Source organism: Kiloniellales bacterium (genome assembly GCA_030064845.1).
Lineage (GTDB): Bacteria > Pseudomonadota > Alphaproteobacteria > Kiloniellales > JAKSDN01 > JASJEC01.
The window spans coordinates 54,058-108,748 of sequence record JASJEC010000004.1 but is presented as its reverse complement, the minus strand read 5'-3'; the positions used below and the strand labels follow the sequence as shown (position 1 = coordinate 108,748).

At 68.4% G+C, this 54,691-nt stretch carries 58 protein-coding genes and 4 tRNA genes (2 of these 62 running past the window's edge); 34 read left to right on the top strand and 28 right to left on the bottom strand.

Annotated features, from left to right (window positions below; translation table 11 throughout):
- On the top strand, positions 1-2,732 hold the 3' portion of the coding sequence (locus QNJ67_02765) for an HAD-IC family P-type ATPase (GenBank protein MDJ0607869.1). 10 nt of this gene lie to the left of the window's left edge; the window shows 2,732 of its 2,742 coding nt (coding positions 11-2,742); the start codon falls outside the window, past its left edge; its stop codon occupies positions 2,730-2,732.
- Between the two features lie 170 nt (positions 2,733-2,902).
- Here QNJ67_02765 and QNJ67_02760 read toward each other — a convergent pair.
- A tRNA-Phe gene (locus QNJ67_02760) sits at positions 2,903-2,978 on the bottom strand.
- A gap of 224 nt (positions 2,979-3,202) precedes the next feature.
- Between QNJ67_02760 and hutU the strand changes: the two genes are divergently transcribed.
- The gene (gene hutU / locus QNJ67_02755; protein MDJ0607868.1) at positions 3,203-4,876 is read left to right on the top strand and encodes a urocanate hydratase; all 1,674 of its coding nucleotides are present in this window, start codon (positions 3,203-3,205) and stop codon (positions 4,874-4,876) included.
- A 104-nt stretch (positions 4,877-4,980) separates the two neighbouring features.
- Here the strand turns inward: hutU and QNJ67_02750 are convergent, their stop codons facing one another.
- Genes QNJ67_02750 through QNJ67_02730 form a run of 5 tightly spaced genes read right to left on the bottom strand, consistent with a single transcriptional unit; the run spans position 4,981 to position 11,091 of the window.
- On the bottom strand, positions 4,981-5,895 hold the full coding sequence (locus QNJ67_02750) for an arginine deiminase family protein (protein MDJ0607867.1): 915 nt from the start codon (positions 5,893-5,895) through the stop codon (positions 4,981-4,983).
- Positions 5,896-5,934: 39 nt separating this feature from the next.
- Entirely contained in the window at positions 5,935-6,546 is a 612-nt protein-coding gene (locus QNJ67_02745; protein MDJ0607866.1) for a sarcosine oxidase subunit gamma family protein, read from the bottom strand.
- Positions 6,539-9,520 (bottom strand): sarcosine oxidase subunit alpha family protein, encoded by a 2,982-nt coding sequence (locus QNJ67_02740; GenBank protein ID MDJ0607865.1) that lies wholly within the window; start codon positions 9,518-9,520, stop codon positions 6,539-6,541. The genes QNJ67_02745 and QNJ67_02740 overlap by 8 nt, the downstream gene beginning before the upstream one ends.
- Positions 9,517-9,810, bottom strand: a complete 294-nt coding sequence (locus QNJ67_02735; GenBank protein ID MDJ0607864.1) for a sarcosine oxidase subunit delta — start codon at positions 9,808-9,810, stop codon at positions 9,517-9,519. Before QNJ67_02735 ends, QNJ67_02740 begins: the two co-directional genes overlap by 4 nt.
- A 24-nt stretch (positions 9,811-9,834) precedes the next feature.
- Entirely contained in the window at positions 9,835-11,091 is a 1,257-nt protein-coding gene (locus QNJ67_02730) for a sarcosine oxidase subunit beta family protein (protein MDJ0607863.1), read from the bottom strand.
- A gap of 306 nt (positions 11,092-11,397) precedes the next feature.
- Here QNJ67_02730 and arsC point away from each other — a divergent pair, with 306 nt between their 5' ends.
- Complete coding sequence (arsC, locus tag QNJ67_02725) at positions 11,398-11,760, top strand: arsenate reductase (glutaredoxin) (GenBank protein ID MDJ0607862.1); 363 nt, start codon at positions 11,398-11,400, stop codon at positions 11,758-11,760.
- 25 nt (positions 11,761-11,785) lie between these two features.
- Here the strand turns inward: arsC and QNJ67_02720 are convergent, their stop codons facing one another.
- From QNJ67_02720 to QNJ67_02700, 5 genes are all read right to left on the bottom strand, one after another.
- The gene (locus QNJ67_02720; GenBank protein MDJ0607861.1) at positions 11,786-13,912 is read right to left on the bottom strand and encodes an ABC transporter ATP-binding protein; all 2,127 of its coding nucleotides are present in this window, start codon (positions 13,910-13,912) and stop codon (positions 11,786-11,788) included.
- Between the two features lie 15 nt (positions 13,913-13,927).
- Positions 13,928-14,893 (bottom strand): ABC transporter permease, encoded by a 966-nt coding sequence (locus QNJ67_02715; GenBank protein ID MDJ0607860.1) that lies wholly within the window; start codon positions 14,891-14,893, stop codon positions 13,928-13,930.
- 10 nt (positions 14,894-14,903) lie between these two features.
- Positions 14,904-15,836 (bottom strand): ABC transporter permease, encoded by a 933-nt coding sequence (locus QNJ67_02710; GenBank protein ID MDJ0607859.1) that lies wholly within the window; start codon positions 15,834-15,836, stop codon positions 14,904-14,906.
- 110 nt (positions 15,837-15,946) lie between these two features.
- A complete protein-coding gene (locus QNJ67_02705; protein MDJ0607858.1) occupies positions 15,947-17,656 on the bottom strand; it encodes an ABC transporter substrate-binding protein in 1,710 nt (569 codons plus the stop codon).
- Between the two features lie 281 nt (positions 17,657-17,937).
- Complete coding sequence (locus QNJ67_02700) at positions 17,938-19,158, bottom strand: bifunctional alpha/beta hydrolase/OsmC family protein (protein MDJ0607857.1); 1,221 nt, start codon at positions 19,156-19,158, stop codon at positions 17,938-17,940.
- A 169-nt stretch (positions 19,159-19,327) separates the two neighbouring features.
- On the opposite strand from QNJ67_02700, the gene QNJ67_02695 reads away from it, so the two are divergent.
- The 5 genes from QNJ67_02695 (at position 19,328) to QNJ67_02675 (ending at position 23,688) form a co-directional block, all read left to right on the top strand.
- The gene (locus tag QNJ67_02695) at positions 19,328-19,939 is read left to right on the top strand and encodes an NUDIX domain-containing protein (protein MDJ0607856.1); all 612 of its coding nucleotides are present in this window, start codon (positions 19,328-19,330) and stop codon (positions 19,937-19,939) included.
- Positions 19,940-20,036: 97 nt separating this feature from the next.
- On the top strand, positions 20,037-21,038 hold the full coding sequence (locus tag QNJ67_02690; protein ID MDJ0607855.1) for a cysteine synthase A: 1,002 nt from the start codon (positions 20,037-20,039) through the stop codon (positions 21,036-21,038).
- 13 nt (positions 21,039-21,051) lie between these two features.
- A complete protein-coding gene (locus QNJ67_02685) occupies positions 21,052-21,753 on the top strand; it encodes an alanyl-tRNA editing protein (protein ID MDJ0607854.1) in 702 nt (233 codons plus the stop codon).
- Positions 21,754-21,774: 21 nt separating this feature from the next.
- Positions 21,775-22,638 (top strand): 3-mercaptopyruvate sulfurtransferase, encoded by an 864-nt coding sequence (gene sseA, locus QNJ67_02680; GenBank protein MDJ0607853.1) that lies wholly within the window; start codon positions 21,775-21,777, stop codon positions 22,636-22,638.
- Positions 22,639-22,641: 3 nt separating this feature from the next.
- Positions 22,642-23,688: a GNAT family acetyltransferase gene (locus QNJ67_02675; GenBank protein MDJ0607852.1), complete on the top strand. Its 1,047-nt coding sequence runs from the start codon at positions 22,642-22,644 to the stop codon at positions 23,686-23,688.
- A 12-nt stretch (positions 23,689-23,700) separates the two neighbouring features.
- On the opposite strand, the gene QNJ67_02670 is transcribed toward QNJ67_02675, so the two are convergent.
- The 5 genes from QNJ67_02670 to QNJ67_02650 form a co-directional block, all read right to left on the bottom strand.
- Positions 23,701-24,726 carry a transporter substrate-binding domain-containing protein gene (locus QNJ67_02670; GenBank protein MDJ0607851.1) on the bottom strand — a complete coding sequence of 342 codons (1,026 nt, stop codon included), beginning with the start codon at positions 24,724-24,726 and terminating at the stop codon, positions 23,701-23,703.
- Positions 24,727-24,733: 7 nt separating this feature from the next.
- The gene (locus QNJ67_02665) at positions 24,734-25,483 is read right to left on the bottom strand and encodes an amino acid ABC transporter ATP-binding protein (GenBank protein ID MDJ0607850.1); all 750 of its coding nucleotides are present in this window, start codon (positions 25,481-25,483) and stop codon (positions 24,734-24,736) included.
- Positions 25,484-25,540: 57 nt separating this feature from the next.
- Positions 25,541-26,662 carry an amino acid ABC transporter permease gene (locus QNJ67_02660; protein MDJ0607849.1) on the bottom strand — a complete coding sequence of 374 codons (1,122 nt, stop codon included), beginning with the start codon at positions 26,660-26,662 and terminating at the stop codon, positions 25,541-25,543.
- A gap of 2 nt (positions 26,663-26,664) precedes the next feature.
- Positions 26,665-27,855 carry an amino acid ABC transporter permease gene (locus tag QNJ67_02655; protein MDJ0607848.1) on the bottom strand — a complete coding sequence of 397 codons (1,191 nt, stop codon included), beginning with the start codon at positions 27,853-27,855 and terminating at the stop codon, positions 26,665-26,667.
- 92 nt (positions 27,856-27,947) lie between these two features.
- A complete protein-coding gene (locus tag QNJ67_02650) occupies positions 27,948-28,964 on the bottom strand; it encodes an amino acid ABC transporter substrate-binding protein (GenBank protein MDJ0607847.1) in 1,017 nt (338 codons plus the stop codon).
- A 237-nt stretch (positions 28,965-29,201) separates the two neighbouring features.
- Here QNJ67_02650 and metC point away from each other — a divergent pair, with 237 nt between their 5' ends.
- From metC to msrA, 10 genes are all read left to right on the top strand, one after another.
- Positions 29,202-30,401, top strand: a complete 1,200-nt coding sequence (metC, locus tag QNJ67_02645; GenBank protein ID MDJ0607846.1) for a cystathionine beta-lyase — start codon at positions 29,202-29,204, stop codon at positions 30,399-30,401.
- A gap of 22 nt (positions 30,402-30,423) precedes the next feature.
- The gene (gene hisI / locus QNJ67_02640; GenBank protein ID MDJ0607845.1) at positions 30,424-30,828 is read left to right on the top strand and encodes a phosphoribosyl-AMP cyclohydrolase; all 405 of its coding nucleotides are present in this window, start codon (positions 30,424-30,426) and stop codon (positions 30,826-30,828) included.
- A gap of 3 nt (positions 30,829-30,831) precedes the next feature.
- Positions 30,832-31,638, top strand: coding sequence for a molybdate ABC transporter substrate-binding protein (gene modA / locus QNJ67_02635; protein ID MDJ0607844.1), 807 nt, complete (start codon positions 30,832-30,834; stop codon positions 31,636-31,638).
- 5 nt (positions 31,639-31,643) lie between these two features.
- A complete protein-coding gene (gene modB / locus QNJ67_02630; protein MDJ0607843.1) occupies positions 31,644-32,336 on the top strand; it encodes a molybdate ABC transporter permease subunit in 693 nt (230 codons plus the stop codon).
- Between the two features lie 4 nt (positions 32,337-32,340).
- A complete protein-coding gene (modC, locus tag QNJ67_02625) occupies positions 32,341-33,465 on the top strand; it encodes a molybdenum ABC transporter ATP-binding protein (GenBank protein MDJ0607842.1) in 1,125 nt (374 codons plus the stop codon).
- 106 nt (positions 33,466-33,571) lie between these two features.
- Positions 33,572-34,285 (top strand): ABC transporter ATP-binding protein, encoded by a 714-nt coding sequence (locus tag QNJ67_02620; protein ID MDJ0607841.1) that lies wholly within the window; start codon positions 33,572-33,574, stop codon positions 34,283-34,285.
- Between the two features lie 7 nt (positions 34,286-34,292).
- Positions 34,293-36,656, top strand: a complete 2,364-nt coding sequence (locus QNJ67_02615; protein MDJ0607840.1) for an FtsX-like permease family protein — start codon at positions 34,293-34,295, stop codon at positions 36,654-36,656.
- A 7-nt stretch (positions 36,657-36,663) separates the two neighbouring features.
- The gene (locus QNJ67_02610) at positions 36,664-37,866 is read left to right on the top strand and encodes an HlyD family efflux transporter periplasmic adaptor subunit (GenBank protein ID MDJ0607839.1); all 1,203 of its coding nucleotides are present in this window, start codon (positions 36,664-36,666) and stop codon (positions 37,864-37,866) included.
- Positions 37,867-38,022: 156 nt separating this feature from the next.
- A complete protein-coding gene (gene msrB, locus QNJ67_02605) occupies positions 38,023-38,469 on the top strand; it encodes a peptide-methionine (R)-S-oxide reductase MsrB (GenBank protein ID MDJ0607838.1) in 447 nt (148 codons plus the stop codon).
- A 1-nt stretch (position 38,470) separates the two neighbouring features.
- Positions 38,471-38,995, top strand: coding sequence for a peptide-methionine (S)-S-oxide reductase MsrA (gene msrA, locus QNJ67_02600; GenBank protein MDJ0607837.1), 525 nt, complete (start codon positions 38,471-38,473; stop codon positions 38,993-38,995).
- 18 nt (positions 38,996-39,013) lie between these two features.
- Here the strand turns inward: msrA and QNJ67_02595 are convergent, their stop codons facing one another.
- Entirely contained in the window at positions 39,014-39,754 is a 741-nt protein-coding gene (locus QNJ67_02595) for an SDR family NAD(P)-dependent oxidoreductase (protein ID MDJ0607836.1), read from the bottom strand.
- 213 nt (positions 39,755-39,967) lie between these two features.
- Between QNJ67_02595 and QNJ67_02590 the strand changes: the two genes are divergently transcribed.
- The 7 genes from QNJ67_02590 to QNJ67_02560 are packed head-to-tail and all read left to right on the top strand — an operon-like array spanning position 39,968 to position 44,107.
- Positions 39,968-40,537 carry a glutathione peroxidase gene (locus tag QNJ67_02590; protein ID MDJ0607835.1) on the top strand — a complete coding sequence of 190 codons (570 nt, stop codon included), beginning with the start codon at positions 39,968-39,970 and terminating at the stop codon, positions 40,535-40,537.
- A gap of 15 nt (positions 40,538-40,552) precedes the next feature.
- Positions 40,553-41,041 (top strand): DUF3429 domain-containing protein, encoded by a 489-nt coding sequence (locus QNJ67_02585; protein MDJ0607834.1) that lies wholly within the window; start codon positions 40,553-40,555, stop codon positions 41,039-41,041.
- Between the two features lie 13 nt (positions 41,042-41,054).
- Complete coding sequence (locus tag QNJ67_02580) at positions 41,055-41,315, top strand: DUF3253 domain-containing protein (GenBank protein MDJ0607833.1); 261 nt, start codon at positions 41,055-41,057, stop codon at positions 41,313-41,315.
- Positions 41,312-42,868 (top strand): deoxyribodipyrimidine photo-lyase, encoded by a 1,557-nt coding sequence (locus QNJ67_02575; GenBank protein ID MDJ0607832.1) that lies wholly within the window; start codon positions 41,312-41,314, stop codon positions 42,866-42,868. The genes QNJ67_02580 and QNJ67_02575 overlap by 4 nt, the downstream gene beginning before the upstream one ends.
- Positions 42,869-43,042, top strand: a complete 174-nt coding sequence (locus QNJ67_02570) for a DUF2256 domain-containing protein (GenBank protein MDJ0607831.1) — start codon at positions 42,869-42,871, stop codon at positions 43,040-43,042.
- Entirely contained in the window at positions 43,026-43,526 is a 501-nt protein-coding gene (locus QNJ67_02565; GenBank protein ID MDJ0607830.1) for a DUF427 domain-containing protein, read from the top strand. The genes QNJ67_02570 and QNJ67_02565 overlap by 17 nt, the downstream gene beginning before the upstream one ends.
- A gap of 2 nt (positions 43,527-43,528) precedes the next feature.
- Positions 43,529-44,107, top strand: a complete 579-nt coding sequence (locus QNJ67_02560) for a histidine phosphatase family protein (GenBank protein MDJ0607829.1) — start codon at positions 43,529-43,531, stop codon at positions 44,105-44,107.
- Positions 44,108-44,486: 379 nt separating this feature from the next.
- Here QNJ67_02560 and QNJ67_02555 read toward each other — a convergent pair whose 3' ends face one another.
- Positions 44,487-44,993 carry a CIA30 family protein gene (locus QNJ67_02555; protein ID MDJ0607828.1) on the bottom strand — a complete coding sequence of 169 codons (507 nt, stop codon included), beginning with the start codon at positions 44,991-44,993 and terminating at the stop codon, positions 44,487-44,489.
- A 149-nt stretch (positions 44,994-45,142) separates the two neighbouring features.
- Between QNJ67_02555 and QNJ67_02550 the strand changes: the two genes are divergently transcribed.
- Together QNJ67_02550 and QNJ67_02545 are read left to right on the top strand one after the other, a co-directional pair.
- The gene (locus QNJ67_02550; GenBank protein MDJ0607827.1) at positions 45,143-45,568 is read left to right on the top strand and encodes a DUF4149 domain-containing protein; all 426 of its coding nucleotides are present in this window, start codon (positions 45,143-45,145) and stop codon (positions 45,566-45,568) included.
- A gap of 22 nt (positions 45,569-45,590) precedes the next feature.
- Complete coding sequence (locus QNJ67_02545) at positions 45,591-45,917, top strand: hypothetical protein (GenBank protein ID MDJ0607826.1); 327 nt, start codon at positions 45,591-45,593, stop codon at positions 45,915-45,917.
- A 23-nt stretch (positions 45,918-45,940) separates the two neighbouring features.
- Here QNJ67_02545 and QNJ67_02540 read toward each other — a convergent pair whose 3' ends face one another.
- Together QNJ67_02540 and QNJ67_02535 are read right to left on the bottom strand one after the other, a co-directional pair.
- Complete coding sequence (locus tag QNJ67_02540) at positions 45,941-47,182, bottom strand: FAD-binding domain-containing protein (GenBank protein ID MDJ0607825.1); 1,242 nt, start codon at positions 47,180-47,182, stop codon at positions 45,941-45,943.
- A 12-nt stretch (positions 47,183-47,194) separates the two neighbouring features.
- Positions 47,195-48,070 carry a demethoxyubiquinone hydroxylase family protein gene (locus tag QNJ67_02535; GenBank protein MDJ0607824.1) on the bottom strand — a complete coding sequence of 292 codons (876 nt, stop codon included), beginning with the start codon at positions 48,068-48,070 and terminating at the stop codon, positions 47,195-47,197.
- A gap of 203 nt (positions 48,071-48,273) precedes the next feature.
- Between QNJ67_02535 and folE the strand changes: the two genes are divergently transcribed.
- Both folE and QNJ67_02525 read left to right on the top strand, forming a co-directional pair.
- Positions 48,274-48,867, top strand: coding sequence for a GTP cyclohydrolase I FolE (gene folE / locus QNJ67_02530; protein ID MDJ0607823.1), 594 nt, complete (start codon positions 48,274-48,276; stop codon positions 48,865-48,867).
- Entirely contained in the window at positions 48,864-49,673 is an 810-nt protein-coding gene (locus QNJ67_02525) for an SDR family oxidoreductase (protein MDJ0607822.1), read from the top strand. The genes folE and QNJ67_02525 overlap by 4 nt, the downstream gene beginning before the upstream one ends.
- Before the next feature lie 35 nt (positions 49,674-49,708).
- On the opposite strand, the gene QNJ67_02520 is transcribed toward QNJ67_02525, so the two are convergent.
- Together QNJ67_02520 and QNJ67_02515 are read right to left on the bottom strand one after the other, a co-directional pair.
- A complete protein-coding gene (locus QNJ67_02520) occupies positions 49,709-50,236 on the bottom strand; it encodes a hypothetical protein (GenBank protein ID MDJ0607821.1) in 528 nt (175 codons plus the stop codon).
- A gap of 82 nt (positions 50,237-50,318) precedes the next feature.
- Complete coding sequence (locus tag QNJ67_02515) at positions 50,319-50,648, bottom strand: hypothetical protein (protein MDJ0607820.1); 330 nt, start codon at positions 50,646-50,648, stop codon at positions 50,319-50,321.
- 371 nt (positions 50,649-51,019) lie between these two features.
- Here QNJ67_02515 and QNJ67_02510 point away from each other — a divergent pair, with 371 nt between their 5' ends.
- The 3 genes from QNJ67_02510 (at position 51,020) to QNJ67_02500 (ending at position 51,878) form a co-directional block, all read left to right on the top strand.
- A complete protein-coding gene (locus QNJ67_02510) occupies positions 51,020-51,322 on the top strand; it encodes a hypothetical protein (protein MDJ0607819.1) in 303 nt (100 codons plus the stop codon).
- A 104-nt stretch (positions 51,323-51,426) separates the two neighbouring features.
- Entirely contained in the window at positions 51,427-51,564 is a 138-nt protein-coding gene (locus QNJ67_02505) for a hypothetical protein (GenBank protein ID MDJ0607818.1), read from the top strand.
- A complete protein-coding gene (locus tag QNJ67_02500) occupies positions 51,504-51,878 on the top strand; it encodes a helix-turn-helix domain-containing protein (GenBank protein MDJ0607817.1) in 375 nt (124 codons plus the stop codon). Before QNJ67_02505 ends, QNJ67_02500 begins: the two co-directional genes overlap by 61 nt.
- A gap of 62 nt (positions 51,879-51,940) precedes the next feature.
- On the opposite strand, the gene QNJ67_02495 is transcribed toward QNJ67_02500, so the two are convergent.
- The 5 genes from QNJ67_02495 to QNJ67_02475 form a co-directional block, all read right to left on the bottom strand.
- Positions 51,941-52,017 (bottom strand) — tRNA-Arg (locus QNJ67_02495).
- A 43-nt stretch (positions 52,018-52,060) separates the two neighbouring features.
- Positions 52,061-52,157: transfer RNA gene (locus QNJ67_02490), tRNA-Arg, on the bottom strand.
- Positions 52,158-52,282: 125 nt separating this feature from the next.
- The gene (locus QNJ67_02485) at positions 52,283-52,588 is read right to left on the bottom strand and encodes an ETC complex I subunit (protein ID MDJ0607816.1); all 306 of its coding nucleotides are present in this window, start codon (positions 52,586-52,588) and stop codon (positions 52,283-52,285) included.
- Between the two features lie 31 nt (positions 52,589-52,619).
- A tRNA-Pro gene (locus tag QNJ67_02480) sits at positions 52,620-52,696 on the bottom strand.
- Positions 52,697-52,772: 76 nt separating this feature from the next.
- Positions 52,773-52,991, bottom strand: coding sequence for a hypothetical protein (locus tag QNJ67_02475; protein ID MDJ0607815.1), 219 nt, complete (start codon positions 52,989-52,991; stop codon positions 52,773-52,775).
- Between the two features lie 174 nt (positions 52,992-53,165).
- Between QNJ67_02475 and QNJ67_02470 the strand changes: the two genes are divergently transcribed.
- Positions 53,166-53,828, top strand: a complete 663-nt coding sequence (locus tag QNJ67_02470) for a class I SAM-dependent methyltransferase (protein MDJ0607814.1) — start codon at positions 53,166-53,168, stop codon at positions 53,826-53,828.
- A gap of 274 nt (positions 53,829-54,102) precedes the next feature.
- Positions 54,103-54,309, top strand: coding sequence for a hypothetical protein (locus QNJ67_02465; protein ID MDJ0607813.1), 207 nt, complete (start codon positions 54,103-54,105; stop codon positions 54,307-54,309).
- A gap of 28 nt (positions 54,310-54,337) precedes the next feature.
- Here the strand turns inward: QNJ67_02465 and QNJ67_02460 are convergent, their stop codons facing one another.
- On the bottom strand, positions 54,338-54,691 hold the final stretch of the coding sequence (locus QNJ67_02460; GenBank protein MDJ0607812.1) for an acetoin utilization protein AcuC. 837 nt of this gene lie beyond the right edge of the window; the window shows 354 of its 1,191 coding nt (coding positions 838-1,191); its start codon lies beyond the right edge, outside the window; its stop codon occupies positions 54,338-54,340.

The window sequence follows — 54,691 nt, the reverse complement described above, 5'->3', positions numbered from 1 at the left end:
AGGCGCCGGTTCAGCCTGCCCCGGACACGCGGGGCGAAACTTGGCACGCGCTGCCGGTCGAGACGGTCCTGGTCCGGCAGGGAAGCGGACCCGACGGCCTGAGCCCGGCGGATGCCGAGAAACGGCTGGACCGCTGGGGACATAACATCCTGCCGCGCCGGCGCCCGCCGTCGATTCCCTGGATCTATGTCCGTCAATTCGCCAATCCCCTGGTCTATCTGCTACTGGCGGCCACCGTGGTGTCCGTGGCGGTCGGCGAGTGGCTGGATGCCGGCTTCATCTTCGTGGTGCTCCAGCTCAATGCCGTGATCGGCGTGGCCCAGGAGTGGAAGGCGCAGAAGGAGGCCGAGGCGCTCGACGCGCTGATCCGGGACCGCGCGGTCGTGCGGCGCGAGGGCCACTGGGTCGAGGTCGATGCGGCGGAACTGGTGCCCGGCGATATCCTTCGGCTCGAATCGGGCGACCGCATCGGTGCCGATCTCCGGCTGCTCGAGCACCACGAGTTGACGGTCGACGAGTCGCTGCTGACCGGCGAGTCGCTGCCGGTCGCCAAGCAGCCCGATGCCGTGCACGACGTGCGCACGCCGGTCGCCGAGCGGGCCAACATGCTGCACGCCGGCTGCACCATCTTGAAGGGGCGCGCCCAGGGCGTGGTGGTGGCGACCGGCCGGCGGACCGAGATCGGCCGCATCGCCGAGGCGCTCGCGACCGGGCCGGCCTCGCCGCCGCCGCTGATCCGGCGCCTCGAGCACTTCAGCCGCCGTCTGGGGATCGTCACCATGGTGCTGATCGCGGTCATCGCCGTGGCCCAGCTGCTCCAGGGGACTCCGCTGATCACCGTGTTCCTAATCGCCGTCGCCCTGGCGGTCGCCGCCATTCCCGAGGGCCTCCCGGTAGCGATCACCATCGCCTTGGCCGTCGCGACACACCGCATGCAGAAACGCAGGGTGATCGTCCGCGCCCTGCCCGCGGTCGAAGGCCTGGGCACCTGCACGGTGATCGCCAGCGACAAGACCGGCACCTTGACCTGCAACGAGCTCATGGTCCGGCAAGTTCTGACCTTCTCCGGGTCGACACCCGACCCGGCAATTCAGATCAGCGGCGCCGGCTACGGCCGCGAGGGCGCGCCGACCTCCGACGGAAAGACCTTGACCGGGGAGGCCGAGAGCCGGTTCCGCGCCCTGGTCGAGAGCGCCGCGCTCTGCAACGAGGCCACGGTGCGGTTCACCGCCGAGGGCACCGAGCATTTGGGCGATACCGTCGACGTCGCCTTTCTCGTGGCGGCCACGAAGGCGGGGATCGACGTCCACGAGTTGCGCCGGAACGCGCCGCAGGTCAGCGCCATTCCTTACGAGCCGGCGCGGCGCTTCGCCGCCGCCTTTGCCGTCCCGGCCCGGTCGAGCGATCAACCCGAGGCGCCCGGCGACGGCGCCGTGGTCCATGTGAAAGGCGCGCCCGAGGTGATCCTGCCGTTGTGCAGTGGTTCGGACGCCGAGCAGCTGCGGGTCGAGGCCGACCGCATGGCTGCCCAAGGCTACCGCGTTCTGGCGGTGGCGCGCGGCCCCGCCACCCTGGAAGAGGCCCGCGCGGTGTCAGCCGACGCGCTGTCCGGCCTGACCTTTCTCGGTCTGGCTGGCCTGATCGACCCGGTGCGCCCGGAGGTGCCGGAGGCCATCGAGCGATGCCGCATGGCCGGAATCTCGGTGCGCATGGTGACGGGCGATCATCCCGGGACGGCCCTGGCGATCGCCCGGGAGCTCGGCATCGCCAGCGATCCTCGCGAGGTCGTGACCGGCGCCGAGCTGGCGCGGCACGACCGGCCGGACGATCACTTCGACCGGCGGGTTGCCGAGGCGCGGGTCTTCGCCCGGGTCGAGCCGGTGCAGAAGCTCGACATCGTCGCCGCCTATCAGCGGGGCGGCGAGGTCGTGGCCGTGACCGGCGACGGCGTGAACGACGCCCCCGCGCTCGACGCCGCCGACATCGGCGTGGCGATGGGCCTCGGCGGCACCGACGTGGCGCGCGGCGCGGCGGACTTGATACTGACCGACGACAACTTCGCCTCGATCGTCGCGGGCATCGAGGAAGGCCGGGTCGCCTACGACAACGTTCGCAAGCTGATCTTCCTGCTGGTCGCCACGGGACTGGGCGAGATCGTGCTCTTCCTGCTGGCGATCGTCTTCGACCGGCCGATCCCCCTCTTCGCCGTGCAGCTGCTGTGGCTGAACCTGGTGACCAATGGCATTCAGCACATGGCCCTGGCCTTCGAGAAGGCCGAGCCGGACATCGGCAAGCGGCCGCCGCGGCCGCCCGGCGAGGCGCTCTTCGACCGGCGGATGGTCAGCCAGGTCCTGACCGCCGGAACCTACATGGGCGCGATGGCCTTCGTCTTCTTCGAGTGGTGCCTGACCCAGGGCATGGCCGAGGCCGAGGCGCGCAACATGGTTCTGCTCCTCATGGTGCTGTTCGAGAACGCCCACGTTCTGAACGCCCGCTCCGAGCGGCGCTCGGTCTTCCAGGTGCCGCTCTCCGACAACTGGTTTCTCCTCTGGGCCGTCGCCGGCGCCCAGGGCCTGCACATCGCGGCCATGCACATGCCGGGCCTGAGCACGATCCTGGACGTGCAGCCGATCTCCTGGGCCGACTGGCTGACCGTGGCCATGATGGCCGTCTCGCTGATCGTCGCCATAGAGATCTACAAGCGCGTCGTGCCCCTGCGGTTGGGCGCGTGAGGGGCCCGCCGCGGGGCGGGGGTTACCCAGGGAGAGGCTTCAGGCCCTTGCGATCGGCTTCGGGTTGCTGGCGCTCTTCGCGGCGGCTGGGACGCCGCACTGCGGGTCCTGCTATGCACCGCTTCGCTGGGATTGACCATGTGGGGCGGGCGCCGCCGCGGTCTCGGGAATGGTGCCCAGGGGAGGAATTGAACCACCGACACCTGCATTTTCAGTGCAGTGCTCTACCAACTGAGCTACCTGGGCGTCGGCACCGAACGGACCGGCGGCGGTTATAGGGAAACTGGCGCGGCCTGTCCAGACCTTCCGGAAGCTCGGCGGGCCCGAATGCGCGAAGGGGCGTCCGATTGCCGGAGATTCCTCGGCCCGAAGCCCTGCCGTGACGCTGCTCGCTTGATCCCGGCGCCGCCGGTCGGCTTAACTGGTCGTCCCAGCAAGCAATGGACCGGCCCCGCCGGGGGAGGCACGAGATGAGCCAAGACCCGCGATTCGACAACAGCCGGGTGATCCGCGCGCCGCGCGGCACCGAGCTCAACGCCAAGTCCTGGCTGACCGAGGCGCCGCTCAGGATGATGATGAACAACCTCGACGCCGAGGTCGCCGAGAAGCCCCAGGAGCTGGTGGTCTACGGCGGGATCGGCCGGGCGGCGCGCGACTGGGCCTGCTTCGACACCATCGTCAAGGTGCTGAAGGAGCTGGAGGGCGACGAGACCCTCCTGGTCCAATCGGGCAAGCCGGTCGGCGTGTTCAAGACTCACGAGGACGCGCCCCGAGTCCTGATCGCCAACTCCAACCTGGTGCCCCACTGGGCCGACTGGGAGCACTTCAACGAGCTCGACCGCAAGGGGCTCATGATGTACGGCCAGATGACCGCCGGCTCCTGGATCTACATCGGCAGCCAGGGGATCGTGCAGGGCACCTACGAGACCTTCGTCGAGGCCGGGCGTCAGCACTACGGCGGGAACCTGACCGGCAAGTGGATCCTGACCGCGGGCCTGGGCGGCATGGGCGGCGCCCAGCCGCTCGCCGGGACCATGGCCGGGGCCTCGGTTCTGGCGATCGAATGCCGTCCGAGCCGGATCGAGAAGCGCCTGGAGACCGGCTACCTGGACACCAGCACCGACGACATCGACCGGGCCCTCGACCTGGTGCAAGCCGCCGCCGCCGAGAACAAGCCCCGCTCCATCGGCCTGCTCGGCAACGCCGCCGAGATCCTGCCGGAGCTGTTCCAGCGCGGCGTCAGGCCCGACCTCTTAACCGACCAGACCTCGGCCCACGACCCGTTGCACGGCTACCTGCCCGAGGGCTGGAGCCTCGACGAGTGGGAGAGCCGCCAGGAGAGCGAGCCCGAAGCCGTGATCGCCGCGGCCAAGGCATCCATGGCCAAGCACGTCGAGGCCATGCTGGCCTTCAAGCGGGCCGGCGTGCCGACCTTCGACTACGGCAACAACATCCGCCAGGTCGCTCTCGACCAGGGGGTCGAGAAGGCCTTCGACTTCCCCGGATTCGTGCCGGCCTACATCCGGCCGCTGTTCTGCCGCGGCGTCGGCCCGTTCCGCTGGGCCGCGCTCTCCGGCGAGCCCGAGGACATCTTCAAGACCGACGCAAAGGTCAAGGAGCTGATCCCCGACAACCCTCACCTGCACACCTGGCTCGACATGGCCCGCGAGCGCATCAAGTTCCAGGGCCTGCCGGCGCGGATCTGCTGGGTCGGGCTGGGCGAGCGGGCGCGGCTCGGTCTCGCGTTCAACGAGATGGTGCGCAATGGCGAACTCACGGCGCCCGTGGTGATCGGCCGCGACCACCTCGATTCCGGCTCGGTCGCAAGCCCGAACCGGGAAACCGAGGGCATGAAGGACGGCTCGGACGCGGTTTCCGACTGGCCGCTGCTGAACGCACTGGTCAACTGCGCCAGCGGCGCCACCTGGGTCAGCCTGCACCACGGCGGCGGCGTCGGCATGGGCTTCTCCCAGCACGCCGGCATGGTGATCGTCTGCGACGGCACCGAGGCCGCCGACCGACGCCTGGAGCGGGTGCTGACCAACGACCCCGGCACTGGCGTCATGCGCCACGCGGATGCCGGCTATGAAGAGGCGGTCGACTGCGCCAGGAAGCAGGGCCTCAACCTGCCCATGATCGAGTAGTTGGAACCAGTTACCAAAAGACCCTCACCCTGCCGTTCGCGCGGCTGCATCCCTCTCCGCTCGGGAGAGGGTCGTGGTGAGGGTGATTTGGTTTCTTGTTCCCTTCAGCTCGGGTCGCGCCTGAGCGCCTGGGCCATGCAGTGCACGCCGCCGCCGCCGCGGGTGAAGATATCGACCTCCGGATCGTAGACCGTGAAGCCCTGGGCGCGCAGGCGCTCGTTCAGGTCCTTGTTCTTCGCGGTCGAGAGCACTCGGTCGTCGCCCAGTGACATCACGTTGCAGCCGAGTTCCATGGTCTCGCGGTAGCCCACCGGGACGATCTCGATCTTCTTGGCCTTGAGCCAGTCCACGACGTCGGGCTCCGTGGTGTCGAGGCAGACCGCGGCCAGCTTCTCGGCCAGCATGCAGACCATGAGGTCGATGTGGACGTAGTGTTCGGCGATCGGGGCCAGCTTGACTTCCCAGCCCTCTCGTTCGAACCAGCGGGCGACCTGGCGCGCCGCTGGCTCCTGGGTGCGGTGACCGCAATGGCCGATCAGGACGCAGCCGGGCTCGATGATGTCGAAGTCGCCGCCCTCGAAGGCGGCGGCCGTCACCATGTCGTAGATCGGGATGCCCTTCTCTCGGTAGAAGCGGATCACCGGACCGTACTCACCCCGCCGCCACCACTGGTTCATCTGGGTCACCACGGCGCCGTAGGGAGTCATGAAGCTCGAGTCCCGGGCGTAGACCTGGTAGGGCAGGTCCTCGTCGGGCTCCAGCCAGTGCACGGTGACCCCGGCCTCCTCGTAGGCCTGGACCATCTCCCGGTGCTGGCGCATGGCGGCCTGCTTGTCGAAGCTGTCGCCCCGGCGCAGGGTCGCCTTGGAAATCGAGCTGGTCTCGAGCCAGCGGTAGTTGTCGGCCGAGCCGAGCAGAACGTCCCGCAGCAGGCCGTACTCCGAGTCGACCCCCCAGTCGGTCAGAGGCGCGGTGCCGCCGTCGGGATTGCGCCGTCTAAGCTCTTTGTCGCCACTCACCTCACCGCCCCCTTTGCCTCCAACTTCCCATCGGCCCCATTAAAGCGGTTCCCCGACTGCGCAGCCGAACTCCGCGGCGGCTTCCTGGAGCCAAGCGAAGACGATGTGCGCGAGGCTGCGCGTGACGTAGATGTCGAAGACCGGCTGGCCCCCTTCGTCCGGCCGGCGGTGGACCAGTGTCGCGACCTCCTCCAGCATGGACTGGGCGAAGGCGCCGGCGGGAAACACGCTGTCGTCGATGTCGACCGGCAGCCCCTTGACCAGCACGTCGCGCGCGGCCGGACCCGAGAGGCGCAGAACCGCGCGGCCGTGACCGAGGCCGGTTACCGCCGCCTGGTCGGCGGGCAGACGCCCGGCCAGCTTGTCGTGGAGTCCGTGGCTCTCCGGCGCAACGATCAGCAGGCGTTCCGGCCCGGTCATGAAGATCGTCACCGGGCCGGCCACGGCCGCGGTCCGATAGTCCGGCGGCGGCGGACAGGCGACCGCCTCGGAGACCGCGGCGGAAACGCCGTCGAAGCCGTCCGGCCAGCCAACCACCTGGACCAGGTCCAGCCCGCGGACCTCGGCGATGCCGACGCCGGGCGCGCCGTCGGCGGCGCCGGTCCGGCCCGGCCGGTAGAAGCCGGCGAGAGGCGAGCGGGCTTCAGGCATAGACGCGCTTTCCTTCCGGATCGACGAAATGGGGCGAGGCGACCTTGACGGCGACGCTCTGGTCCTTGACCGCGTAGACCGCCTGGACCACCTCCCCTTCCCGCGCCATGCCGCCCGCGAGCAGGCCGAGGGCGACGTAGTGGCCGAGCGCCGGGCTGAAGGTGACCGAGGTGACGTGGCCGAGACCGTGACCCTCGGGCGTCTTGCCCGATTCGTGGAGAATGGCGCCGGCGCGCAGACGCGCCGCGCCGTCCTCCGGGATCAGGCCGACCAGGGTCGGGCGGTCCTCGCGCTTCAGGCCCTCGCGGTGCATCAGGACGCTGCCGATGAAGGGCTTCTTGGTGCTGGCCATGCGTCCCAGGCCGAGGTCGCCGATCGTCGTGCGGCCGTCCAGCTCGGGCCCGGCCACGTGGCCCTTCTCGACCCTGAGCGCCCCCAGGGCCTCGAGGCCGTAGAGCACCAGGCCGTGGTTTTGGCCGGCTTCGTGAAGGCGTTCCCAAAGCGCCGTGCCGTAGCCCGCCGGCGTGAAGACCTCGTAGGCCAGCTCGCCGGAGAAGCTGATCCTGAAGATCCGCACCGGGATGTCGCCGACGTGGCCCTCGGCGACGCCCATGAAGGGCAAGGCCTCGTTGCCGAGGTCGATATCGGAGACCGCGTCGGCCAGGAGCGCCCGGCTGTTCGGCCCGGCCACGGCCATGCCGGCCCACTGGTCGGTCACCGAGGTGACCTGCACCTTGAGATCGGGCCAGGCGGTCTGCAGCAGAAACTCGAGATGGGCCATGACCCGCCCGGCGTTGGCCGTGGTCGTGGTCATGAAATAGTGGTGCTCGGCGATCCGCGACGTCGTGCCGTCATCCATCACGATGCCGTCCTCGCGCAGCATGAGCCCGTAGCGCGCCTTGCCGACCGCCAGCGCCTTCCAGCCGTTGACGTAGACCCGGTTGAGGAACTCCGCGGCGTCGGGCCCCTGGACGTCGATCTTGCCCAGGCTGGAGACGTCGACGAGGCCCACGGTCTCGCGAACGGCGGCCGCCTCGCGGCGGTAGGCCGCGTCCAGGTCCTCGCCCGGCTTCGGGTAGTACCAGGGCCGGATCCAGGGCCCGGCCTGGACGTCGACCGCGCCGTTCTCGCGGTGCCAGTCCTGCATCGGCGAGAGGCGCAGCGGATGGATGTGGTCGTCGACCGCCGTGCCGACCAGGGCGCCGCAGGCGATCCCGGTAAAGGGCGGCCGGAAGGTCGTGGTGCCGACCTGGGGGATCGTCGCCTGGCGCCGCTCGGCCATGATCGCCAGCGCGTTGACGTTGGAGGTCTTGCCCTGGTCGGTCGCCATGCCGAGCGTGGTATAGCGCTTCATGTGCTCGACCGAGACGTAGCCCTCCAGGTGGGCGAGGTCGATGTCGCTCGCCGAGACGTCGTTCTGCAGGTCGAGGAAGGCCTTGCCCCCCTTCGCGCCCGCCGCCTTGGGCACGCGCCAGAGCGGCATGAGCCGCCCGACGCCCGGCTCGTCGACCTCGGGCGCCGGCAGGTCCGGTATGGAGGCCGTGGCGCCCAAAGCCCCGGCGGCTTCGCGCCCGGCGGCCACCCCGGCGGCGACGCAGCCGGCCAGATCGAAGACGCCCTGGCAAGCCCCAACGCTGTGCTGGCCTGGCCGCAGCTGGCCCGGCACGAAGGCCGCGATGGTCTCGTCGAAGTCGAGCGACACCCTGGACTGGCTGTGCAAGTGAACGGTCGGCTGCCAGCCGCCGGAGACGCAGAGCAGGTCGCAGGGCCGGCGCTGCGCCGTCCCGGCGGCGCCGTCGGCCCCGAGCGGCGCGAGGTCGGCGTACTTCAAGCGGGAGCCTTTGCCGGCCGAGGCCACCACGTGGCCGAGCAGGAGCTCGATCCCCTGCCCCTCGGCCCGGGCGCGCAGGTCGGCCGCGACCTCGGCCCGGCTGTCCACCAAAGTGACCTTGGCGCCGGCGGCCTTGAGATCCAGGGCCGCCGGGTAGGCGCCGTCGTTGTTGGTGAACACCACGGCGTCGCGGCCAGGCAGCACGCCATAGCGGTTGACGTAGCTGCGGGCGGCCGAGGCCAGCATGATCCCCGGCAGATCGTTGTTCGCGAACACCAGGGGCCGCTCGATGGCGCCGGTGGCCAGCACGACCTCGCGGGCCCGCGCGACCCAGTAGCGCTGACGCGGCTGGTGATCCGCCGGCGCCGCCAGGTGGTCCGAGACCCGCTGGATCAGGCCCAGCGTGTTGCCGTCGTAGTAGCCGAAGGCCGTGGTCCGCGCCATCACCCGGACGTTGGCCAGGCCGTCCAGCTGTGCCAGCGCCTCGGCCAGCCAGGGCGCTGCCGCCGGGTTCGAGAGCAGCGCGCCGCCGGGCTCCGCCTGCTGCTCCACCAGCAGCACGCGCAGGCCCGCCCGGCCGGCGGTCAGGGCCGCCGCGAGGCCGGCGGGGCCGGCGCCGACGACCAGCACGTCGCAGAAGGCGTGCGCCTTCTCGTAGTGGTCGGGGTCGGGCTCCTTGGTCGCCGTGCCGAGCCCGGCCGCCCGCCGAATGAAGGGCTCGAAGAGCATCCATGACTTGCGGGTCGGGCCCATGAAGGTCTTGTAGTAAAAGCCTGCCGAGAAGAACGGGGTGAACAGGCCGTTGACCGCCATGGCGTCGAACGCGAGCGAGGGCCAGCGGTTCTGGCTCTCCGCCTCCAGTCCTTCGTAGAGCTCGACCGCGGTGGCCGGGAGGTTCGGTTCGCGCCGCGCCCCCTCGCGCAGGGTGACCAGGGCGCTCGGCTCCTCCACCCCGGCGGAGAAGACACCGCGCGGCCGGTGGTACTTGAAGCTGCGGCCGAACAGGCCGACGCCGTTGGCAAGAAGCGCGGAGGCCAGCGTGTCGCCGGCGAAGCCGCTGTAGCGCTTGCCGTCGAAGCGGAACGAGATCGGCGCGCCGCGATCGATCCGGCCGCCGCTCGCCAGGCGCGCGGAGCCTGTCATTCAGCCGCCGCCTTGCTCGGCCGGCCGGGGACCGTGTCGCGCGCGGGTTCGACCGAGTAGATCTCGTGCGTCACGGTGTCCCGCTCGACCCGAAGCCATTGGCGGCAGCCGTTGACGTGGTGCCAGAACTCCGTGTGCCGGCCGCGCGGGTTGTCGCGCAGAAAGACGTACTCGTACCAGGCCTGCATGTCCTCGCTGCCCCACTCGGGGCGGGTCAGGCTGGCGTCCTCGCCGTAGGTGAACTCGGTGAAGTCTCTGAGCCCGCAAAAGGGGCAGTTGATTCGCAACATGGCCGGTCTCTCGTTGCGGGCGTTCTAGTGGGCCTTGGGATAGGGGCCCGAGCCCTTCTCGTCGATCTGGTAGCCGCGCTGGAAGCGGTCCAGCGTGAAGGCGGCATTGAGCTTGTGGGGCGCGTCGTTGGCGATTGTGTGGGCGAAGCACCAGCCCGAGGCGGGCGTCGCCTTGAAGCCGCCGTAGCACCAGCCGCCGTTGATGTAGAGGCCCTCGATCGGCGATTTGCAGATGATCGGGCTGCCGTCCATGGTCATATCCATCACGCCGCCCCAGTGGCGCACGAGGCGCAGCCGCGAGATGCAGGGCACGAGGGCTTTGGCCATGGTCATGACATTCTCGACCAGCGGCAGGTTGCCGCGCTGGGCGTAGGAGTTGTAGCCGTCGAGATCGCCGCCGAAGACCAGCCCGCCCTTGTCGGACTGGCTGATGTAGAAGTGCGCGCCGCCCGAGGCGACGACGCAATCGATCATGGGCTTCAGGGGCTCGCTGACGAAGGCCTGCAGCAGGTGGGATTCGATCGGCAGGCGCAAGCCGGCCATCTGGGCCAGGTGGCTGGTGTGGCCGGCGACGGCGAGGCCGACCTTGTCGGCGCGGATCGCCCCGCGCGTGGTCTCGACGCCGGTGATCCGGCCGCCCTCGCTGAGGAAGCCCGTCACCTCGCACTGCTGGAGGATGTCGATGCCGCGCTGGTCCGCCGCCCGCGCGTAGCCCCAGGCGACGGCGTCGTGGCGCGCCGTCCCGGCGCGTCCCTGCCAGATTCCGCCATAGATCGGGAAGCGGGCGTTGGGCGAAAAATTGAGGAAGGGCACCCGGCGCTGAACCTCCTCGCGGGTCAGCAGCTCGGCGTCGATCCCGTTGAGCCGCATGATGTTCGCCCCGCGCACGGCCGCGTCGAGGGCGGCCGGCGAATGACTGAGGTTGAGCTGGCCGCGCTGGGAGAACATGACGTTGTAGTTCAGGTCGTGGCTGAGGCCCTCCCACAGCTTGACCGACCACTCATAGAACCCGGTGTTGCCCTTCTCCCGGTAGTTCGAGCGGACGATGGTGGTGTTGCGCCCCGTGTTGCCGCCGCCGAGATAGCCCTTTTCGAGCACCGCGATACTGCTGATGCCGTGATTCTTGGCCAGGTAGTAGGCGGTCGCCAGGCCGTGGCCGCCGGCGCCGACGATGATGACGTCGTAGTGCGGCTTGGGTTCCGGATCGCGCCATGCGCGGGGCCACGAGCGATTTCCGCCGAAGGCCTTGGAAACCAAGCTGAAAACGGAGTAGCGGGTCATGCCCCTGCGCTTTCCTGCCTGTCTCTCTGATTGGCGGTGATCCTATAGAAAAACGCCGCCGATCCAATTGTCTTTGATCGACTCTCTTTGTCCCCCGCGGCAACATGTCGGTCCTAGAGCAGATCCGGGTTTGATGGAATCGCCACGGGTGATCCATCAACCCGGTGAATCTGCTCTAAACCTAGGATGTAGAGCGGATTCACATGTTTGGTTGGCAACCACGAAGTGGTTCCATCTAAACATGATCCGCTCTAGGACAGATCCGGATTCGATCCGCTCTAGCCGAACAAACCGGGGCACCGCTCAATGACCGTGAAGATCCTGCACAACCCGCGCTGCAGCAAGTCCCGCCAAACCCTTCAGCTGCTGAAGGACCGGGGCATAGAGCCTGAAGTCGTCGAGTACCTGAAGACGCCGCCGTCGGCGGCCGAGATCGGCCGAATCCTCGAGCGTCTGGGCAAGCAGCCCCGGGAAGTGATGCGGACGAAGGAGGCGGTCTACGCGGAACTCGGCCTCGCCGATTCGGCTCTGGACAGGGCCACCTTGATCGCGGCGATCGCAGACAACCCGATCCTGCTCGAGCGGCCGATCGTGATCAACGGCGAAAGGGCCGCGCTGGGCCGCCCGCCGGAGAGCGTTCTGACAATCCTCTTACCGATTGCCCTCTGAGCGATTGCCGGACCGCGAGCAGGGTCTACTCGGCCGCCGGCTGGTCTCCGGCCGGCTGCTCGGCCTTGTCACCCAGCTTGATCACCGGCTCCACCGCGCGAAGTTCGTCGAGGGGGATGTGGCAGGAAATGATGTGGCCCGGTGTGTCCTCGACAAAGTCCGGCACCTCGGTTTCGCAGATCGCGCCGATCTTGCGCGGGCAGCGGGTATTGAAGGGGCAGCCCTTGGGCGGATCCATCACGCTGGGCAGGTTGCCTTCGAGGATAATGCGCTTCCTCTCGATCGAGGTATCGGCGATCGGCACGGCGGACAGCAGCGCTTCGGTGTAGGGGTGGTAGGGCGGGCTGAAGACCTCGTCCGTGGCTCCCTGCTCGACGATGTGCCCCAGATACATGACCACCACGCGGTCGGCCAGATAGCGGACCAGCGAGAGGTCGTGGCTGATGAAGAGCAGCGTGGTGCGGTAGGTCCGCTGAATATCCATGAGGAGACCGGTGACCGCCGCCTGCACCGAGACGTCGAGCGCCGAGACGGGCTCGTCGGCCACGACCATCGAGGGATTGCCGGCGAAGGCGCGCGCGATGCCGACCCGCTGCTTCTGGCCGCCGGAGAGCTGGCGCGGCCGGCGCCGGGCGAACTCGCGCGGCAGCTTGACGAGGTCGAGCAGCTCCATGACCCGGCCTTCGATCTTCCGCTTGTCGGTCTCGACACCGAACTTCTTGATCACCCGGGCCAGCTGGGCGCCCACGGTGTGGCTCGGATTGAGCGTGTCGAAGGGATTCTGGAACACCATCTGAACCGAGCCGATCTGCTCCGGCTTGCGCTCCTTGACGGGATGGTCCGAGACGTCGTCGCCCTTGAAGACGACTTCGCCGTCGGTTGCGGTCTCGAGGCCCATGAGGACCTTGGCGAAGGTCGACTTGCCGCAGCCGGACTCGCCGACGATCGCGACAGTCTGGGACTCCCGGGCGTCGAAGGAGATGCTCTCGTTGGCCTTGACGTACTTGACGCGCTCGCCCTTGATCATGGCGAGGATCGAGTTGTCACGCAGCTCGTAGTACTTGCGCATCTTGTTGATCGCGAGAATGCGCTCGCCCGGCGTGATCGATTCCCCTGACAGCCCCTCCGGGCGGTAGGCGTCCCAGTCGATGTCGCTCCAGCGCCGGCAGCGGACCCGATGGCCCGCTTCCTCGGGTACGTCGTGCATCTCGATCGTGCCGACGTCGCATTTGCCCTCGATGAAGTGGTCGCAGCGAGGCCCGAAATAGCAGCCGGGCGGCCGTTCGTGGGGCAGGGGCAGCTGGCCCCGGATCGGCACCAGCGGATGGGCCGTCTTGTCCGTGCCGGGCAAGGGAATCGCGCTGAACAGCCCCTTGGTGTAGGGGTGGCGCATCTTGTCGAAGACTTCCTTCACGGTCCCCTGCTCGACCACCTGTCCCGAATACATCACGTTGATGCGGTCGCAGGTCTCCAAAATCAGGCCGAGGTTGTGGGATATGTAGATCATGGAGGTGTTGAACTTCTCGGCGATCTCGGCGATCAGCTCGATGATGCCGGCTTCGACCGTCACGTCGAGTGCCGTGGTCGGTTCGTCGAGCAACAGAAGCGAAGGGTTGGACAGCAGCGCCATGGCGATGACCACGCGCTGCTGCTGGCCGCCCGAGACCTGGTGAGGGTAGGAGTTCATCACCCGCTCGGGATCGGGCAGGTGCACATCGGCCAGGACCTTCTTGGCCCGCTCGTAGGCCTCCTCTTCGCTGACGTTCTCGTGGCACAGCGGCACTTCCATCAGCTGCCTGCTGAGCAGCATGCTGGGATTGAGAGAGGCCATGGGCTCCTGGTAGACCATGGCGATCTCGTTGCCGCGCAGATGGCGCAGCTCCTCTTCGCTGAGCTCGGCGAGATTCCGGCCCTTGTAGATGATCTCGCCGCCGACGATGCCGCCGTTGTTGCCCATGTACTGCATGATCGCCATGGCGACGGTCGACTTGCCGCAGCCCGATTCACCGACCAGGCCGACGCTCCCGCCCTGATGCAGGGTCAGGTCGAAATCGACCACCGCCGGAATCTCGCCGGCCCGCGTGAAGTAGGAGATGCTGAGGTTTCGGCACTCCAGTATCGGGCCGTCGTAGTCCTTGCCGTTTGCCGACATGATCGCCTCCCCCCTCTAGTCTCGCAGCGAGATTTCGCGCAGGCCGTCGGCCAGCAGGTTGAAGCCCAGGACCAGCGAGGAGATCGCGATGCAGGGGAACAACGACATATGCGGGAAGACCATGGCCATCTGCCGGGTCTCGTTGATCATCCCGCCCCAGTCGGGATCGGGCGGCGGCAGGCCGAGGCCGAGGAAGCCGAGCACGCCGATCGTGATGATCACGTAGCCCAGGCGCAGGCAGACATCGACGATCAAAGGCCCGCGCGCGTTTGGCAGGATCTCCACCAGCATGATGCGCCAGGCGGATTCGCCGCGCGTCTCCGCGGCAAAGACATACTCCCGGCTGCGCAGGTCGAGCACCAGCCCACGCACGATTCGCATGATTCCGGGCCCGGAGGCGAAGGTGACGGCGACCATGATGTTGGCCGCCGAGGCGCCGACCGTCGCGATGATGATGACGTAGAGCACAAGGACCGGGAACGACAGAATCACGTTGGCGATGAAGGAGAGCACCTCGTCGGTTAGGCCGCCTACGTAGCCCGCCGCCAAGCCCATGGGTATGCCTACCGCGTAGGCGCAGATCGTAGCCAGAATGCCGAAAATGAGGACCCGGCGCGCGCCGTGCATGATTCGGCTCAGGATGTCCCGGCCGATATGGTCGGTGCCGAGCCAGAAGGTCCCGCAGTCGAACTGGCCCGGCGCCCCGCCCTCGAGCGGCTCGCAGACATCCTGCACCTTCCGGCCTCCGAGGGACTGGTTTCCGCTGAGGATCGCCGGGGCCATGACCTTCTGAAGCGGCTTCAGGGTGGCCAGGGGGTCGAAGGGCGCCAGCACGTCGGCGCCGAGCGCGATGAAGACCCAGAAGCCGATGATTCCCGCGCCGATCATGCCGACCCCGCTCTCGCGCAGCAGCGCCAGGCTCTTGAAGGCTCTCAGCAGGGCCGGTTCGCGCCGGGGGAGTTCCAGTGCCGTGTCTGCCATGGTCTCCCCCTCAGCCGAAGCGAATGCGCGGATTGAGATAGGTGTATCCCACGTCCGCGATCGTCTGGGTCATCACGGCCACGAAGACCGCGATCATCGTGCAGGCCTCGATCAGATAGATGTCCTGATTGAGCGACGCTTCGAGAAGCAGCGCCCCGAAGCCTTTGTAGGCGAAGAAGTATTCCACCACGATCACGCCCGACAGCAGCCAGTTGATCTGCAGCATGATGACCGTGAAGGGGGCGATCAGGGCGTTGCGCAGGGCGTGCTTGAGGATGACTTCCTTGTAGGGCAGCCCCTTCAGAACCGCGGTGCGGATGTAGTGGGTCGTCATGACCTCGGCCATTGAAGCCCTGGTCATGCGGGTGACGTAGCCGAAGTCGTAGAGCACGAGAACCATGACCGGCAGGATGAGCTGCCTTATGTCGAACCCGTCGGTCATTCCGCTCGTGCCGGGGAGCAGGTCCAGGTAGAAGACGAAGAAGGCTGACAGCAGGACCGCGCTGGCGAACTCGGGTATCGAGGTGGTTATGATCGACGAGACCGATATGGTCCGGTCGAGCCCCGAGCCCTCGCGCATGCCGGCCAGAACCCCGAGAAACAGGGACAGGGGGACGACCACCGCCAGGGTCGCGGCGGCGAGGATGGCCGTGTTGCCGAGCCGGGGCCAGAGCACGACGCCGACGTCTTCCTTGAAGCGCACGGATTGGCCGAAATCGCCGACCGCGAAGTTGCCGAGCCAGCGCAGATAGCGTGTCGCGAAGGGATCGTTGTAGCCGTTGTTCTCGAGCCAGATCTGTCGCTGCTCGTCCGAGGAATAGGGCCCGAGCACCTTGGTCGCGACGCTCTCCTTGTCGATCTCGAGCAGCAGAAACAGGAGGATCGACACCACCACCATGGTCAAGACCGTGGTGCCGAGGCGCCGCATTACGAAAACCAACATGGCTTGACGCCCTTTCTACTTGTCCCCCAGCGCCGCGCGGCACGCTCGTTTCTCGGCGCGCGAACCACGGCTCCCTGTTCAGAATTTCATTGAACCATCCTGCCCTGGCATCAAGTCAACCAAATTTTGTTGAACTGGTGATAGAGCGTGGGGTGCATCTCGTAGCCGCGCACCCTCTTCGTGGTCGCCGAAAAGACCGCTCGCCAAAGGGGTTGGGCGATGACGGCGTCGTTCTGCAGGATCGACTCGACCTTCTCCATCGCCCGGCGCCGTTCGTCCGCGTCGAGGATACCCCCGGCCACGTCGAGCGCGGCGTCGAACTCCGGATTGGCGTAGCCGCTCTCGTTCCAGGGGACGCCGGAACGGTAACCGAGATTCAGCACCATCACACCGAGCGGGCGGTGGGTCCAGGACGTGAATCCGAAGGGCGTCGTGTCCCAGACCTCCCAATAGCGGGCACCCGGCAGGATGTTGAGGTCGAGGTCGATGCCCGCCGGCGCCAGCTGCTCCTTGAAAGCCTGCATCGCGGCAGAATGCCAGGGGTCGGCCGCGCCGAGATCGATATTCAGCTTCATGCCCCGAGGGTAGCCGGCCTCGGCGAGCAGCGCCTTGGCCTTCTCGTGGTCCTGCACCAGGGGGGGCAGCTCGAAGTACTCGGGATGGATCGGCGCCACGTGGTGGTTCTCGCCGGCCGCGCCGCGCCCGCGATAGGCAAGGTCGAGGATGGCCTTATGGTCCATGCAGCCGGCGATCGCCTGACGCACGCGCCGGTCGATGAAAGGCTTTTCGGTCACTCGCATACGGGCGACGGCGGTCTGGGCGGTGACCGCCTGGTGCAGCACCGCGTCCGGCAGGCGCTCGACCTGATCGGTCACCTCGTTGGCCACCTCGAAGATCATGTCGACCTGGTCAGATGCCAGGGCTGCGATGCCGGCGGCGGGCTCGTCGCCATGGTCGATGTAGACGATCTCGTCGAGAAAGACCTCGCCGCCCCAGTAGGGCTCGGGCCTGCGGCGCAGCACGCAGCGCTCGCCGATGGCGAACTCGGCCAGGGCAAAGGGCCCGGTGCCGACCGGGTTGGCGGCGAAGTTGCCGCCCTCCTCGCCGAACCGCCGATGCACGATCGCCGTTGGATAGTTGTAGAGGTTCTCCGGGATCGAGAGCACCGGCGCAGTCAGGTTCAAACGAACCATGTAGGGCCCGAGCTTCTCCACGGCGCCGCCCACCATCCGCCGCTCGGTGATCGGGTTTCCCTGGGCATCGGTCTTGCCGGTTTCGACCTCCTCGGTCATCTGGGCGAAGAGGCCCAGATTGGACGATCCCGTCGCGGGGTCGAGCCAGCGTTCAAAGTTGTAGACCACGTCGTCGGCGTTGAACTCGTCGCCGTTCGACCATTGGATCCCCTCGCGCAGCTTGAAGGTCCAGGTCTTGAGGTCGTCGGAAGCTTCCCAGCCTTCCGCCAGGTACGGCCGGGTGATGTTGTCGGGCCCCGTGATGGTCAGATACTCGAGGATGTGGCGCGTCTGATTGGACATCTGGGTCCAATCGTAGGTCGCCGGATCGTCCATGCGCTGCACCCTCATGGAGCAACGCAAGCGCCCGCCGGTCTTGGGCGCCTCGGCCGCCTGCGCGCTGGGCAGAAGGCCGTCACCGAGGATCTGGGCCGCCGCCAGGTAGGCGGCCGGCGCGGATACGCCCAGCAGGGTCGCCGTACGCAGGAACTCGCGGCGGTCGATCCTCTCGCGCCGCAAGGCTTCGCAAAGCTCGGGAAGATAGGGGTGGCCCTTCCTGACGGCCGTCCTGGAGAAGCCCTTTGACATTACCTCGCCTTTCGGGCGTCGCCGCCCCGGTCTTCCCACTCGCCGCCGTGCATGGCGCTATGCAACTGCCGGCGGTAATTCCACGCGAGGGTTAAACCTGGTCCGATAGAGCGTCGCGCCGAAGCGGGCGCTCCGCCCGTGCCCGCTACGATCCATGCTACGCCGGCGGAGCGGGCCAGATCCCCATGCCCAGGTCCCTGCTCGAATTGCCCCGACCTTAGCAAACTTCCAGAGGCGCCGTCACGCCTCCGTTTGCCCACCATCTGGCGCGGTCCGGCGGCTCAGACAGCCTCAGTGACGACATGTACCTCGCTCTCCAAGCTTCGGTGCACCGGACACTTGCTGGCGATCTCCAGCAGCCGAGCGCGCTGGGTTTCGTCGAGCGGCCCCTCTAGGAGGATTCTGCGCGTGATGTGGTCGATCTTCCCGTCCCTGGTCTCGCACTCCGCGCAGTCTTTCGCGTGAATCTTCTCGTGGCTCAGGTTTACGGTGACCCGTTCGACGGGCCAGCCCTTTCGTTCCGCGTACATACGGATCGTCATGGAGGTACAGGCGCCCAGCCCGGCGACCAGCAGACCGTAAGGCGACGGTCCGGTGTCGTCGCCGCCGAAGCTCTTGGGCTCGTCCGCCCGCAGACTGTGGGGACCGGCCGCGATATGCTGCGAGAAGCGGCCCTCGCCGGTCTCCCGGACCACCACGGTCCCCTCGGCGGCACCGAGCGCCGGGGCCGCCTCCGCGCCGCCGACGTAGCGGCCGACCCAGGCGGCCAGGACGTCGGCGACGTAGACGGCGTCGGCCTTGCGGGTCAGGAGATGATCGGCATCGTCGAGCGAAACGAAGCTCTTCGGGTGCTTGGCGGCGACGAAGATCTTGCTGGCGTTCTCGATGCCGACCGTCTCGTCCCGCGGCGCGTGGAATACCATCAGCGCCTTGCGCAGGCCGGCGATTTCCGCCTCGAGCCTGCGGCCGGCGATATCCTCCAGGAACTGCTTCTTGATGCGGAAAGGCCGCCCGGCCAGCAGCACCTCGGCCTCGCCGGCGGCCTCGATCTCAGGCCGCGCCGACTGGAAGAGATGCCCGACGTGCTCCGGCTCGGCCGGCGCCCCGATGGTGGCGACCGCCACGGCCTCGGGAACCTGCGAGGCCGCGGCGAGCACCGCCGCGCCGCCGAGGCTGTGCCCGATCAGGATCCTGGGCGCCTCGAGATTCTCCCGCAGATAGTCCGCGGCCTTCACGAGATCGCCGACGTTCGAAGAGAAGTTGGTATTCGCGAACTCGCCGTCGCTGTGGCCCAGCCCGGTGAAATCGAAGCGCAGGACCGCGATGCCCGCCTCCGCCAGCCCGGTGGCGATCCGCGAGGCCGCGAAGATGTCCTTCGTGCAGGTGAAGCAGTGCGCGAAGAGCGCATAGGCGCGAGGCCTGCCGCTGGGCTTGTCGAGGCGCGCTGCGAGCTGGTCGCCCTGAACACCGGAAAAGGTCAGCTTCTCGCTCGTGACGGCCATGGCCAAGCTCCCCAAGTTTGCGCACAAAGCGACCCGTCCATGCCACGGACCAATCAAGGAGGCAAGGAGAGCCGGCGCGCCTTCGGGGGACTAGGTGGCGCGCCGCGCTTTGGCTACTCTCGGGCGCCCGACCAGACCCCGCAGCGACAGCCGGAAAGAAGGACGCGAAATGACCGGAGACGATCCCGATCTGCCCTATGAAATCCTGGAGAAGACGACCCGCTATAAGGGGCGGTTCGAGATCATCCGCTACAGCTTTCGCCATCGACGCTACGACGGCCGCTGGTCGCGCGCGATCCACCGGGAAGTCTTCGAGCGCGGACATGCGGCGGCGGTCCTTCCCTACGACCCCGGCCGCGACCGGGTCGTCCTGATCGAGCAGTTCCGGCCCGGGGCCCTCGCGGCCGACCTCGATCCCTGGCTGGTAGAGGTGGTGGCCGGAATCATCGATCCCGGGGAAACCGCCGAGGCGGTTGCGCGTCGCGAGGCGGTCGAGGAGGCCGGCTGCCAGATCGGCGCGCTGGAGCGGATCGGCACCTTCTTGATGACGCCGGGCGCCTGTTCGGAGACCGTCACCATGTTCTGCGGCCGGGTCGATTCCGACGGCGTCGGCGGCATCCACGGACTGGACGAGGAGGACGAGGATATCCGCGTGACGACGGCGCCCACCGCCGAGGCGCTCGACCGCCTCGCGGCCGGCGAGATCGTCAACTGCACCACGGTGCTTTGCCTGCAATGGCTGGCACTGAACCGCAACCGGCTGCGTGAGCAGTGGATCTAGTTCTGCATAGCGCCGAGAAATGGGGGCTGGCGGCTTGTAATCGCCGGGCCCGCGCGGCTAGTCTTTCGCTCGTTCCAGGCACTAGAGGATCGCCCGCATGCTGGTTCGCGACGGATTTGCGGAAACCGTCGGCAACACGCCCCTGATCAAATTGCGCCGCGCCTCAGAGGAAACCGGCTGCACCATCCTGGGCAAAGCGGAGTTTCTGAACCCGGGCAGTTCGGTCAAGGACCGGGCGGCCAAGTTCATCATTCTCGACGCCGAGGAGCGCGGCCTTCTGGAGCCCGGGGGCACCGTGGTCGAGGGGACCGCCGGCAACACCGGGATCGGCCTGACCCTGATGGGCAACGCCCGCGGCTACAAGACGGTGATCGTGATCCCGGAGACCCAGAGCCAGGAGAAGAAGGACACGCTGCGCATCTGCGGCGCCAAGCTCAAGGAAGTTCCCGCCGTCCCCTACAAGGACCCGAACAACTACGTGCATGTCGCCGCCAGGCTCGCCGAGGAGCTCGGCGCCAAGGGCTCGGGCAGCGTGGTCTACGCCAACCAGTGGGACAACACGGCGAACCGCCGCGCCCACTACGAGGGCACGGGCCCAGAGATCTGGGAGCAGACCGACGGCACGGTCGATGCCTTCATCTGCGCCGTCGGGACCGGCGGGACCCTGGCCGGGACCGCCATGGCGCTGCGCGAGCGCAAGAAGGGCGTCGTGATCGGCCTGGCCGATCCCGAGGGCGCGGCCATGTACAGCTACTTCACCACCGGGGAGCTGAAGTCCCAGGGCAGTTCGATCACCGAGGGCATCGGCCAGGGCCGGATTACCGGAAACCTCGAAGGCCTCGAGGTCGACGAGCCCTTTCGGATCGAGGACCGGGAGCTGCTGCCGGTCTGTTATCGGTTGCTCAAGGAGGAAGGGCTGTGCCTCGGCAGCTCCAGCGGGATCAACGTGGCCGGCGCCATTCGCCTGGCCAGGAAGCTGGGTCCCGGGCACACGATCGCGACGATCCTCTGCGATCTGGGCACGCGCTATCAGAGCAAGCTGTTCAACCCCGCATTCATGAAGGAAAAGGGTCTGCCGCAGCCCGATTGGCTGGTCTGAGGACAGGACAGGAATGACAGAGATTTTTCGCCACGATTCCTACCAGCGCCAGTGCACCGCCAAGGTGACCGCATCCGGCGACGCCGGCATCGAGCTTGACCAGACCGTGTTCTACCCCACGGGCGGCGGCCAGCCGGGCGACACCGGCCACCTCAGCTGGCCCGGCGGACAGGTCGCCATCGTCGACACCAGGAAGGGTCCGGAGCCCGGCACCGTCCTCCACCTGCCCGAGGCCGGCGCCGCCCTGCCGGCGCCGGGAACCGAGGTCGAGGCGGCGATCGACTGGGAGCGGCGGCATCGCCTGATGCGCATGCACACCTGTCTGCACCTGCTGTGCGCCGTCGTGCCCGGCGAGGTGACCGGGGGACAGATCAGCGACGGCAAGGGCCGTCTGGATTTCAATCTGCCCGATACCAAGGTTGACAAGGAAGAGGTGACGGCGGCGCTCAACCGACTGGTCGACGAGGACCATACGGTCGAGCCGCGCTGGATCACCGACCAGGAACTCGAGACCAATCCCCAGCTGGTCCGCACCATGTCGGTCAAGCCGCCGGTGGGACAAGGCCAGGTCAGGGTGCTGGATATCGCCGGCGTCGACCTGCAGCCCTGCGGCGGCACCCATGTGCGCAGCACGGGCGAGATCGGCCGGGTCCGGGTCAGCAAGATCGAGAACAAGGGCCGGCAGAACCGGCGCATCAACATCGTGTTCGACTAGAGCGGAGCAACCGGACGCGCCATGGCATCCTTCGAAAACGACGCCCTCGTCAGCACCGACTGGCTGGCCTCACACCTCGACGCGCCCGATGTGCGAGTCGTCGACGCGAGCTACTACCTGCCCCACGAGGGGCTCGACGCCCGGCAGGAATTCGCTCTTCACCATATTCCAGGCGCTGTGTTCTTCGACATCGACGAGATCGCCGATAGCGGCACTGACCTGCCCCACATGGTTCCGCCCCCGGAGAAGTTCTCATCCAGGGTGCGCAAGCTCGGCCTCGGCGACGGGGTCCGCATCGTGGTCTACGACCAGCGCGGCATGTGGAGCGCGCCTCGGGTCTGGTGGACCTTCCGCTACTTTGGCCACCACGACATCGCGGTCCTCGACGGCGGCCTCGTGAAGTGGCTTGCCGAGGGCCGGCCGGTCGAGGACGGACCCGCCCGCCCGTCGGAGCGGCACTTCACGCCTCGCGTCGACAGCTTTCTGCTGCGCGACCGGGATCAGATGATGGCCAATCTGAAGAGCCGCCGCGAACAGGTTCTCGACGCCCGCAGCACAGGACGCTTCGAGGGTAGCGCCGCCGAGCTCTGGCCCGGTCGGCGCGGCGGACACATCCCCGGCAGCCTGAATCTGCCGTTCGACCGCCTGCTCGACCGCGAGAGCCAGACGCTCAGACCTGCCGCGGAACTGCGGACCGAAATCGAGGCGGCCGGGGTCGACATGACCAAGCCCGTGGTCACGACCTGCGGCTCCGGGGTGACGGCGGCCATTCTCGCGCTCGGCCTGCACGTCGCCGGACACCGGGACGTTGCCCTCTACGACGGCTCCTGGGCCGAATGGGGCCTGCCGGGCGACACGCCGGTGGAAAGCGGCCCCGCCGGGTAAGCCATGGCGACCCGCGAGCCCGCGCCCGGCAAGCTCAAGATCCGGACGATCAAGCCGAAGGATCGCGACGCCGTGGTGGCGCTCTGGCAGGAGTGCGACCTGACCACGGCGTGGAACGACCCGCACCAGGACCTCGACAGTTTCGAGCAGACGGCGACCGCCGAGGTCTTCGTCGGCGAGGCCGGCGGCCGGATCGTGGCCACAGTGGCGGTGGGTTATGACGGGCACCGCGGCTGGGCCTACTATTTGGGTGTCCACCCGGCCCAGCGGGGCGCCGGCTACGGCTCGGCCATCATGCGCCGGGCCGAGAGCTGGCTGAGCGAACGGGGCGCGGCCAAGATACAGCTCATGGTGCGGGAACGGAATCTCGCGGTGAAGAACTTCTACGCCGCGCTGGGCTATCAACCGAACCGCTGCCATCTCATGCAGCGCTGGCTCGACGGACGGGACGCGCCGGCCATCGAAACGGCCCGCGACGACGGCAAGCTGGAAGTAACGGTCACTTACCTCGAGATGACGCAGCGGCCGCCGCATCCGCACGTCTCGCCGCCACAGGGCATGAAGCTCGCCCTGATCCGAGCGCACCGGCCGACCGTGCCCTTCTACCGCTTCCTCTACGACACCGTGGGCGAGCCTTGGCTCTGGTACGAGCGGCGCAAGCTGGACGACGCGGCCCTGGCGCGGCTCGTCCAGAACGAGAAGGTAGAGCTCTACGTGCTCTACGCGGACGGTGTCCCGGCCGGCTTCGCCGAACTCGACCTCACCGGGCCGCCGGATATCGACCTCGCCTTCTTCGGCCTGATGCCGGACTTCATCGGGCGCGGCCTGGGCCGCTACCTGCTCACCTGGACAATCGACACAGCCTGGAACTACGAGCCGGAGCGGCTGACCGTGAACACCTGCTCGCTCGACCACCGCCAGGCGCTGCCGCTCTACCAACGGTGCGGTTTTCAGCCCTACGACCAGAAGTTTGCGGTGATCCCGGACCCCCGCCTCAACGGGCTGATCCCGGCCGAGGGAAAAATGCGCGGACCGGGGGCCGGCAGGTAGCTCTTTCTCGGCTTACCGGAAGGGCGGCGCGTGCAGCAGTCCGCCATCGAGCCATAGGGCATTGGGACCGCGCTCCAGCTTCAGTTCGTCGCCGGAACCCAGGTGGCGGTCATAGAGCTCGCCGTAGTTTCCAGCCGAGACGATCGCCCTGTAGGCCCAGCCGTCGTCGAGGCCCAGGCCCTCGCCGAGCCCCGGCACGGCACCGAGCAACCGCTCGATCCGAAGGTCATCGCTCCGCCGGCGCAGGCGCCCGGCATTGGCGCGGGTGACCCCGAGTTCCTCCGCCGTGATCAAGGCGAAGACGGTCCAACGCACCAGGCTAAGCCACTCCCGGTCGCCGGCCGCCACGCTGGGCCCCTGGGGATCCCGCGACAGGAGGTCGGGCAGGATCTCGTAGCCCGCCGGGTCGGGCAGGGCAGCCCGCAAGGCCGCCAGGGCTAGGCGGCCAGCGCTCACGGCGCCGCAGTCGCCAGCCAGAAAGGCCGCGACGAGGGCGGCCTCGTCCTTGTGAACCTGCGGTGTGAGGGCACCGCCCCCCTTACTTGCGAAGCGCAGGAGGTTGTCCCCGAGGCCCGGATCCCCTGGGATGCAGACAGACGCGGGACCGAGCACCAGCGCGTTGCCGTACTGTGCGTTCCGGGGAACCAGGAGGCCCTGGCCCTCGATAAGACTATGGGTCGCGAAGCGTACTCCCCCCTCGGCCGCCAAACGCGGCATGGCCGGTTGCCGGGCCAGGAGATCCAGGCGCCCCTCGATCAGGGCGGCACGGCCGGGCTCTCCAGAAAGCGGGACCAGCTCGGTCTTGCCGCCCTCCTCCAAGGCCGCGGCGGCGACCGCGCGGCACAGGTCGACATCGAAACCGCGCCAACCGCCGGCATCGTCCCGCAGGGCTAAGCCGGGCTGTCCAGCCAGGACGCCACAGCGCACGAGGCCCGCCTCTCGGACGCGGTCGAGCACCGCGCCGGCCTCGGCTTCCGAAATGCAGAGAAGGCAAAAGCCAAGCGCCCCGGCCGCGGCGATCAGGCCGAGGCGCCGCATGGCCGGCCTAGTGATGCAGGATCTGGCTCAGGAAGAGCTTGGTGCGGTCGGACTGCGGGTTGTTGAAGAACTCTTCCGGCTCGTTCTGCTCGATGATCTCGCCGCCGTCCATGAAGATCACCCGGTTCGCCACCTTGCGCGCGAAGCCCATCTCGTGGGTCACGCAGAGCATGGTCATGCCGGACTCGGCGAGGCTGACCATGACGTCCAGCACCTCGGAGATCATCTCAGGGTCGAGCGCCGAGGTCGGCTCGTCGAACAGCATGATCCGGGGGTTCATGCATAGCGAGCGGGCAATCGCCACGCGCTGCTGCTGGCCGCCTGAGAGCTGGCCGGGATACTTGCCGGCCTGTTCCGGGATCTTGACCCGCTCGAGATACTTCATTGCCGACTCCTCGGCCTCTGCCTTGGGAGTCTGGCGCACCCAGATCGGCGCCAGGGTGCAATTCTCCAGGACGGTCAGATGCGGGAAGAGGTTGAAGTGCTGGAACACCATGCCGACCTCGCGCCGGATCTCGGCGATGTTCTTGAGGTCGTTGGTCAGCTCGATGTTGTCGACGATGATCTGGCCCCGCTGGTGCTCCTCCAGGCGGTTGATGCAGCGGATCATGGTCGACTTTCCCGAGCCCGAGGGGCCGCAGATAACGATCCGCTCGCCCCGCTGGACCGTCAGGTTGATGTCCTTGAGGACGTGGAACTCGCCGTACCACTTGTGCATGCTGATGATCTGGATCGCGACCTCCTCGGAGATCTGCATGCCGCTCTTGCCGTTGCCGACCGAGGTTTCCACCGTCTCTGCCATGACCCAGTTTCCCTAGCGTTTGTGCCCGGTGTGCAGCTTCTTCTCGAGATAGATGCTGTAGCGCGACATGGCGAAGCAGGAGATGAAGAAGAAGACCGCAATGAAGATGTAAATCTCGGTGGAGAGGCCCTGCCACTTGCTGTCGGCCAGGATCGCCTGGCTCAGGCCGATCGGGTCGAGCAGGCCGATGATGACCACCAAGGTCGTGTCCTTGTAGAGGCCGATGAAAGTGTTCACGATTCCCGGGATCGAGATCTTCAGCGCCTGCGGCAGCACGATCAGGGCGGTCATCTTCCAGTAGTTCAGCCCCAGCGCCTGGGCCGCCTCGAACTGCCCCTTGGGGATCGCCGCCAGACCGCCGCGCACCACCTCGGCGATGTAGGCCGCCGAAAACAGTGTCACCATGATCAGCACCCGGAGCAGCAGGTCGAAATAGGTGCCCGGCGGCAGGAAGTAGTTGAGCAGCGTCGAGGCGACGAAGAGCAGCGTGATCAGTGGCACGCCCCGGATGAACTCGATGAAGCAGACGCAGATGACCTTGAGGACCAGCAGGTCGGAACGCCGCCCGAGCGCCAGCAGGATCCCGATCGGCAGTGAACAGGCGATGCCGGTGACGCCGATGGTCACGGTCAGCATGAAGCCGCCGAACTTGGCCGATTCCACAGGTTCCAGGCCGAGACCGCCCCAAAGCAGGAAGAAGGCGATCACGGGATAGGCGAGCGTGAAGAAGATGGTGTAGCGGCGGTAGGGCGCCTTGTCGAACAGCACGGGGACCAGGGCCACGAACAGCAGCACGAAGGCCAAGTCGACCCGCCAGCGCAGGGCCTCAGGATAGAAGCCGTACATGAGCTGGCTGAAGCGGATGCGGATCAGGGCCCAGCAGGCGCCGTCGCCCAGTTCGCGGCACTCGTTGCGAGAGCCCGCGCTGATTACCGCGTCAGTCACCGCCCACTGGAACAGGGCGGGGACGACCAGATAGAGCACGTAGACGCTGACTACCGTCAGCGCGATGTCGGTTGGCGTGGAGAACAGGTTGTCGCGCAACCACTTGATGACGCCGGTCGACGCCATGGGCGGCGGCAGATCCGGATGAGTGCCGGGGGCGAATTTGCCGGCTTCTTCTGCTTGTGCCATCGCTATCGCTCCACCAGCGCGACGCGCTTGTTGTACCAGTTCATGACCATCGAGATCGAAAGCGAGATCAGCAGGTAGATCGACAGCACGATCGACATGCATTCAAGCGCCCGGCCGGTCTGGTTCAGCGAGATGCCGCCGATCGTTGCAACGATGTCCATGTAGCCCACGGCGATCGCCAGCGAGGAATTCTTGGTCAGGTTCAAGTACTGGCTGATCAGCGGCGGGATGATGACCCGGAGAGCCTGGGGCAGGATCACGAGGCGCATGGTCCAGTTCTGCTTGATGCCGAGGGCAAAGGCGGCCTCGGTCTGGCCATGGCTGACGGATTGGATTCCGGCACGGACGATCTCGGCGATGAAGGCCGCCGTGTACATCGACAGCGCGAACCAGAGGGCGATGAACTCCGGCACGATTGTCAGGCCGCCGCGGAAGTTAAAGCCCTTGAGCGCCGGCCAATCGAGCGAGATCGGCATGCCCGCCACGAAGAACACCAGGACGGGCAGCCCGACGATCAGGCCGAGATTGATCGTGAAGACCGGGTAAATCTTGCCCGTCGCCTCTTGAACCCGCTTGGCGTAGCGCGAGAAGAAGATGGCGCCAATGACCGCGACGACGAAGGCGATCAGAATCGCCATCGAGCCCGACTCGTAGACCGGTCGCGGCACCGAGAAGCCGCGGTTGGAGAGGAAGACTCCGGAGACCGGCTCGAGCGCCTGCTTCGGCCGCGGCAGGGAGTGCACGATAATGCCGTGCCACAGCAAAATCTGCAGCAGCAGCGGCACGTTGCGCGTGAACTCAACGTAACAGTAGACCAGCCGGCTGATCAGAAAGTTGTGAGACAAGCGAAGGACACCGGCGATGAAACCGATGATCGTGGCGAAGATGATTCCGGCAATCGCGACAATGCCCGTGTTCAGGAGGCCGACCACCATCGCGCGCGCATGGGAGCTGCGAGAGTCGTACTCGATCGGCCGCTGGTTGATGTCGTAGTTCGACGGCTCGTTCAGAAAGTCGTAGCCGGTCTCGACACCGAGAAGTTCCAGGTTCTGGATGGTATTCCGGACGATGAACCCGAAGAACAGCAGCAGCGCGATCAGCGCGATGATCTGGATAAGCACCCCGCGAGAGCGCTTGTCGGTCCAAAGGCTGCTCAGCCTGAACCCCGGAGATGCCGCTTCGACCGCCGCCATGGCTCTTCGCGTCCTTCGCCTAGGTTTACCGGAAAGGCGATGAGGCCGGGGCGTGGCGAACCTCGGTCCGCCACGCCACCGGCAACGTCACGTCAACGGTACGGCGGCGCGTAGATCAGGCCGCCATCGGTCCACTGCGCGTTCAAGCCACGCTCGAGGCCGATCGGAGTCTTCGTGCCGATATACTGCTCGAAGATCTCGCCGTAGTTGCCGACCTGGGAGAGAACCTGAACCGCCCAGTCCTTGGGCAGGCCCAGCATGTCGCCATAGCTGCCCTCGGTGCCGAGCATCCGGTTGATCTCGGGAACGTTGGTTCCCTTGGCCATCTCCTTGACGTTCTTGGAATCGACGCCGAGCTCCTCGGCGATGATCAGAACGTTGAGCACCCAGCGCACGATATCGCCCCACTCGTCGTCGCCGTGGCGGACCAGCGGGCCCAGCGGCTCCTTGGAGATGATCTCGGGGAGAATCACGTGATCGGTGGGATTCTCGAAGGTGGCACGGGTCGCGGCCAGGCCCGACGCGTCCGTGGTGTAAACGTCGCAGCGGCCGGCCTGGTAGTTCTGGCGCGCTTCCGCGTTGGTCTCGATCGGGACCGGCTCGTAGGAGATGTTGTTGGAGCGGAAGAAGTCCGCCAGATTGAGCTCGGTAGTCGTGCCGGTCTGGATGCAGACCGACGCGCCGTCGAGTTCCTTGGCGCTGGATACGCCGAGGTTCTTGGGCACCATGAAGCCCTGGCCGTCGTAGTAGTTGATGCCCACGAAGGTGAGCTTCAGGTCGACGTCACGGCTGTAGGTCCAGGTGGTGTTGCGGGCGAGCATGTCGATTTCGCCCGACTTGAGCGCCTCGAACCGGGTCTTGCCCGTGGTCGGCGTATACTTGACCTTTGACTTGTCGCCGAAGAGCGCGGCGGCCACGGCCTGGCAAACCGCCGGGTCGAAACCCTGCCAGTTGCCCGCGTCGTCGGTGAAAGCAAAGCCCGCGACGCCGGTCGAGACGCCGCACTGGACGAAGCCCTTCTTCTTGATGTCGTCGACGGTCCCGGCCATAGCCGCGGTCGACAACGTGGTAGCCGCAGCGGCGGCCAGGAGAACCTTGGTCACTTTCATGGAACGGACCTTCCCTGCTGGTCGTTGAGTTGTTCCTTTGGCGCGGAGGCGGTTGATAACCCCCAATACCGCCGCCCAAAAATGTAACATACGGTCGCAAAAGGCAACAGCGCGCTTCCGGCCGCCGGCGGCCCGCTCTCCGGCTGCCGGGGGCCGCGGCGGGGCCGGGCCTTTCCCGGACCCTTCCGCCCTGGCATAAGGGATCGGGCCGATCTGGAGACAAAGGCGAGCGGAGCCGTGCCGAAAGCGAAGAGGGACTACAAGCGCGACACCCTGATCACCCATCTGGGCCGTGATCCGCAGGCGTTCTACGGGGTGGTTAACACCCCGGTGTTCCACGCATCGACCGTCCTTGCCGAGAACCTGGAGACCTACGACGATCCGGAGCGGCGCAAGCAGAAGAACGCCGTTTACTATGGCCGCGGCGGCACGCCGACAGTCTTCAGCCTCGAAACCGCGATCGCCGAGCTGGAGGGCGGCAGCGGCAGCGTCGCCGTCTCCTCGGGCCTGGCGGCGGTGACCAGCGCCCTGCTCGCCTTCTGCGAGGCGGGCGATCATATCCTGGTCAGCGACAACGTCTATCTGCCGGCGCGCAGGTTCTGCGACGGCCTGCTGACCCGCCTCGGGGTCGAGGTCGAGTACATCGACCCCCTGATCGGGGCCGATGTCGCCGCGCTGTTCCGGCCCAACACGCGCCTGGTCTACCTGGAATCTCCCGGCTCCCATACCTTCGAGGTCAGCGACGTGCCGGCCATCGCGACGGCCGCGAAAGAACGCGACCTCTGGGTCCTGATGGACACGACCTGGGCAGCCTCGGTGCTGTGCCGGCCCTTCGAACTCGGTGTCGACGTGTCGATCAACGCCGGGACCAAATACATCGTCGGTCACTCCGATGCCATGCTCGGCCTGATCACGGCCTCGGCCCGGGCCGATGACCGGGTGCGCGACGCCGCCCGCGCCCTGGGGCAGTGCGCCGGCCCCGACGACGTCTACCTGGCGACCCGCGGGCTGAGGACGCTGGGCGTGCGCCTCGCCCGCCACGCCGAGACCGCCCTGACCCTGGCCGGCTGGCTGGCGGCCCGCCCCGAGGTCGAGCGCGTGCTCTACCCGGCGCTGCCCGAGGACCCGGGCCACGCGCTCTGGCGGCGCGATTTCTCCGGCGCCTGCGGGCTCTTCGGCGTGGTGCTGAAGCCGCCCTGCCCGCGCCCGGCCCTGGCCGCCCTGATCGACGGCATGGCCCTGTTCGGCATCGGCGCGAGCTGGGGCGGCTACGAAAGCCTGATGATCGCGTCCTATCCCGAACGCATGCGCAGCGTCGTGCCCTGGCCGGCGGCCGGGCGGACGCTAAGGATCCACGCCGGCCTCGAGGATCCGGCCGACCTGATCGCCGACCTGGACGCCGGCTTCGCGCGCTTCAACCAAGCCCACGCCGCTTGAGGCCGGGCCGGGAGGAGGAAGCATGACAAGCCAGCCCGAGCTGCCCGCCGACCTCGAGGCCGCGCTGCGGACCGGCGCCGACGGCCTGGTCCCCGCGATCGCCCAGCAGCACGACAGCGGCGAGGTCCTGATGATGGCCTGGATGAACCGCGAGGCGCTGGCCGAGACGCTCAGCACCGGCCAGGTCTGCTACTGGTCCCGCTCGCGCGCCGGGCTGTGGCGCAAGGGCGAGCGTTCCGGCCAGGTGCAGAGGCTGATCGACCTCCGGATCGACTGCGACGGCGACACCCTGCTGCTGCTGGTCGACCAGACCGGCGTGGCCTGCCATACCGGGCGCCGAAGCTGCTTCTATCTTCAGCTCGATGACGGCGAGCTCAAGGAGATCCTCCCGGTCGCGGTCGATCCGGCGGACCTCTACGGCGCCTGAGCCGTGCCAACGCCGAGGCTCCCGGCCGCCGCGAGGCTCGTCATTCTGGGACTGTTCCTGGCCTGCCTCGTCGCGCGGCAGGCCGCGGCCGAGCAGATCACGGTCTTCGCCGCCGCCAGCACCGCCGACGCCCTGAGCGACGCCGCCCTCGCCTTCGAGGCGGCGGCCCAGGAGCGCGGCGAAGCGGTGACGGTGCGCACGGTCTTCGCCGCCTCCTCCACCCTGGCCAAGCAGATCACCCAGGGCGCGCCGGCCGACCTCTTCCTCTCCGCAAGCACGGCCTGGATGGACTATCTCGACAGCCGGGAAGCAATTGAGCCGGCGAGCCGGGTCGACCTGCTTTCCAACCGCCTCGCGCTGATCGTGCCGGCGAACAGCGACCTGCGGCCGGCGCTCGACGACGGCCGCAGTCTGCTCGCCGCGGTCGGCGGCGGCCGCCTCGCCATGGGCGATCCCGCGCACGTCCCCGCCGGGGTATACGGCCAGGCCGCCCTGACCTCGCTCGGCATCTGGCAGGACCTGGCGGACCGGACGGCGCGCGCCGCCAGCGTGCGGGCCGCCCTGGCGCTGGTCGAGCGCGGCGAGGCCGTGGCCGGGATCGTCTACCGGAGCGATGCCCAGGGCCGCAAGACCGTGCGCCTGGTCGGCCTGTTCCCGGCCGACAGCCACCCGGCGATCGCCTATCCCCTGGCGGTCGTCCGCGGCCGCGGATCGCCGGCCACGCTGGCCTTCGCGCGCTTCCTCCAGGGCGAAACCGCCCAGGCGACGTTTCGCGCGCACGGCTTCGCAACACCCACCGGCGGCGGCTGACCGCGATGTGGGAGCTGACGGCGCTGGAGCGCGAGGCCCTGTCGCTGAGCCTGCGCGTCGCCGTGCTGAGCGCTTCCGCCTCTCTGCCCTTCGGGCTCCTGGTCGCCTGGCTCCTGGCGCGCCGCGAGTTCTACGGCAAGGGTCTGCTGAACGGGCTGGTCCATCTGCCGCTGGTCCTGCCGCCGGTCGTGGTCGGCTACCTGCTCTTGGTGCTGCTCGGCCGCAACGGCCCGCTCGGCGCGTGGCTCTACGAGACCTTCGGCATCACCCTGGCCTTCACCTGGGAGGGCGCGGCCCTGGCGGCGGCGGTCATGGCCTTCCCTCTGATGGTCCGCGCCATGCGCCTGTCGCTCGAGGCGGTCGACCGGCGCCTCGAGGCCGCCGCGCGGACGCTGGGCGCCGGCCCTGTCGAAGTATTCACGACGGTGACCCTGCCGCTTATGGCGCCCGGCATCCTGGCCGGGGTCATCCTCGCCTTCGCCCGCAGCCTGGGCGAGTTCGGCGCCACCATCACCTTCGTCTCGAACATCCCCGGCGAGACGCGCACCCTGCCGATCGCCCTGTTCAGCGTGATCCAGAGCCCCGGCGGTGAGGCCCCGGCCCTGCGCCTGGCCGTGATCGCCGTGATCCTCGCGCTGGCGTCCCTGGCGGCCTCGGAGGCCCTGGCGCGGCGGCTGCAGCGCCGCTTGGGGAGCTAGCGCCGTGCTCGAGGTCTCAGTCCGCAAGTCCCTCGAGAGCTTCACCCTGGACATGGAGCTGGCCTGCGAGGCATCCGGTGTCATCGCCCTCTTCGGCCGCTCGGGCGCCGGCAAGACCAGCTTGGCGAACATGCTGGCCGGGCTGGTCAGGCCGGACAGCGGGCGCATCGTGGTCCGGGACCAGGTCCTCTTCGACTCGGCGCGCGGCATCGACCTGGCGCCCGAGGCGCGGCGGCTGGGCTATGTCTTCCAGGAGGGCCGGCTGTTTCCGCACATGAAGGTGCGCGGCAACCTGACCTACGGCTACCGGCGCGTGCCCGGCGACAAGCGCCACGTCGAGCCGGCGCAGATCGTCGAGTTGCTCGATCTTGGCCATCTGATGAACCGCCGACCCGGGGACCTTTCGGGCGGCGAGAAGCAGCGGGTCGCGCTCGGGCGCGCGCTGCTGGCGCACCCGCGGCTGCTGATCATGGACGAGCCCCTGGCCGCACTCGACCAGGCGCGGCGCGAGGAGGTCCTGCCCTTCATCGAGCGGCTCGGTGAGGAACTCGACATCCCCATCGTCTACATCAGCCACGCGATGGAGGAGATCATTCGGCTGGCGGAGACCTTGGTGCTGATCTCCGACGGCCGGGTCGCGGCGGTCGGCTCGGTCCCCGAGCTGACCAGCCGCCTGGACCTCCGCCCACTCACCGGGCGCTACGAGGCCGGCTCGGTCCTCGACGCCAAGGTGGTGGACCACGACGAGACCTTCGCGCTGACCAACCTGGCCTTCGCAAGCGGGACACTCCGGGTGCCGCGGCTCGACCTGGTGCCGGGCACCGAGCTGCGCATCCGGATCCGCGCGCGCGACGTCACTCTGGCGCGCCGGGCGCCCGAGGCCACGAGCGTGCTCAACGTCTTTCCCGGCGTGGTCAAGGAGGTCAGCGCGGAGGCCGGCCCCCTGGTCGATGTGCTGGTCGACCTGGGCGGCGCGCCCCTGTGGGCCCGGATCACCGCGAAGTCCCGCCACGACCTGGCGATCGAGCCGGGCGTCCGGCTCCACGCCCTGGTCAAGGCCGTCGCCATCGACCGCCACGCGGTCGGGCGGCGCACGGACCGGCGGCCGGCCGCGCCCGACGGTTCCTGATCCACGTCAATGACCTGCGGCCGGCCCGAGGCTAGGCAGGGGTCTCGACCGCAAGGGAGTCGGCGTCAGGCAGCGTGTCGCCCGTGCCGCCGATCGAAGGTGGGACTTGGCCGAAAGGCTTGCCACGATCAGCGCTCGGTCCCTGACCAAGGTGTACGTGAGCGGAAAGGTCGAGGTGCACGCCCTGCGCGGCGTGGATCTCGACCTCGTCGAGTCGGAACTGATCGTCCTCCTGGGGCCCTCGGGCAGCGGCAAGTCCACCCTGCTGAACATCCTGGGCGGCCTGGACGTCCCGACCAGCGGACGGGTCTTCTTCGACGGCCAGGAACTGGGCGCCGAGGACGACGCGGCCCTGACGCGCTACCGCCGCCAGCGGGTCGGGTTCGTGTTCCAGTTCTACAACCTGATCCCGAGCCTGACGGCCCGCGAGAACGTGGCCCTGGTGACCGAGATCGCCGCCGACCCCCTAACGCCGGAGGACGCGCTCGATCTGGTCGGTCTCGGCGACCGCCTCGACCACTTTCCCGCTCAGCTCTCCGGCGGCGAGCAGCAGCGAGTCGCCATCGCCCGGGCGATCGCCAAGCGCCCCCAGATCCTACTGTGCGACGAGCCGACGGGCGCGCTGGACAGCGAAACAGGCATTCTCGTTCTGGAGGCGATCGACCGGGTCAACCGGGACTTCGGCACGACCACGGCTCTGATCACCCACAACCGGGCGATCGCCGACATGGCCCACCGGGTGATCGCCTTGGCCGACGGCAGGATCGCCGACGCCCGGGAGAACGCCGAACGGCGCCCGCCGCGCGAGCTGGTCTGGTAGCCCCGCCATGCTCGCGCTCAACCGAAAGCTCGTGAGAGACCTCTGGCGCTTGCGCGGGCAGGTTCTGGCGGTCGCCCTGGTGATCGCCTCGGGCGTCGCCGTCCTGGTCATGTCGCTCAGCTCGACCGAGGCGCTCAGCGATACGGCGGCCGCCTACTACGAGCGCTACCACTTCGCCGACGTCTTCGCCAGCGTCAAGCGCGCGCCCAGCAAGCTGGCCGACCGCATCGCCGCGATCCCCGGCGTACAGCTGGCCGAGACCCGGATCGTCAAACTGGCGACGCTCGACGTCGCCGGCTTCGAGGAGCCGGTCATCGGTCAGCTGATCTCCCTGCCTGAGGCGGGCGCGCCCCTGCTCAACCGTCTGGCGCTGCGCGCCGGCCGGTGGATCGATCCCGCGCGGCCCGACGACGTGATCGTCAGCGAGCCCTTCGCCGAGGCCCACGGCCTCCTGCCGGGCGACCAGATCGAGGCCGTGATGAACGGTCACAAGCGGAGGCTGACGATCGCAGGACTGGCGCTCTCGCCGGAGTACATCTACGCGATCGGCCCGGGCATGCTGCTGCCGGACGACGATCATTTCGGCGTCATCTGGATGGGCCGGGACGCGCTCGAGGCGGCCTACGACCTTGACGGCGCCTTCAACGACGTCTCGATTTCGCTGCTCCGCGGGGCGCGCACGGAGACCGTGATCCAGCACCTCGACACCCTGCTCGACCGCTACGGCGGCATCGGCGCCTTCGAACGGGCCGACCAGGTCTCGAATTGGTTCGTGATGAACGAGATCGAACAACTGAAGAGCATGGCCTCGATCCTGCCGCCGGTCTTTCTCGCCGTCGCCGCCTTTCTCTCGAACATGGTGCTCGCGCGGCTGATCGCCACCGAGCGCGCCGAGATCGGCCTGATGAAAGCCTTCGGCTACAGTAATCTGGAGGTCGGCTGGCACTACGCGAAGATGGTCCTGGCCATGTCCGCGATCGGCATTGCCATCGGCTGGGCCGCCGGCGCCTGGCTGGGTCGCGTGAACACCGAGATCTACGCGGATCTCTATCGCTTTCCGGTGCTCTATTTCCGGCCGTCGCCGGGGGTCTTCCTGGTGGCCGGCGCGATCAGCCTGGGCGCCGCTCTCCTAGGCTCGCTGACCGCGGTCCGCCGCGCCGTCGCCCTGCCGCCCGCCGAAGCCATGCGGCCGCCGGCACCTCCGGTCTACCGCCGCTCGGCGATCAGCCGGACTCGCCTCTTCCAGGCGCTCGACCAGCCGAGCCGGATCATCCTGCGGCAGATCTTCCGCTGGCCGTTCCGCTCGCTCGTGACAGCGATCAGCGTCGGCATGGCGATCGGCGTCCTGATCACTTCGCTGCAGTGGTTCGACTCGATCGATCACCTGGTCGAGACCTACTTCATCGACACCCAGCGCCAGGACCTGACGGTCGGCCTCGTGGAGGCACAGTCGCCGACGGTCCTGAACGAGTTCGCGCACATGCCGGGGGTGCTGGCGGCCGAGCCCGGCCGGAGCGTCGCGGTGAAGTTCCGCGCCGGGACGCGGACCCATCGCGGCGCGATCCACAGCGTGCTGCGGGACGCGCGGCTCAATCTCGTCTACGACGTCGCGGGAAGGATCGTCACCGTGCCACCGGACGGCCTCGTGCTCTCCACGGTGCTGGCCGAGAAGCTCGCGGTCCGGCCCGGGGACTTCGTCGAGGTCGCGGTTCTGGAAGGGCGCCGTCCGGTCCGCCGGCTGCCGGTCGTCGGCCTGTTCGAGACCTACATCGGTATGCCGGCCTACATGGACCCCGCGGCGCTGCACCGGCTGATGGGCGAGAGCCCCAGGGTCGAGCAGGTGCACCTGCTGATCGACGTGGCGCAGCAGGCCGCGCTGTTTCGCGAGCTGAAGGACCTGCCCGACGTCTCGAGCGTGATCCTGCGGCAGGCGGCGATAGACACCTTCTACGAGACGATCGGCGAGACCCTGCTGATCTACGTCTCCTTCTTCGTCACCTTCGCCTGCACCATCGCCTTCGGCGTGGTCTACAACTCGGCGCGCATCGCCCTGTCGGAAAGGGGCCGGGAGCTCGCCACGCTGCGCGTGCTCGGGTTCAGCCGGACCGAGATCTCCTACATACTGCTCGGCGAGCTGGCGCTTTTGACCCTGGCCGCCTTGCCGGTCGGCTGCGCGATCGGCTACTTCCTGAGCTGGCAGTTCGCCGCCAGCTTCGCGACCGAGCTGTTCCGCATCGCCTTCGTGATCGAGCCTTCGACCTACGGCACGGCCGTGGTGATCGGCCTGGCGGCGGCGCTGGTCTCGGCCGCCTTCGTGCGCCGTCGGGTCGACCATCTCGACCTGATCGCCGTCCTGAAGACACGGGAGTGACCCGGGCATGAACCACTGGTGGCGTCGGCTGTTCATCTGGGCGGTTCTCGGCTTCGCGCTGGCCGCCGGCCTGTTCTACGCGTTCTGGCCGCGCCCCGTGCCGGTCGACCTCCTGGCGGCCTCCCGGGGCGCGCTGACGGTCGTGGTCGGCGACGAGGGCGAGACCCGGGTGCGCGATGTCTTCGTTCTCTCCGCGCCGGTCGCAGGGCGGCTCCTGCGCATCGACCGGGACGTCGGCGACGCCGTGACCGCCGACATGACCGTGGTCGCCCGGATCCAGCCGGTCGACCCCGCCTTCCTCGATCTGCGCAGCGAGGCGGAGGCCAGGGCGGCAGTGCGGGCCGCGGAGGCGGCCGAGACCCTGGCCGAGGCGGAGCTCGACAAGGCGCTGGCCGAGCTGGATTTCGCCGAGACCGAGGTGGAGCGGGCCCGCCGCCTGGTCCAGCGCAGGACCATCTCGGAGCGTGCGCTCGACGACGCCGAGCGGATCTTCCGCACCAGCAAGGCCTCGGTGGAGACCGCCAAGGCGGCGCTCGAGGTGCGCCGCTTCGAACTGCAGAAGGCCCGCGCCATCCTGGTCTCGCCGGTCGACGCCCGCGCCGTCGAGGAGTGTGCCTGCGTCAACGTGACGGCCCCCGTGACCGGCCGCGTCCTGCGGCTGCTGCGCGAAAGCGAGGGGGTGGTTCAGGCCGGCGAGGCCCTTGTCGAGATCGGCGACCCGAGAGACCTGGAGATCGTCGCCGACCTGCTCTCGACCGACGCGGTCAAGGTCGAGCCGGGGCAAGCCGTGGTCATCGAGGGCTGGGGCGGCGAGCCGCTCAAGGGCACGGTGAACCGTGTCGAGCCTTACGGCTTTACCAAGGTCTCGGCCCTCGGGATCGACGAGCAGCGCGTCAACGTGATCGTGGACTTCACCGACCCGGCGGAGCGCTGGCAGCGGCTCGGTCACGGCTACCGAGTCGAGATCCGTGTCGTCCTCTGGCAGGGCGAGGACGTGCTCAAGGTGCCGCTGAGCGCCCTGTTCCGCGACGGGCAAGAGTGGGCCGTCTTCGTCGAGCAGGCCGGCCGCGCCCGCCTGCGCCGCGTCACCCTCGGCCAGCGGACTGATCTCGAGGCCCAGATCCTCGACGGCATCGATGAGGGCGACCTCGTCGTGGTGCATCCCGGCATCCGGGTCGAGGACGGCGTGCTGATCGCGGAACGGCGCTGACGCCAGGTTGGGAACATCGGGTTCACCGGCCCAGATCTGCACGTCGCCGGGCGGGCGCACGAGTTCGTGTTCAACCCTTGAAAGCGCCGGATCTGATCAGATCTCTTCTAACGGACCTGTCGGCCTCGCTCGGCCGTCCGAATACTGGAGACCGTCATGACCAAGACCTACATCAAGACCAAGGAGGCGCTCGCCAACCTGACGCCAGAGGCCTACGCGGTCACCCAGCAGGACGCCACCGAGCCGCCGTTCCGCAACGCCTTCTGGGACCATAAGGAGCCGGGCCTCTACGTCGATGTGGTCTCGGGCGAGCCGCTCTTCGCCTCGAGCGACAAGTTCGAAAGCCACAGCGGCTGGCCCAGCTTCATCCGGCCTGTCGAGCCGGCGAACGTGGTTGAGCACAAGGACACCAGCCACGGCATGATCCGCACCGAGGTGCGCTCCAAGCACGGCGACAGTCACCTGGGGCACGTCTTCCCCGACGGCCCGCCGGAGACCGGCCTGCGCTACTGCATCAACTCCGCCGCCCTGCGCTTCATCCCGGCCGACCGGCTGGAGGCCGAGGGCTACGGCGATTACCGACATCTCTTCGAGGAGTCCTGACATGGAGACGAGCGAGAAGGCCACCCTCGCGGGCGGCTGCTTCTGGGGCATGCAAGACCTCTACCGGCGCCTGCCCGGCGTGCTTGAGACCCGGGTCGGCTACAGCGGCGGCGTCACCGCCAACGCGACCTACAACGAGGTGAAGACGGGCCGTACCGGGCACGCCGAGGCGATCCAGATCGTATTCGACCCGGCCAAGGTGGCCTACCGGGAGATCCTGGAGTATTTCTTCCAGATCCACGACCCCACCACGCCGAACCGCCAGGGCAACGACCTGGGCAGCCAGTACCGCTCGGTCATCTTCTGGCACTCGGAGGCGCAGAAGGCTACCGCGCTCGACACCATCGCCGATGTCGAGGCCTCGGGCCTGTGGCCGGGCGTCGTCGTCACCGAGGTCGTGGCGGCGGGCGATTTCTGGAACGCCGAGCCGGTACACCAGGACTACCTGGAGCGCAACCCGGGCGGCTACACCTGCCACTTCCCCCGGCCCAACTGGAAGCTGCCGAAGCGGGCGGCCGCGGAATAGCGCGGCTTTTGCCCGGGTCTAGTAGGGGACCGGCTTGCCGTCCCAGGCGAAGATCCGGCCGCTGTCCTCGGGCGTGACGCTGTTCAGGACGTTCAGCAGGTAGCCGGCCGACTGGGCCGGCGAGAAGAGCTTGCCCGCCGGCACGCCGCCCTGGAAGGGGTGCGACAGGCTCGTGTCGACGGTGCCCGGATGGAGGCCGACGCAGACGGCGCCGGCGTTGCGCCGGGCGAGCTCGATGGCGAAGTTCTTCAGCAGCATGTTGAGCGCCGCCTTGGAGGCACGGTAAGCGTGCCAGCCGCCCAGGCTGTTGTCGCCGATGCTGCCGACCCGCGCCGAAAGCGCCGCGAACACCGACTTGCCGTCCTTGGCGAGCAGCGGCAGGAAGTGCTTCGCGACGAGCGCGGGACCCACGGTGTTCAGCCGGAAAACCCGATCCATGGCGCCGGCGTCGAGCGCGCGCCAGGTCTTCTCCGGCTGCAGGCCGCCGGAGCCGTGAAGGATGCCGGTCGCGACGATGACGAGGTGATAGCGGCCGCCGATCTGCTCCGCCTGGCGGGCGGCCGCCTCGATCGACGCTTCGTCTTCCAGGTCGATGCGGCCGGCCGTGACCTTGGGGTCCGCGAAGCCGCGCTCAGCGCGCGAGAAGGCGGCGACGCGGGCGACCTTCGGGTTCGCGGCGAGAGCTTCGACGAAAGCCCCGCCGATGCCGCCGGACGCGCCGATGACGGCCGCGTTGACTGGGGTGGTAAAGGAATCCATCGTGATACCGTGTTCGTTGCTTGAAGGGTTTTCAACCAGCGGCGCCGAGGGGCGCGGACAGCCGGGCTGTTGTTCAGGCGTCTTATACGTGGCGCAGCGTCGCTGGACCGCCGCCCCTTCGCGTGATCCACGCCCCCGCGGCGCCCGTAGGCAAAGTCGTGTGCAATAGCCAGCTGGAAACGTGCTGCCATGATGAAACGGGGTCGGAGGACCATGATCAAAGCAACCGCGGGCGCCCTGGCGGGAGCCATATTGTTGGGACGGCGCGCCGGAGCCAAGACCGACCGCACGGCCTACGATTTCGACTTCACCGCAATCGAGGGCGACCCCCTGCCCTTCGAGACCTTCCGCGGCAAGCCGGTGCTGGTGGTCAATACGGCTTCGCTCTGCGGCTTCACTCACCAGTATAGAGAGCTCCAGACCCTGTGGGACCGCTACAGGGACAAGGGCCTCGTAGTGCTGGCGGTGCCGTCCAACGACTTCGGCAACCAGGAGCCCGGCCAGGAGGCCGAGATCAAGGAGTTTTGCGAGGTCAACTTCTTCGTCGACTTCCCGATGACGACGAAGGAGCACGTCAAGGGCAAGGACGCTCACCCCTTCTACCTCTGGGCGGCAGAAGAGCTGGGCTTCGCGGCCAAGCCGCGCTGGAACTTCCACAAGTACCTCGTGGGGCCCGACGGCCGTCTGGTCGACTGGTTCTCGACGCCGACCTCGCCGACCGCGGACAAGGTGGTCCGCGCCATCGAGGCCCAGCTGGCCCGGGCCGGCTCGGCCGAGGGCTGACGAGAGGCCGCGCCAGTGACCGGGGCCGCAGGCGAAACCGTCTTACCCACCAAGCCGCCGCGGCCGAGCGTGCCCATGTCTTGCCGCTGGCTCGGCGGCCTCGGTGCCCTTCCCTTCGTCGCCCTGGCAATCGGCAGCTTCTGGCTTGACGGCCTGGCGCAGGCCTACGTGGTCTTCGCGCTGATCGCCTACGGCGCCGTCATCCTCTCGTTCCTTGGCGGCATCCAGTGGGGCCTGGCGGTCGCCGACTTCGGCGCGGCCGAAGGCGGAGGTGCGTCCTACCGGCGCCTTACGATCAGCGTCGTGCCCTCGCTGATCGCCTGGTGGGCGCTTCTGCTAACGGGCCCATCGGCCCTGCTCGTCCTGGCCGGCAGCTTCGCGCTCATGCTGGCGCTCGACTGGACCGCCACGCGGAACGGCGAGGCGCCCGACTGGTATCCGCGCCTGCGGCTGCCGCTGACGGCCTGCGTCGTCTGCTGCCTCGCCCTCGGCGCCGCGGCCTGAGCCTGCCCGAGCCATGAGCACCGAGCTGGAGGGCAGCATTCTCGACCTGTTGAGCCGGCGCAGCGACGGCGCCTCGATCTGCCCGTCCGAGGCGTCCCGGGCGGTCGACCGGAAAAACTGGCGCGGTCTCATGGAGGCGGTGCGCGAGGCCGCCTGGGGCCTCGAAGCGCGCGGGCGCATCGTGGTCCTGAAGCGCGGCCGCCGCATCGCGCGCGCCGAGGCGCGGGGCCCGATCCGCCTCGCGCTCGCCGTTCCATCCGCCCCAAAGCCATGAACCAGGTCGTTTGGTTCAAGCGCGACCTCCGTGTGGCCGACCACTGGCCCCTGGCCGAAGCGTCGGCGCACGGCCCGGTGATCCCGCTCTACGTGGTCGAGCCGGAGCTCTGGCGGCAAGCCGACGCCAGCGCCCGCCACTGGCGCTTCCTGAGCGAGAGCCTCGAGGAACTGCGCGCCGTGCTGGCCGCCCTCGGCGCGCCGCTGGTGGTCCGCGTCGGGCCGGCCGTCGAGGTGCTCGAGGCTCTGCGCGAAGAGGTTGGCATCGCCGCCCTCTGGTCCCACGAGGAGACCGGCAACCGCTGGACCTACGAGCGCGACCGCGCGGTGGGTGCCTGGGCCCGGGGGAACGGCATCCCCTGGCACGAGATCCAGCAGCACGGCGTCATCCGCCGCCTCGGCTCGCGCAGCGGATGGGCCGGGAAGTGGGACCGCTTCATGGCCCTGCCCACGGCCCCCGAAGTGCGCCCGGCGCCACCGATCGGGCCGCTCGAACCGGGCGCGATCCCGACGGCCGAGGACCTCGGCCTCGCCGGCGACCCCTGCCCCGGCCGCCAGTCCGGCGGGCGTTCCGAGGGCCTGGCGCTGCTCGACAGCTTCCTCGCGCGCCGCGGCGGCGCGTATCACCGGGAGATGTCGAGCCCGCTCAGCGCGGCGGAGAGCTGTTCCAGGCTGTCGGCCCACCTGGCGCTGGGGACGGTCTCGATGCGCGAGGCGGCGCAGGCGGCCTACCGGCGGCTCGACGCGGTCAAGGCCCGGGACAAGGAAGAGCGCGGCACCTGGCCGGCCGCGCTCAACGCCTTTGTCGGCCGGCTGCACTGGCACTGCCACTTCATCCAGAAGCTGGAGGACGCGCCGGAGCACGAGTTCCGCAACGTGCACAGCGGTTACGACGGGCTGCGCGTCGACAGCTTCGACGCCGCGCGCTTCGCCGCATGGGCCGAAGGCGAGACCGGCTTCCCCTTTGTCGACGCCTGCATGCGCTCGCTCCGGGCCACGGGCTGGATCAACTTCCGCATGCGCGCCATGCTGACCGCCTTCGCCTCCTATCACCTCTGGCTGCCCTGGCGGCAGACCGGGCTCCACTTGGCGCGGCTGTTCACCGACTACGAGCCCGGCATCCACTGGAACCAGATCCAGATGCAGAGCGGCACCACGGGCATCAACACGGTCAGGATCTACAACCCGGTGAAGCAGTCCCGGGATCACGACCCGGACGGCGCCTTCATCCGGCGCTGGGTGCCCGAGCTGGAGGCGGTGCCCCAAGCCTCGGTTCACGAGCCCTGGCGCATGGACGCGGCCGCCCAGGCGTCGGCCCGCTGCTGGCTTGGTAAGGACTACCCGGCGCCGCTGGTCGATCATCTCGCCGCGGCCAAGCAGGCCCGGGAAAGGATCTACGCGGTGCGCCGCTCGGACGCCTTCCGCGACGAGGCCGACGCGATCCAGGCCCGTCACGGCAGCCGCAAGAGCGGCTTGCCGAGGCAGGCGCGGCGCCGGAAGGGCAGCGGCCGGCGGGCCCAAGACACGGGAGACCAGCTTGCCTGGGATCTCTGAATGGCGAAGATGACCCGCAAGGCCGACCTGCCGAGCAAGACCTGCGTCGTCTGCGGTCGGCCCTTCGCCTGGCGCCGCAAGTGGGCGGACTGCTGGGCCGAGGTCAAGTACTGCTCGACCCGCTGCCGCCGGGCCAGAACCGAGAAAGGAGTCCGTAATGTCCAGCAAGCCTGAGCCGACCAAGCCGAGCCCGGGCCAGGAATCGGTCTGGGACTACCCGCGGCCGCCGCGCCTCGAGCCGGTCACAGAGCGGCTCCGCGTGGTGCTGGGCGGCGAGACCCTGGCGGAGACGACCGCGGGCTACCGCGTGCTGGAGACCAGCCACCCGCCGGTCTACTACATCCCGCCGAGCGACGTGCGCTGCGAGCGCCTGGTCCCCTCGACCCTGCTGTCGTACTGCGAGTTCAAGGGCGTGGCGGCCTACTGGGCGGCCACGGACGCGTCCGAAGGGGCGCCGCCGGTCGCCTGGAGCTACCCCAATCCGACCAAGGCTTTCCTGCCGATCAAGGACTACTTCGCCTTCTACGCCTCGCGCGTGGAGAGCTGCTGGGTCGGCGACGAACGGGTCGAGGCGCAGGAGGGTGACTTCTACGGCGGCTGGATCACGTCGCGCATCGTCGGCCCCTTCAAGGGCCCGCCGGGCACGCGGGGCTGGTGAGGGTGAGACGCCCGCCCTTCAAAGCGCTCGCGGCGCTGGTCCTTTTCCTTCTATGGCACCCGGCCCCTGCCCTGGCGCTCGACGAAGCGGAGCTTTGGCGGGCGCTGAAATCCGGCGGACACGTCGCGATCATGCGCCACGCGCTCGCGCCCGGCACCGGCGATCCCGGCAACTTCGCGCTGAGGGACTGCGCGACCCAGAGGAACCTGTCGCAGGAAGGCCGCGATCAATCGGCGCGGATCGGCGAGCGCTTCCGCGCCAACGGCATCGCCGCGGCGAAGGTCTTCTCCAGCCAGTGGTGCCGCTGCCTGGAGACCGCCCGCCTGCTCGGCCTGGGCGAGCTCGAGGAGCTGCCGAGCCTGAACTCCTTCTTCCAGGCCTGGGAAAAGCGCGAGCCCCAGACCCGCGCGATCACCGCCTGGCTAGGGCAGCGGGACCTGGACACGCCCACGGTCCTGGTCACCCATCAGGTCAACATCACGGCGCTCACCGGCGTCTTCCCGCGCTCGGGAGAGATCGTCTTCCTGCGCCGCGACGAAGCCGGCGATCTCTCGGTCATCGGGACCCTGGAGACGGATTGATCCGTAGTTTTCCGATCACGGAGTTCCATGGACCGGTTGCATTGCTGACGGTAGCGGCACGCCCTGCCGCGGGATGGTGCCGCCGTAAAAGAACCAAAAAGGATTCACCACAGAGACACAGAGACCACAGAGGAAAAACCCACGATTTTTTGGCGCGCTTCGCGCGCAACCAACTCCCTTTATGGTTCTCTGTGCTCTCTGTGTCTCTGTGGTGAAAAGTCTAGGCCCTCGGCCAGGGGCACGGCCTCGCCGCCGTGTCAGCGATCTATCCCGTCAAATCTTTCACCTACGTATCCGCTCACCCCCAACCGGGGAGAGGGAGGGGCCCGCGCCAGCGGGAGAGTGAGGGGGCCCGCCCGCTATGCTCCACTTTCGCGGATCAGCGGATGAAGGCCAGCTCGGCGACCGCGAGGTCGGCGGTGAAGGCCCGCCCGATGGCGACCAGACCGACACGGCGCAACCTCGATACGTCGAGCGGCGCCTCCAGGCGATAGGGCCGGAACGCCGTGAAGGGCAATTGCACGTCGGTCCACTCGGGGCCGGCGGTGAAGTGGGCGCGGTAGGATTGCCAGGGCCGAACAATGTCGGCCGTGCGCAGATGCACCGAGTAGCGCTCGCCGTTGCCGCGCACCAGGGCGCGGAGACCGGCGAAGTTCGAGGCGTCCAAGGTCGCCCCTTCCGGCGCCAGATCCAGGGCGGCCTGGATGAAGCCGCCGTCGTTCTCGAGGCGCACCTCGCCCGAGAGACGCAGGCAGGGCCGGCCGTCGATCACCTCGGCGCGGACGCTGGCCTCGGAGATCCCGCCCATGACCCGGTCACTGACGCCGCGCCACCGCGTACCCAGGCTGGAGACCAGGTCCCTGGAGGCGAAATCGTCGATCAGCATGGCCTCATCCGCCCCGCGCTTCGCTGCCGCGACGAGAGGAAGACCCGTCCCCGGCAGCGCCAGCAAGCCCGCCAGGAAGAGCCGCCGCGCCGGATCGGGGCCGGCGCCGGCAGATCCGCGGGCGGGTCGACGTCGTAGGAATGGTCGCAATGAACAGCTTCCTCACCGTCCTCGGCCAAGTATCGACCGCCACGCTCTTTGGGTCGATGGCCTTCTTCTCCTGCGTCATGGCGCCGCTGGTCTTCATCAAGCTGGAGGAGGCGACGGCCGGACGCTTCATCCGCAGTGTCTTCCCCTGGTACTACCTCGTCGTTCTCGTGCTTTCCCTGGTCGCGGCCCTCGCTCTGGCCTTCGCCCTGCCGCTCTACGCCGCGGCCATGGCGGCGATCGCCGCCGGCGCCGTCGTGTGCCGCCAGATGCTCATGCCCCGCATCAATCGCCACCGGGACGCCATGCTGGCCGGCGACTCGGGCGCGGGCAAGTCCTTCGACCGCCTGCACAAGCTGTCGGTCTGGATCAACGGAGCCCAGCTGCTCGCCGCCCTGGCGATCCTGGTGCTGCTCGCCGCCCGCTAGAGCGGATCCCATCGAGGCCCTCATGAAGACTCTTCCCTACCGCGCGACCACCGCGACCGGCAGCAACCTGGACTTCGAGTTCCCGCTGCACCGCGATACCGGCGACCCCGTCCGGGTCGGTCAGATGATATCGGCCATGCTCGAGGCCATCGACCGGGAGATCGCGCTGGTCGGCGATGCGAGCAACGGCGACGTGCTGCAGGCCGTCGCCATGACGCTCGCGATACGGGCGCGCATGATCCACGGCTCCCAGGACATCGCGGCCAGGATGGCGGCCGAGCTTGTTCAAACCGCGATCATCGCGGCCGAGGACGCCGATGTTTCCGGGCCTCAGGCCGGCCACGCTTAGCGCTTTCAACTGTAAGAACGGGTTCAGGCGGAACGGCGTTCCGGCTGATCAGCGGCCGCCCGCACCCGCCCCAGAATGGCGGGAATCTTGGCGCGGAAGGGGAAGAAGCCCCGGGACGCATGGGGCCAGGCCTGGCGGTCCCAGTTGCGCAGGACCTGAACCAGACCAATCCCGTCGGCGGCGAGCTTTTCGGAGAGTCGGTCCAGGGTCTCCGCCGTCGGGCCCACCGGGGCGTAGGGCGTCACGACCTGACGCAGGCCGAGCCCGCGCGCCCATTCGACAAGGCCGTCGAGGTCCGGTTCGGCGGCCTCGCCCTGGTCCCCCCAGGCGGCATCGGAGCGGGCGCGCACGTCCGCCAGGCCCTCGTCCACGAAGCTGAGAACCCGCTCCGAAACGGGCAGCGGCGAGCGGCCGCGCGTCGCGTTCAGCGTCGCGCAGCCGAGGAATGGGCCGCCGCTCCCGAGCAGGGTCTCGGGCGCCATATCCTCTTCCGTGACCAGAAGACCGCTCGGCAGGGAGGGGTCCCAGGGCAACGGGTCCGGCGGGGCCCCGGCCTCGGGATGCGGCGGACCGTCGAGCGGCGGCGCCGTCGGCGCCAGCCCGCGCACCGGCGGGAAGCGGCCGTCGGTGTACTTGGCGATGTTGTCGGGGCGTGCCAGGTAGGTCTTGCCCTTGGTCTGCAGGCCGGCGACCCAGCGCCAAGACAAGGTGTTCGAGGCCGGGTCCCCGTCCAGCAGGTGGCGCAGGAAGAAATCGGCGCCGAGCGCCCAGGGCAGCTCGAGGGTGAAGATCCAGGCGCTCGCGAACCACATGCGGGCGTGGTTGTGCAGGTAGCCGGTCTCGATGAGCTCCCGGGCCCAGGCATCGAAGCAGGCGATGCCGGTCCGTCCCGCCGTCGCCTCTTCCCAGCGCGTGCGCAGGTCGCTGTCCTCGCCGAGCGCCTCGGCCAGGCGCAGCACCTCGCCGCGGTAGGCGGTCCAGACGCCCGGCCGGCGCTCCAGCCAGCCCTTCCAATAGGTCCGCCAGAAGACCTCCTGGATGAACTTCTCGGCGGCGGAGAAACTGTGCCGCGCGAGCACCGCCGAAGCCGCCTCCTCTTCCAGCACCAGGCGGTGCCGGATATAGGGTGAAAGGCCGGAGACGTGTTCGTGCCGGCCGGGTCCCAGGTCGTGGTTCCGGAGGCGCGCGTAGTCGCGGCCGGCGCGCGGCAGGAAGTCGGTCAGGCGGCGCAGGCCTTCGGCGCGGGTCGCCGGTGCGAGGTCCATTGCGATTTCCGTCTAGACGCGGCGCGCGACGGCGACGGCCGCCGCCGAGCCGGAGCCGACCATCCAACGCCAGGCGCCGAGCAGCGGCCCCGGCCGGCGGTCCTGGAGCACCCGGGCCTCGTCGCGGTGGCGCAGCTCGTCCTCGCGGCAGCGGACCAGGAGCTCCTTGAGCGACTGCAGCTCGGGCGTGTCGCCGATCCGCTCGATCTGCTCCCGGTAGTGGTGGTCCACGAAGGTCTCGACCGCGTCGACCGTGGCGAAGACCGGCCGGGCGCCGAACAATGCCGGCAGCGCGCCGGTAATGAAGCCCGCCAGCCGCCAGATCGGCAGGACGAGACTGCCCTTCTCGCGCGGGAAGACGGTCTCGATCAGGCGGAGGTGTTCCCGCTCGGTCTCGATGTGGTCCTCGGCGAAGCGGCGTACCTCGGCGTCCCGCGTGACCGCCAGGATCCCGCGGTAGATCGCCACGGCCCCGGTCTCGCCGGCGTGGTCCGAGCGCAGGTCCTGCTCCAGCCAGCGCGGCAGGCCGGACGCCGGCTTGGCGGCGAGCAGCCGCTGCAGGCGCGGCCGAAACTTCAGGAAGAGCGGGTAGGCGAGGTCGAGAGCCCAGACCAGCGGCGGCCGCTTCATGATCCCGCCGAGGGCGCGGAACGTGGGCAGCGCCGCCCAGAGCTCGGCGAAAGCGGCCCCGCCGGACACCAGGGTGCCGTCGGGCCGGCGGGTGTGGAAGCGGGCGAGCGCCTGGGACTTGGTGAGGCCGGGGACGACTTCGTTCTCGGCATGCTGGCTGACGTCGATCCAGGCAAGCTCCGAGGCGCCGCGCCGCCGGCGGTAGAAATCGATCTCGCGCCGGCAGAGAGGACACGCTCCGTCGTAGAAGACGGTCAATTTTGCTGCTGTTTCCATGACCGAGAATACGCTCGCGCGCCCCCCTTGGATTTGCCGGGCCCGCGGACCGGGAAGCCGCCCACATGATCCGCCGGCCGGGCAGGCTCGTAGCAGATGCGGCTTCACTACAAGGAACCCCTCTCATGAATGCACCGCTCTCGCGTGAGGCGCTCCGCGCCTCGGTCGCCGGTCTCGACCCTGCCATGCAATCCGACAAGCCCACCCAGGAGGAGGCGGAGGCCGCCGTCCGGACTCTGATCCGCTGGGCCGGGGATGACCCCGACCGGGAAGGCCTGGTCGACACGCCGAACCGCGTCGTGCGTTCTTACCTGGAGTTCTTCGGCGGCTACGAGGACGATCCGCGCGAGATGCTGACCCGGACCTTCGAGGAGACCGACGGCTACGACGAGATGGTGCTGCTGCGCGACATCGGCTTCGAGAGCCACTGCGAGCACCACATGGTGCCGATCATCGGCAAGGCCGACATCGCCTACTTCCCCAAGCGCCGCGTGGTCGGCATCAGCAAGCTGGCGCGGGTGCTCGACGTCTACGCCCGGCGTCTGCAGATCCAGGAGAAGCTGACCGCCCAGGTGGCCAACACCATCGACGAGGTGCTTGAGCCCCACGGCGTGGCGGTGGTGATCACGGCGCAGCACCAGTGCATGACGACCCGCGGCATCCACAAGCCGGGCGTCTCCATGGTGACCAGCCGCATGCTGGGCTGCTTCCGCGACGACAGCGCGACGCGGCAGGAATTCCTCAGCATCGTCGGCAGGCCGGCCGGCATCGTCGCATGAACGCGCCGGTCTCGCTGCGTTTCGAGACCGGGCCGCGGAGCGGAACGCCGACCGACCCGAGGCCGGATAACAGCGCCGTCCTGGTGACAGGCGGCGCGCAGCGGATCGGCGCGGCCATCGCGCGTCACCTGGCGAAACGGGGCTGGCCGGTGGTCATCCACTTCAACCGCTCGGCCCAGACCGCGATGGCGCTCGGCGACGAAATCGCCGGGGCCGGCGGCCGCGCCGAACTGCTGCATGCCGATCTGTCGCGTGACGGCGATGCGCGCGACCTGATCGCGCGCGCCGAGAAGCGCGCCGGTCCGCTCGGCGTGCTGATCAACAACGCTTCGATCTTCGAGTGGGACGACATCGAGACCCTGGACGAGGCGTCCTTCGCCCGGCACATGGACCTCAACCTGCGCACGCCACTGACGTTGACCCAGCACTTCGCGGAGGGGCTGGCGCCGGGCCGCGGCGGCGTCGTCATCAACATGCTGGACTCGCGGGTCCTAAACCCGACGCCGCGGCACCTCAGCTACACGCTCTCGAAGACCGGCCTGGCGACCGCCACGCGCGGCCTGGCCCAGGCGCTGGCGCCCCAGGTCCGGGTCAACGGCATCGGCCCGGGGCCGACCCTGCCGGTCGTCGGTCAGACGCCCGAGCAGTTCGAGCAGCGCTGCCAGCGCCTGCCCCTCAAGCGGCCGGCCGCGCTCGACGAGATCTGCCAGGCGGTCGACTTCCTGATCCAGGCACGCTCCGTCACCGGCCAGATCGTCGCGCTGGACGGCGGCGACCACCTGCTCGGACACTGCCCGGCCGCTTGAGTCTGATTGATCCGGCGTCTGGATGCCGGCTGGAATCAGACGCCTCGAGCGTCTCTTGCCGCCTGTCTCGTCTTGGTGTGCTGCGAGATGCTGCCGACCCGCCAAGGCGGTACGACGAAGCGCCGCCGCCGGCTCGGCAAGGCGCGGAAATCGTCGCCCCCCTCGCTCTCCGCCGCCGGATGATGCCGGAACTTCGCGGCGCGATGCTTTGCAAGCGCGCGGCGCGCCGCTTCGACATTGGCCGCGCGCGCCTCGAGCTTGCGCAGGCGCTTGATCTCCTTGTTTATCCGCTTCAAGGCCGCGGTAAAGACCATCTTGCGCATCTTCGGGTGCTCGGCCGTGCCGGGGAAATTGCCGCCGCGCGCCGCTCCCTTGCCGCGCGCCTCCCTGCGCTTCTCGCGTGACAGGGTCCGCTCCCTGTCGCGCAGCTTCCGGAGACGGTCCTGGGTCGTGAAAAGCTCCGACCCGCTAAGCTCGTAGATCATCGGATGGTGGGTCGTCCGGACGAGTTCGAACTCCTCGAAGTCCAGCAGGCTTCTTTCGAATCTGCACGGTACCGACATGCCGCTCCTCCCAAAAGCTTCGGTGATCCTGGACGGATCGCGCGCCCGCCGCGAGGGGCGCCCGTCCTGGAATAGGCTCTCGTCAGCCTTTTTGAGTCGCGCTGATCTGCTTGAGGATGACGGCCATGTGCTCGACGATGTCGAGTCCACGCTTCGACTGCTCTTTCCAGTGATCGTGGGTTTCCTGCAGGGCGGACACCGCCTTGGTGATCTCTCCAGAGTCTTCCGGCAAGGCGCCCTCGACCGCCTTGGCCAGCTCCGCGACGGCCTGTTCGAGCGCGCCCAGTCTTTCCTGGTTCACCGCGTTCTGTTCCGACAGGTACCTAACCCAGGCGAAAAACAGCCGGCCCCATAGATCATCGGGCTGCTCGACGAGTTTGAGATCAAGGTTGAGACCGTGCGATTTCGCCATGTCAATGCTCCCACCTGTTGCTTACGTAGAGATAAGGTGCCTTTTGCCGCCGGAAACAAGGTCCCCGGCGCAGAGGTCTCCCTCTGCCCGGATCACACGTCCAGTTCAGTTAAATCAGTAGCATAACGCCCCTACGAACGCGACTCGCTTCGTGACCCGGATCCCGGTCGAACCCTGCCCCCGCGTGAGAGTCTCCGCCCGCTTGCCCGCAGCGGGCAGGTGCTTATTGTTCGACCCGATCGAGGCCGCGGGTCCCTCGGGGTCCGGGCCGTGTTTGCCCGAGGAGCCGATTTGCCGCTGCCGGAAGGTCACGCACCTGCCCGTTCTAGAAGATGTACACCGGCGAGGCAGCCTGGACGGGCCGCAAAGACGTGGGCCTTGCCGTTGCGGCGAACCTGCTGCTGGCGGCCCTCTTGGTCCGCCCGGCGCAGGCCGACTGGCTCAACCCGACCGGCGCCGAGACCGCGCCGAACATCGCCGAGGTGAGGGTCCTGGAGGACCGCGTGACGGTCGCGCTGGAGGTCGCCGTCGCCGACCTTGAGACCTTCGCCGCGCTGATTCCGGAGGACTGGGTGGCCGGTTCGTCACGGAACGTGCCGCCGCTGGCCGAGCCGCGGTTGCGCGAGGCACGCGCCCCGCCCGGCCGGGCGGCGGTCGGTCTTCTCGCCCGGTAGTGTCCTTCCCGAGACATTAGGTGACAGTCCATTTCGGACACATGGGTAACACTTTTTGGCATTTTCGGGGGGATCCGGAAATGCCGTGGAAGGAGTGTAGCCCCATGGATGAGCGCGTTCGTTTCGTGGCGAGGTTGCTGGACGGCGAGAAGATGGCGCCGTTGTGCCGGTCTTTCGGGATATCCCGAAAGACCGACTACAAGATCTTCGAGCGCTACAAGCAGATGGGCTGGAGGGGCTGACGGACCGCTCCCGCCGGCCCTACCGTCAGGCCAACAAGCTGCCGTTCCAGATCGAAAGCCTGATCGTGTCGGTGAAGAAGGAGCAGCCTAGCTGGGGCGCCCCGAAGATCCGCGAGAAGCTCGGGCGGCTCTATCCAGACATCAAGGCGCCGGCCGTCAGCACGGTGCATGCGGTGCTCGACCGGCACGGTCTGGTCCAGCGGCGCAAGCGCCGGCGCTTCTACGACCTGGGATACTTCGACGAAGATACCTGCCGCCTCGAGCCTATCGAGGACCCCTTCGGCAGAAATGTGTTACCTATGTCTCGGGAGTAATCTGTAACCCATGTCTCCGGTACAAAGTGTTACCTATGTGTCCGGGCCGGACAACAAGGAGCTGGCGCGCCCGGCAGGATTCGAACCTGCGACCTGCGGATTAGAAGTCCGCTGCTCTATCCAGCTGAGCTACGGGCGCTCTTGGCGGCACTATATCCGCAAAAGGTAATCCGTCTACCAAATGGCGCGCCCGGCAGGATTCGAACCGCGCTGCGCGCTGCCGCTCCGCGGCCCTGCGGATTAGAAGTCCGCTGCTCTATCCAGCTGAGCTACGGGCGCTCTTGGCGGCACTATATCCGCACTCTAACCAGCTGAGCTACGGGCGCTTTCGCCGGCACTATATCCGCGAGCGGTCATCCGTCTACTAAAAGGGGGCGCCTGGGTTCAGGCAGCCCGAGCTAGGTTCAGTGGGTCCAGCGGCCGAGGCGGCCGTAGCGGAAGTTGTCGGCGTAGGCCTTGGGCCGGTGCTTGCGCTCGTGGGGCCGCTCCAGGGTGTACATCAGGCCGTGCTTGCGGGCGTAGGCCACGGCCTCGTCGGCCGTGTCGAAGCGCAGCCGGACCTGGCCCTTGGTGTCGCGCGACGAGGTCCAGCCCATCAGCGGCTCGACCCGGCGGGCCGATTCCGGCTCGAACTCCATCACCCACTTCTTGGTGTTGCCCTGGCCGGACTGCATGGCGGTCTTGGGCGGCTGATAGATCCTGACTTGCATGGCGGCCTCCGCTATCGCGCGGTCTCGTCGGTGGTCGGGGTGGACGGATTCGAACCGCCGACATCCTGCTCCCAAAGCAGGCACTCTACCAGACTGAGCTACACCCCGGCACTCCGTCGCGACCCGGGCAGAACCTAAGGTTTTGCGCGCCCGAAGGCAATCCCGTGGGAGCCCGGGCCGGGCGCTACTCGAAGATCACGTGGCCCTTGCCGATCTTGGCGATCTCGACCAGGTCGTGGGTCCGCCAGTCGAGCGCGCCGACCACGCGCAGCGGCACCGAGGCCTCGGCGGCCGCCCGGGCCAAGGGCAGGATGTCGTCGACCGCGAAATGGCTGGCGCGGAGGGTGACCCCGGCGCCGGCCCGGATGATGTTGAGCAGCTCGCTGACGTTCTTCTCGGACATGGGTTTCGCCCCCCAACGCGATTCCCTCGGGGACCCGTAATGGATCCGATCAGCCCCGAATCTACGACGCTTCGGCGCCGGGAGACAAGCCGCGCCCCGGCTTGCCCCCGCCTCGCCTTGCCGCCCCGGGAGACGCCGCCCTATAAAGGCGCTTCACCGGCGAGGGGACCGACCATGGCCAGCCGCGGCATCAGCCTGTCCGACGATCTCTACCAGTACCTGCTCGGCGTCTCGCTGCGGGACACGCCCATCCGTGCCCGCCTGCGCGAGGAGACCGCCAAGCTGCCCCACGCGGCCATGCAGATCGCCCCGGAGCAGGGCCAGTTCATGGGCCTGCTGGTCGAGCTGACCGGCGCCCGGTGCATCTTGGAGGTCGGCACCTTCACCGGCTACTCGGCGCTCTGCATGGCCGAGGCGGCGGGACCCGAGGGCCGGATCGTCACCTGCGACGTCGACGCCGAGACCACGGCGGTGGCCCGGCGCACCTGGGCCGAGGCGGGGGTCGCCGAGCGAATCGACCTGCGCCTGGCGCCGGCGCTGGAGACCCTCGACGCGCTGCTTGCGGCGGGCGAGGCCGGGCGCTTCGACCTGGCCTTCGTCGACGCCGACAAGCGGAACTACGACGGCTACGTCGAGCGGGCCCTGGAGCTGCTGCGGCCAGGCGGGCTGCTCTTGATCGACAACGTGCTATGGGACGGCCAGGTGATCGACCCGGAGGCCGAGGACCCCGACACGGAGGCCATTCGCGCGCTCAACCTCAAGATGCATCACGACGAGCGGGTCACGCTGTCGATGATCCCCGTCGGCGACGGGTTAACCCTAGGCCGGAAGCGATAAGCTGGACCCCGCCCGCGGGCGCATTTGCCGCAAAGGCAAGGCATGGTGGAGAAAGCCGGGCCATTAAGCCTTTCTTTACCCAACCTTAATGCCATGTTTACGGCTTTACTCGACACTGGCGGGGTTGGTTTGAGCAAAACCGGCCGTCGATCAAGAACCCACGAGGCATCCGATGTGGAAGACTCTGTTGCTTGGTACGGTCCTTGCGGTCTTCTCGTCCGCTGCCGCCGCCCAAAGTCAAAATGGCCAGAATCAGTGCAATAAGCGCGACAACGTGCTTTCGCTGCTCGCGAACAAGTACCAGGAAGCGCCGGTCGCTGTCGGCGTGACCAACACGGGCGGTCTGGTCGAGGTTCTCTCCACCGGCGACGGCAACACCTGGACGATCATCGTCACCACGCCCCAGGGCATGAGCTGCCTGGTCGCCGCCGGCGAAGGCTGGCGCGCGGTCGACCACGTCGCCGCCGAGCCCGAGGCCTGAGCCGGCCCTAGCCGCCCAGAGGCGCTTCTTACAGGCCTCCTTCCAAGACTCTTCGCGGTAGCCCGCGCACCTGTTCGCGGATCGGGCCCCTGCGCGGCCGGTCCGCCAGGGTGACGAACCAATGCTCGTGTGGGTTGCGGCCCCGGCTGTGCCGCCAGGAGAGCCCGCGCAGCACCCCCTCGGCCTCCGCAGGCAGCCGCTCCGGCGGCGCGAAGCCGTTCAGCACCCCCCAGACACCGGCCCAGCAGCGGCCGACCGACCAGGGATTGTAGCCGCCCCCGCCCAGCACCAGCAGGCGCGGCGCCAGCGGCTTTACCGCCGCCACCACCCGCCATAGCGCGCCGTTCGAGAGCGAGAGCCGGCTCAAGGGATCGTCCTCCAG

Bases quoted from the DNA above. Each gene is read 5' to 3' on its own strand.
- msrA (MDJ0607837.1), top strand. From the start codon at position 38,471: ATGGAGACGAGCGAGAAGGCCACCCTCGCGGGCGGCTGCTTCTGGGGC.
- QNJ67_02470 (MDJ0607814.1), top strand. From the start codon at position 53,166: ATGGCCAGCCGCGGCATCAGCCTGTCCGACGATCTCTACCAGTACCTG.
- QNJ67_02675 (MDJ0607852.1), top strand. From the start codon at position 22,642: ATGGCGACCCGCGAGCCCGCGCCCGGCAAGCTCAAGATCCGGACGATC.
- QNJ67_02720 (MDJ0607861.1), bottom strand. From the start codon at position 13,912: ATGTCGGCAAACGGCAAGGACTACGACGGCCCGATACTGGAGTGCCGA.
- QNJ67_02740 (MDJ0607865.1), bottom strand. From the start codon at position 9,520: ATGACAGGCTCCGCGCGCCTGGCGAGCGGCGGCCGGATCGATCGCGGC.
- QNJ67_02610 (MDJ0607839.1), top strand. From the start codon at position 36,664: ATGAACCACTGGTGGCGTCGGCTGTTCATCTGGGCGGTTCTCGGCTTC.
- msrB (MDJ0607838.1), top strand. From the start codon at position 38,023: ATGACCAAGACCTACATCAAGACCAAGGAGGCGCTCGCCAACCTGACG.
- modB (MDJ0607843.1), top strand. From the start codon at position 31,644: ATGTGGGAGCTGACGGCGCTGGAGCGCGAGGCCCTGTCGCTGAGCCTG.
- QNJ67_02685 (MDJ0607854.1), top strand. From the start codon at position 21,052: ATGACAGAGATTTTTCGCCACGATTCCTACCAGCGCCAGTGCACCGCC.
- QNJ67_02730 (MDJ0607863.1), bottom strand. From the start codon at position 11,091: ATGACCCGCTACTCCGTTTTCAGCTTGGTTTCCAAGGCCTTCGGCGGA.
- QNJ67_02520 (MDJ0607821.1), bottom strand. From the start codon at position 50,236: ATGTCGGTACCGTGCAGATTCGAAAGAAGCCTGCTGGACTTCGAGGAG.
- QNJ67_02660 (MDJ0607849.1), bottom strand. From the start codon at position 26,662: ATGGCACAAGCAGAAGAAGCCGGCAAATTCGCCCCCGGCACTCATCCG.
- QNJ67_02525 (MDJ0607822.1), top strand. From the start codon at position 48,864: ATGAACGCGCCGGTCTCGCTGCGTTTCGAGACCGGGCCGCGGAGCGGA.
- QNJ67_02690 (MDJ0607855.1), top strand. From the start codon at position 20,037: ATGCTGGTTCGCGACGGATTTGCGGAAACCGTCGGCAACACGCCCCTG.
- hutU (MDJ0607868.1), top strand. From the start codon at position 3,203: ATGAGCCAAGACCCGCGATTCGACAACAGCCGGGTGATCCGCGCGCCG.
- QNJ67_02580 (MDJ0607833.1), top strand. From the start codon at position 41,055: ATGAGCACCGAGCTGGAGGGCAGCATTCTCGACCTGTTGAGCCGGCGC.
- QNJ67_02745 (MDJ0607866.1), bottom strand. From the start codon at position 6,546: ATGCCTGAAGCCCGCTCGCCTCTCGCCGGCTTCTACCGGCCGGGCCGG.
- QNJ67_02590 (MDJ0607835.1), top strand. From the start codon at position 39,968: ATGATCAAAGCAACCGCGGGCGCCCTGGCGGGAGCCATATTGTTGGGA.
- QNJ67_02655 (MDJ0607848.1), bottom strand. From the start codon at position 27,855: ATGGCGGCGGTCGAAGCGGCATCTCCGGGGTTCAGGCTGAGCAGCCTT.
- QNJ67_02705 (MDJ0607858.1), bottom strand. From the start codon at position 17,656: ATGTCAAAGGGCTTCTCCAGGACGGCCGTCAGGAAGGGCCACCCCTAT.
- QNJ67_02545 (MDJ0607826.1), top strand. From the start codon at position 45,591: ATGAAGACTCTTCCCTACCGCGCGACCACCGCGACCGGCAGCAACCTG.
- QNJ67_02710 (MDJ0607859.1), bottom strand. From the start codon at position 15,836: ATGTTGGTTTTCGTAATGCGGCGCCTCGGCACCACGGTCTTGACCATG.
- QNJ67_02665 (MDJ0607850.1), bottom strand. From the start codon at position 25,483: ATGCAGATCTCCGAGGAGGTCGCGATCCAGATCATCAGCATGCACAAG.
- arsC (MDJ0607862.1), top strand. From the start codon at position 11,398: ATGACCGTGAAGATCCTGCACAACCCGCGCTGCAGCAAGTCCCGCCAA.
- QNJ67_02505 (MDJ0607818.1), top strand. From the start codon at position 51,427: ATGGATGAGCGCGTTCGTTTCGTGGCGAGGTTGCTGGACGGCGAGAAG.
- QNJ67_02670 (MDJ0607851.1), bottom strand. From the start codon at position 24,726: ATGCGGCGCCTCGGCCTGATCGCCGCGGCCGGGGCGCTTGGCTTTTGC.
- QNJ67_02695 (MDJ0607856.1), top strand. From the start codon at position 19,328: ATGACCGGAGACGATCCCGATCTGCCCTATGAAATCCTGGAGAAGACG.
- QNJ67_02550 (MDJ0607827.1), top strand. From the start codon at position 45,143: ATGAACAGCTTCCTCACCGTCCTCGGCCAAGTATCGACCGCCACGCTC.
- QNJ67_02540 (MDJ0607825.1), bottom strand. From the start codon at position 47,182: ATGGACCTCGCACCGGCGACCCGCGCCGAAGGCCTGCGCCGCCTGACC.
- sseA (MDJ0607853.1), top strand. From the start codon at position 21,775: ATGGCATCCTTCGAAAACGACGCCCTCGTCAGCACCGACTGGCTGGCC.
- QNJ67_02735 (MDJ0607864.1), bottom strand. From the start codon at position 9,810: ATGTTGCGAATCAACTGCCCCTTTTGCGGGCTCAGAGACTTCACCGAG.
- QNJ67_02485 (MDJ0607816.1), bottom strand. From the start codon at position 52,588: ATGCAAGTCAGGATCTATCAGCCGCCCAAGACCGCCATGCAGTCCGGC.
- QNJ67_02575 (MDJ0607832.1), top strand. From the start codon at position 41,312: ATGAACCAGGTCGTTTGGTTCAAGCGCGACCTCCGTGTGGCCGACCAC.
- QNJ67_02700 (MDJ0607857.1), bottom strand. From the start codon at position 19,158: ATGGCCGTCACGAGCGAGAAGCTGACCTTTTCCGGTGTTCAGGGCGAC.
- QNJ67_02715 (MDJ0607860.1), bottom strand. From the start codon at position 14,893: ATGGCAGACACGGCACTGGAACTCCCCCGGCGCGAACCGGCCCTGCTG.
- QNJ67_02570 (MDJ0607831.1), top strand. From the start codon at position 42,869: ATGGCGAAGATGACCCGCAAGGCCGACCTGCCGAGCAAGACCTGCGTC.
- QNJ67_02650 (MDJ0607847.1), bottom strand. From the start codon at position 28,964: ATGAAAGTGACCAAGGTTCTCCTGGCCGCCGCTGCGGCTACCACGTTG.
- hisI (MDJ0607845.1), top strand. From the start codon at position 30,424: ATGACAAGCCAGCCCGAGCTGCCCGCCGACCTCGAGGCCGCGCTGCGG.
- QNJ67_02615 (MDJ0607840.1), top strand. From the start codon at position 34,293: ATGCTCGCGCTCAACCGAAAGCTCGTGAGAGACCTCTGGCGCTTGCGC.
- QNJ67_02595 (MDJ0607836.1), bottom strand. From the start codon at position 39,754: ATGGATTCCTTTACCACCCCAGTCAACGCGGCCGTCATCGGCGCGTCC.
- QNJ67_02515 (MDJ0607820.1), bottom strand. From the start codon at position 50,648: ATGGCGAAATCGCACGGTCTCAACCTTGATCTCAAACTCGTCGAGCAG.
- QNJ67_02555 (MDJ0607828.1), bottom strand. From the start codon at position 44,993: ATGCTGATCGACGATTTCGCCTCCAGGGACCTGGTCTCCAGCCTGGGT.
- QNJ67_02475 (MDJ0607815.1), bottom strand. From the start codon at position 52,991: ATGTCCGAGAAGAACGTCAGCGAGCTGCTCAACATCATCCGGGCCGGC.
- QNJ67_02565 (MDJ0607830.1), top strand. From the start codon at position 43,026: ATGTCCAGCAAGCCTGAGCCGACCAAGCCGAGCCCGGGCCAGGAATCG.
- folE (MDJ0607823.1), top strand. From the start codon at position 48,274: ATGCAATCCGACAAGCCCACCCAGGAGGAGGCGGAGGCCGCCGTCCGG.